The organism is Methylobacter sp. Wu8 (assembly GCF_036440755.1).
Taxonomy (GTDB): domain Bacteria; phylum Pseudomonadota; class Gammaproteobacteria; order Methylococcales; family Methylomonadaceae; genus Methylobacter_A; species Methylobacter_A tundripaludum_A.
Genome location: NZ_JAZGVT010000048.1, coordinates 1 through 57,671, shown reverse-complemented (window position 1 = coordinate 57,671; position 57,671 = coordinate 1). Strand labels below are relative to the sequence as shown.

Below are 57,671 nucleotides of genomic sequence, written 5' to 3'. Positions count from 1 at the left end.
TCTCGCGGCCTGCCAGCGAACAAGCCAGTTGCGAAATAAACAGGCTTGAGGCATAGGGATCGTACTCGGCATGTTGCGCGTCCTTAAAGCCTAAGACGTTCCGGGCATACTCGATCACCATATGCTGAAACCCGCCGCAGGTACCGAAACAGGGGATTTTGTTTTCCCTGGCATAGCGAATGGCTGATAGTGTAAGCTCCATGCTTTTGTAAGGGCTGCCGGGCGCAACCCATATGCCAGAATACTGTTCAAACAGCGTGGGGCTTATGTCTTCAGTTGAAACCCAATCAACAGCCACCTCCACATTGAGCAGATTCCAGGCATGCTGGATGGCCGCATCGGTGGAAATATGCGGCGGGAATGTCGGCGCGTATTCACCGAGCAAAGCGATAGCTTTAATCATGTCGTTTATTTTCCTATGGCCTGACAATCAGTTTTGATGTCCGCACCTTTTATGCTCAGGCCGGTCGGATGCGAACAGCAATGCGAGCCCCAAACAAATTGATGCATAAACCCGCAATGACCAGAACTGCGGCGTTTATCTTCCAGTCGAACAGCGGCTCTCCCAAGGCCAGCGTTGAAGCCGCAAACCCGAATACCGGCACCAGCAAGGTAAACGGCGCCACTGTCGCAGCCGGATAGCGGCTCAACAACCAACTCCATGCGGCAAATCCAAGCAGGGTCACCGGATACACCATATAGCCAATCGCGCCGACAGTCAGCCAGGAAATATGCGAAATGATTTCAGCATTCCAGCTGTTTTGTTCCAGAAAAAACGACAGAACCAACAGCGGCGGCCAAGCAACGAGGCTTGCCCAAACGACCAGCGCAAACATATCGACTTTGCCGAGCTTCTTGGAAATCAGGCTGCCTACCCCCCACGTGGCAGCGGCGGCGATAATCAGCATCAGGCCGTAAGCCGAAATTTCACCGCCGCTATTTGACGCAACCAGCCCGATTCCCGAAAATGAAACCAAGGCGCCGACGATCTGCCAAATGGATGGTTTTTCGGCCAGGAATAAGACGGCCAGCAAGACCGTGAAGAACACCTGCATCTGTAGTACCAACGACGCCAGCCCCGCTGTTGTCCCGGCGTACATGCCGGAAAACAGCAATGCAAACTGGAGCGCAAACATCACCAAGCCGAAGCCGACAACCATGCGCAATGGCGCGGCGGGGCGCTTGATAAAAAAGATAGCCGGAAACGTACAGAGGAAGAACCTGAGTGCGCAAAGCAGAATGGGCGGAATTTCTTTAAGGCCGACTTTGATCACGACAAAATTGACTCCCCAAATAGCGACGACCAATATCGCCAACGCCATGTGATGTAAACGCATAGTTCTCCAGTGGGTCTGTTATAGATAACCTCGCATTTCGACAAGCTTAATACGGACGGCTCTAGGTTCTGTTGACGTTTCATCTCAGCCATAAAAGTACCGAAGAAAACGACAACATCCCCATGTAATTAACAGCTTTTTTCTCATATCGAGTGGCAATTCTGCGGTAGTGCTTGAGCTTGCCAATCGACTACATGCCGCTCTTTATAATAGCACTCAATTGTTTCTTTCCGATTCGATTTTGGCGGGATGACGGCTTTTATTCCCCGGCATTCCAACCGCTCTCAACTCGTTTGTGTCGTAAGCCTTGTCCGCTAAAACGGCAGAGGCTTTAACGTTTTCAAGCAAGGGTATCGCTTGCTTGCATTCAGCTTCCTGGCCGCCTGTCGGGATATACTTAATCGGCATGCCTAAAGCATCGCAGAGCGCGTGGATCTTACCGCTAAAACCACCTTTGGAACGGCCCAATGCCTCATTGTCGGCAGAGCTGTTTGCCGCCCCAGCCGCGCTGGCATGCGACCTAACCACCGATCCGTCCATAGAAACATCCTGTAAATCCGAGGCTTCAGAATAATGGCCGAAGAGTTTCTCCCAGACGCCATTGGCACGCCAGCGTGAAAAACGCTTGAATATGCTATTCCACTTACCTGCGTTGGCGGCAAAACCCGCCACTGCGATCCCTAACGTAATATCCACAAGCACGCACTAATAAATTGTCTGCACGTGTCTGGCTGACCGACATGAATGCCTGTTAATTTCTTTAAGTTTGCCAATATTCGCAGCCATTCTTCATCGCTTAAATTTATCCGGTTCATTCCACTCAAAATGATCGATTCTACCGGATTAGTGGAACGTCAACAGAACCTAGCGTTGCGGTCTTCAAAACGCAACGTTGCAACTTGCGTCTAGTTATCCAGTTGTTCAGTAAATTATTCATGGTGTACGAAACATAACGTAAAAGCAAACTCGATATAAATCAATGACTAGGTTAACCGATGTCACGCACGGATAATTTTTGTCCTGTTTGTCGTGCTGCATTCCCACGTAGCGTTAGGAAGGGTTCTGGAAAAAATAAAGTTTAAAATATGCGTCACATACAGGTCATACGCTTGATAAAGTCCTGCAGGCTTTGACCTTCGATGTCTATAAATGTCGCATTTTCCGATTGGATGCTCTGAATTCTATCCAGCCGGAAATTGCGAAAATCGTCTCGTAATTCACACCAACCGACCAAGGTCCAGACGTTTCCCCAAAAATAGAGCCCCAATGGGCGGATGCGGCGCAGGCTTTGCTCGCCGTCGGCACGGCAATAGCCCATCTGTAACAAGCGTTTGTCGTCTATGGCTTTACGGCAAATATCCAGGTTAACATCCAAATCTTGGCGCTGAGAGAAGCGTAAGGAAAACAGTTTGCTGTCTTCAATCTTGGTCCTTAGTTCGGCGGGAATGACGGCGGTAATTTTGTCCAGCGCCGATTGCGCCGAGTAACCCAGTTCGGTTCCCGCCCAAGTCTTTACCATCCTCGCACCGACGACCAATGCCTCGATTTCGTCCGACGTAAACATGATCGGCGGAATGTCGATGGAGTGCCGCAGCATATAGCCGACGCCGGCTTCGCCCTCAACCGGAACGCCGGACAGACTGAGATCCTGAATGTCCCGATAAATGGTGCGCTCGGATACCTCCAGGCGTTCGGCAAGCGTCTTGGCGGTGACCAGGCGCTTGTTGCGCAGGATTTGTACGATTTGAAATAAACGGTCGGCGCGTCGCATGTTTTTGGGTAGGAGGCGGCCGATGCTCCGGCCGCCTGTTGATCAATTATGATTAGGACGCTGAATACAAACCAAGCCGGTTGCCTTCGCTATCCAAAAACATCGCGAAGTAGCCGCAGTCGCCGTCATGAATCGGCGTTTTGGGCATGAGCACACTGCCGCCGTGTTGAACGACCCTATCCAGAGGAACGCTTAAATCCTCGCCGCCGTTGAAATAAATCACTGCGCCGGTTTGGCTGGGTTGGTAATGTTCTCCCTGCATTAGCATACCGCTGACGGCGCCTTCTTCGGCGTCGAAAATCGCCAATTGATAACCGCCCATTTCCTCGTCTTTAAAAGTGGCTTGCAGAACATTTTGGTAAAAGTCTTTAGCGCGTTGCATGTCGGTGACCGGAATTTCAAACCAAGTTGCTACATTGTTCATTTTTATCTCCGTATTTTAAGTGTTAACGAGCGGCTATGGTATGACAGCCTTCCTGACAGCGTGGTGTCAGTAGTGTTTACATGTTTGACAATTTCTTAAGCGATCCCGGATCGAACCCTATGCGGCCCAGAATTGCCATCATACTTGTTCGCTCAGGCTGTCCCAATGCCCGGCATGGCGATATAACCGGGTAAGTTTTCCACCCTTTTTAGCCATGCCCGAACCGACGGATAGGCGTCCAGAGCGATTCCGCCTTCCGGCGCCAGCCCTACATAGGGATAGCAGGCAATGTCGGCAATTGTCGCCCGTTCGCCGGCCAGCCAGAGATGGCCGGATAAGCGCTGCTCTAATACCCTCAACCCTTGTTTGCCCAGTGCTTGGGATTGCTCGATGTCCCAGGGTCTGTTGAATTTTTTCGCTGCCCGAGCCCTGGCGAGTCCGTAGAGAATTTCGTTTTGCGACAGACTCAGCCACTGCATGACTTCGGCCATGGCTATGGCGTCAAGCGGAAGCCAGCATTCCCCGCCATAGCGGCGCGCCAGATACAGCAAAATAGCCGACGAGTCCCAGATAACCGTGCCTCCGTCATCCAATACCGGCAGCTGGCCGCGCGGATTCAGTTGTAAGAACGCGGCGGTTTTATTCTCGCCTTGCCCTAAATCGACCGGCGCCGATTCGTAAGCCAATTCGAGCAAGGCGCACAACAATCTGACTTTGTAGCAGTTGCCGGACAGTTCCATATCGTAAAGTTTCATCGTTTGTCCTTGATCATGGTGGATCGATAGTCGTTATTTCACGTCCAGTTGCCGAGGCGTTAACGGCGTAGATCGCTGAATAGTAACTGGGCGCTTTTCTTGTATAAACTAATCGCGCATCCGCGTCAAAAACAATACCGCTGGCATGTCAATTGCTACGGAGTTATCCGTGAATAACCGCATTTGAGGCGTCCCCGATGGAAATCAAGCCCTATACAGCCCTTACAATTATCTCTAGTTCGCCACAACAGCGGCAAGTTTCCGCCGGTGCTACGGAAACATCTGCCGCTTTTACGGCCAGCCTTGCCGACAAGGCCACTATTTCCCAAGCCGCACGAGACCGATTAGCAGAAGAAGCCAAGGGTGAGCGCACCTACGATTTCACCAATATAGCGCCGAACGATATGTTGAACGCCATCAACAGTCTGATAAAAAATGGCGAGATGTCGCTGGATGAATCCAGCTCACTCTTGGCTTTTGCACCGCTGACCGAATTGAATGCTGCGATGGGCAAACCCGGCAGCACAAATCAGCCAATAAATTTATTCTCCGGTTTGGAAAAAATGATTGCCTTTAATAAGTCTATTCATAACGACGCAGGCGCCATTTATGCCCAGAAAGCACTTTCTGCGCTTAAGCGCCTTGACGGTGAGTATTGATAGGTCGATTGCCTTGTGTATGGGGAGGGAATGCTGATTTTCATTGTTGCCTGAATTAACTGGAAAAGTCTTCACGATAGCTTGACCAAAGCAATCATAAGTAAACGAAGTCCCTTGAAACACCAATAATGACGCGCTACAAAATTTCTTGGCGCCATTTTGTAATCAAAATCAGGAGTCTGATATGTCAAATTTAAATGTAAGCAACGCAGCTACTGCTTCAACTGTAACATCGGCAAGTAACACAGCAATGAATGGCCAACAAAAAGTGACTACTGATTTTCAGTCAACCTTGGAAAAAGCAATGCAAGCCGAAAATACAGCACAGACGTCCTCTGATCTCAAAATGAGAATGAAGGATGGCAAAGTCGTTGAACTTAAGAATTATCGGCGTTTAAATTTTGAGCCCGTGACTGTTGAGTCGGTACAAAAAAAGCTAGGCCTTAGCCAAGAAGAGGCGGAAGCGGAATTTGCAAGAATGGCGGCTGAGCATAAAAAATTGTGGGCCGAGCATGACAAACTTGAAAAAGAACATGCGAAAGCAGCGGAGGAAGCAAGTTCACCTGAAGGACAGAAGAAATACCTGATGTCCAAAGAAGTAGAAGCGGTGGCGCGCGATGCTACAGGCAATATAGTTGCAAAGCTCTACAAAGACGGTAGTTTTTTTTGCAGTAACCGGTTAGCTGGGGTTGTAAGTGAATTTTTGGACGGCCGTTCACATGCGCAAGCCATGCAGAAAATAGCAAAACAACCGAACGTGGTTGTCACTCATTACAAAAGCAAGGTAACGGACTTCGATCTTTTGCCGGAGCAAATTGCTAACGACAGAAAACAATATCTGCTTTATCCAGAGTTCTATCGCGAACATAGGGCTTCAATAGAAGAAGTTATGGCGTTGAGAGAGCGTATTTTGGCCCTTTAAAAACTGGTCCTCTGAAAAGGAACTTACAATATTTTCCATTCTCGACAGCTGTTTTTCCAGTTAAGGCGGTCAGTGAGCATTCTAAAAACAGTCGTGCAAAGATTGCATACCGTCCAACAATCAATACGATATGAGTGTCTGTTTGGCGATTTTTTACATTAAATAATGAAACTTGAACGGTCTGTTTCAGGGGGAATACCCGTCAATATTGACGGACAGCGTTGCACCCTTGCGCGGCCTGCCGAGCTCACGCCGTGCCTCTAAACCTAAACCAAAGGATAATTCATTCATGCTGGAACTCTACATTGCTAACAAGAACTACTCATCCTGGTCATTAAGGCCGTGGGTGCTGATGCGCGAACTCGAAATCCCGTTCGTTGAACATTTAGTGCCTTTCAGCGACAACCAGAGATCAAACGCGTTTCGCACTTTTTCGCCCAGCGGAAAAGTGCCGTGTCTAATTGACGGCGCTACCGTCGTCTGGGATTCATTGGCTATCGCTGAATACTTGGCAGAGCGGACGCCGCAAGTCTGGCCGGCCGATACAACGGCACGGGCTTGGGCGCGCAGTGCGACTGCGGAGATGCACTCGGGGTTTCAGGCCTTGCGTAGTTTCTGCACGATGAATTGCGGCCTAAGAGTACGCATCGACTCGAACTCCCCAGCTTTGAACAAGGATCTGGCTCGGCTCGACGAACTATGGCGCGAGGGTCTTTCCCGTTTTGGCGGTCCGTATCTAGCGGGACAATCATTCACCGCCGTGGATGCGTTTTTCGCGCCTGTCGCATTCCGCGTACAGACTTATGGGCTGTCCATGATTGATGGCTCCCTGCTATACGCCAAGCGCCTGCTGGAATTGCCTTCCATGCAGGATTGGTATGCCGCAGCCCTGAGTGAAACGTGGAGGGATGATGCGCAGGAGGAGACAGCGCGAAATGCCGGAATTTGGTTGAACGATTACCGTGCAATTGATGCGTAGTGTACGATAAATAGGTTAGGCGTCCGGCCGGGTTTGTTGCATCGAATAAAGACACGATTGGGTGTCTCGAAAACTTGTTCCGTCCATGCTCTCCAAATTAACAATTTAAAATCAAAGGGCATATATTTAAAGTCCTTCGACTGCGCTCAGGAGAACCTTATCGAACCATGAGCGAAATCAATTTATTCGGCGCTTCTCTAACGAGCCAATACTCTTCATTTTAGAGCCGGTCGCCGCATGAAGTACAGCGCAGTACTCAGGCATCAGCGTATGTTGAAACGGACTTATGGGCTACAGGACTGGAAAGCCGCGCCGAACGGGTTTACTATTGGCTTGAAGACAGGATGCAGGGGCGTTAATTTAAGCCTCGTTTACACCAAACTCAGGACAGCAGCCGATGAACAACAGGATTATGTGCCGGAGCGCCAAGCAATACACAGCCTGTGCAAGCCGATGGTAAGCCCTAAAAAACACAGGCTTAGACTTCCGGTATTTTCTACCGGCGGGAAAGTCGTTTTTATTATCTCCCTGTTCGTACTGATTTCGGTATTGCTGGGCGGCATGATTTTTTGGTACGGCAATATTTTCGACGGCGTGCGCTCCTACGTCAGGGGCGAAGGCTTGTGGGCCAAAGCGCAAAAGGATGCCGTATTCTATCTGGACAGTTATTCCTATAATCACGCGGAAACCGATTACAACGCTTATCAAGAAGCCCTAGAGGTCATCAAGGGCGATAAAAACGCCCGATTGGCGTTACTGGAATCTCCCCCAAACTACGAAGAAGCCAGAAAAGGCTTTCTGCTGGGACAAAACCACCCGGACGATATCGATTCAATGATCGGGTTCTTTTTAACATTCCAGCGCATTTCCTACATGCGCGACGCTATCGCTACCTGGCAATCCGCCGATCAAACCATCGACGAATTGAAGCAGCTAAGCGAGCAAATTCGAACTGAAATCAACGCACCAAACCGCAATACAGGGAAAATATCCGAATTGAGGCAACGCTTGCAGCATCTCAACGACCGGCTTCATCAGCTGGAAAACCGCTTTTCGCTGATTCTGGGTGAAGGGGCAAGATGGGTCAAACAAACGACATGGCGCATTACCGTGCTGGCACTGCTTATCTTTACCGGTATCGGACTATGGGTCAGCCGTCAGATCATCAAGGGAATCACCAAAGCGGAGCAGCAGCTGACTATCAGCGAATTGCGGTTCCGCAGACTCAAGGAATCGAATACGATCGGCATTATTTCCTGGAGAATGGACGGCAGTATCGAGGAAGCGAACGATCTGTTTTTAACTATGCTCGGCTATGACCGATCGGATATTTCGGCCGCCGCCATCAACTGGCGGGAGATTACGCCGGTTGAGTTTCAGCGCCGGGATCAACAAGCCGTCAATGAGCTGTTAACACAGGGGCGATGCGAGCCTTTCGAGAAAGCCTTGATCCATAAACAGGGACATTGGGTGCCGGTATGTATTGGCGCGGCGATGCTCGACAACAATCAGGAGCAAGGCGTCGCCTATGTGATGGATCTGAGCGAACATAAAAAAGCGAAGCAGCAGTTACAATTGGCGGCAACGGTTTTTGCCAGCAGCAGCGAGGGGATTTTGATTACCGATTCATCGGCCCACATCGTTTCGGCCAACCAAGCGCTTTGCGCGATGACCGGATACGACGAAAGCGAATTATTGGGCCAGCCTCCGTCGATCCTGCAATCGGGTTATACCGCCGACGAAGACTATAACCGAATGTGGGAGTCGCTGAATCAAACCGGCCAATGGCAGGGCGATATTATCGACCGGATGAAAAACGGCGACTTAATACCGATGAGAGTCAGCATTAATCAGGTAAAAAACACCGATAACCAAATCACGCATTATGTCGCCATCATGTCGGATATTTCCGAACACAAGGCAAAAGAAGAGCATTTGCGCCATATCGCTTATCATGACCCTTTGACCGGATTGGCCAACCGGGTGCTATTCGACGACCGGCTTGAGCATGCCATTAAAGTGGCGGCGCGCAACAACACCCAATTTGCCGTGTTGTTTCTGGACTTGGATAAATTCAAGCCGGTTAACGATCTGTTCGGACATAAGGTCGGGGACCGGCTATTGCAAAAAGTGGCCGACCGACTCACCCGCAGCGTCCGCGAAACCGATACGGTCACCCGCTTGGGCGGCGACGAATTCGTCATACTGCTCGAGAATGTCAGCAACCGGGAAATGGTGGAAAAACTGCTTAACCAGATTATCGACACAATAAGCAACGCTTACCGTATTGATGATTACGATATAGAAATTGGCGTGAGCGCCGGAATCGGCCTTTATCCGGGCGATGGAACCGACGCTAAAACGCTGCTGCATCATGCGGATACAGCAATGTACGAAAGAAAAGGGGCAAAAGGATCGTGCGCTTAAACATCCCTGCCAATTATAAAATGCCGGTATCGCCTAGCCATTGAGCAAGCCCTTCAAAATCGAATTGATTGACCCGCTCCGACAACACATCGGCTAACGGCGCATCCAGTGCTTTAACTTGTTCGATTACCGCCAAGCTGTGCTCTATATCCAGGCACATGACCGCTTGCCGCAATTCGGACAGCAGCTCTTCGGGCAACTGCTTCAAGCACTGGCTATACTGCCGAGTAAACAATTGCTCGGCAGCGTTTTTCTCATTAACCGGCTCATCGTAAATAAAACGCACGCCTAAATACGTTGCCATGGCATCGAAAATCTCGGCATCGCGATAGGGTTTGCCGACAATGCCGTTGACGCCCGCATTTAAAAACTCCTGCCGTTGTTCCGCAAAAATCGATGCGGTGACTGCAACAATTTTCACGTTACCGCCATCCGGCAAAGCGCGGATTTTTTGCGTGGCAGTGATGCCGTCCATAATGGGCATGCGTCTATCCATCCAAATAAAATCCGGCTTCCAGCGCTTAAATTGTTCTACGCCTTGCTGACCGTTCACCGCTTCCCGCACTTGAAAACCGACCGCTTCCATCAACTTTTTCAGCAACAGCCGATTTTCCAATTGATCCTCGACAACCAGAACGCGGTAAACGGGCTGTCCCGCCGCTAATCCCAGCACTCGCTTACCATCGAAAACGGATTTGTTGATAATCTCCGATTCGCCGACCTTGGCGACGGGCAAGGTCAAGATAAAAGACGAGCCCTTGTCCAATTCACTGGTCACGGTAACTTGGCCGCCCATTAATTCAGCATATTGCTTGGTAATCCGCAAACCTAGGCCGCTGCCTTGCTGATCGGATTCCCTGCCGACCTGGACAAAGGTATCAAAAACAAACGGCAGATCCTGCTCGGCAATGCCGATGCCGGTGTCTTTAACCTCGCAGGTGAGTATGCATTGCCCAGTATCGGGCGAGTTTTCAGCCGTTAGGCGCACAATAACGCGGCCCTTTAATGTGTATTTAATCGCATTACCGACCAGGTTCAGTAAGATTTGCCGGAATTTTGCCTCATCGCTATTCACAAAGCGCGGAAAACTGGACGATTGGTCCAGCAACAATTCCAGGCCTTTGGCTTCGGCGCGTTCGTGCATCATGTCAATGGTGTCGCGAACTAACGCACCCAGGTCAAAATTACCGTTTTCAATAATCACACGCCCCGCTTCAATTTTCGCCATATCCAGCACATCGTTAATCAGCCCCAGCAAATGCTTGCCGCTGTTGTTAATGATGTTCAGCGTCTCGCGTTGCGTTGAACTGAGGTCGCTGTCTCTTTGCATTAGCTGAGAAAACCCCAGCACGGCGTTCATCGGCGTGCGTAATTCATGGCTCATGTTAGCCAGGAATACACTTTTGGCCCGGTTCGCCGCTTCCGCTTCATTTTTTGCCGCAACTAAGTTCCGCTCGGTTTGCTTGCGAATGAGGATTTCTTGCTGCAATAGATTGTTGACGTGTTGCAGACGGGTGTATCCGAGAATCTCGTTTTTCAATACCAGCGCGGCGTAATTAAAAAACAGCGGCAATTGGCTGTACAAATCGCGCATAGCGATATGCAGGCTTTCTATTTTAAACACGCCGATCACTACCGAACCGACTTTGAGCGGATAAATCCATGTATACGCATGGGTGAAAGCCGGCGTCAGCATTTGGGTATCGTTAAAATCATGCTGATATTCGCTGGCGTCGCCGGTGGCGAAAGCGCTGATAACACGCTCGTCATCCGGTTGTTGCAATTGTTTTTTCACGCCATAAACATCGGCATAAAAAATATCGGCATCGATTTTGTAATACAGGACCAAGTTGGCTCCGCCGATGACATCGACAATCGAACGCAACATATTGTCGATGACATTTTCCAAGCCCGAGGCTTCACTCATTTTGCTCATCAACTGCATGACCAGTTGTTGATTGGATTTGTCCAAAGCGAGTTTGGTCGCGCGTTGTTTAAGTTTATTCCACTCGGCAGCGGGGATGGTGATCAGTTCATTGGGCATGCAGGCTATCCAATTTACGGCTGATGGCCGCTTGCAAGACGTTTTCGAGATGATCCAAGCTTACATCGCGCCATTGCAAAGGCAAGTCCAGCATGGCGCTGATGTGCAGGGCTTTTTGGCTAAAATCGCCGGATTGCGGCGTGCGCAGGCACAGCAGGTAACGGTGCTGGTCATGAAAAATATCGCGGATTACATCGATATTCGAGCCGAAGGTTTTGGCAATAACGGCATCCCAATTGCGCGCCCAGTCATCCAATAAAAAGTACGCGCCTTGAGTCAGTTCCCGATTGAATTCTTCCGCCCCCAGCAGCATTTCGATGCAGTTTTGTCCCGCTGTTCGCAGAGTGCGCGCCTCATTCAGCATAGTATCCATTCCCGGATGGCAGGCCCCGTAAAAGACAATGGTTTGTTCATCCGCATGCCTGGCTAAGCCTGTGTGTAAAGCGCCGGCCAAGCGTTTGAAGTTAATGTGCAGCGAAGCGGGCAGAAAATCCGTTGCCAACGGCCAGTTATTTTTTGCAATTAAATAACCGACTTCTTTTTGCAAAATGCCGCAGCCGACCAGGCTCAGTGTTGATGTTGACATATACAATTTCAGCCGCAGATCGACAGATAAGGCGAAAAAATCCGAGCGTCAACACGCCCGCCCTTAGTCTTTCGTCTTTCGCCTTTCGCCTCACTCTTGATAATGCCCATCCGCGTAATCCGTGGCCGAACAATTAACATTGCCCAAACTCATAAACACTATCCAACATCGCCCGAATATTGCGTTCAGGAATTTTGTACGGCATCAGGATCGTGCCGAAAAGGAATTTACCGCCCGCCATGCCCGCCTCCAACATGCGTTTCACCTCTTGCCTGATTTGCTCCTCCGACCAATCAATCAGCTTAATATCATTGATAACCCCGCAGGTCAGGCCGCGGCCGTTGATGATTTGTTTTCCTGCCGCAATATCATCCAAAGGGCTTAAATAATAAGTCTCGATGCCGATTTGCGAAATAATGGCTTCTATGACCTGATTAAAACGCGCCCCGCCGCAGTAATAGACGATGCCTTGCGTGCCTGCGCTTAAATCCTGTTTCATCCACGGTATGCCCGTTTTGATGATGTATGGCAGCGGCACAAAATCGGTGGAACCGAACGGGTTGGCGTAAACGATCACATCGACGCCCAACTCCCTCAATGCGGCGATATGACGCTGACAAAATAAGGAGCATTTGGCCAATAGCTCATCGCGCACTTCCGGCGGTCCCATGAACAATAACTCAAACCATTTATCCATGCCCATTAACAAGGCGGGCAATGCCATGGCGGCGGTCACATAGCCGCAAATCGGATAACGCCCGCCCACTTCCCGCTTCAGGATTTGCAGGCATTTCAGTTCCTCGGCAAAAACGGGGTGATGAATAATATCGTCAGGAATTTCCAGCCGGTGAATATCGTCATAAGACTGAATAACAAAATGCTCAACATTCGGCGGGCCGTCGGGCGAAAACAAAATCTTTCGACAGCCCAATAATTCCGCCTCCTTGCCGACATAAAACAAGCTCCATACGTTATCGTAACCGTATTTCTCGCGCATTTTCAGTTGCCCTTCGGCAACGTATTCACCGCTTTGATAATAATCGTACAAAGAAGCCAAGCCCAATTCTTTAGCGCCTTGATCCAGCAAATTGCAAAACACGGGAATCCGATCCGCCTTTTCGCCCTTTATTGCCGCAACCAATCTATCCATTCCAGTCATCATTTGTGCATCCCCTCGATTAAATCTTTAATGACTTTTCCTGCTGAAATACCGTCGCTTGCCCAAGCGTCCGCCCGGACAACTTTATAAAGTTCCGTATCCCATGTGTAAGGCGCGCCGCCGACAATGATTTTAATGCGATCTTCTAATCCGCGCTCCTTGAGCAATTGCCGTACTGCAAGACAGCCCTGTTCACTGCGGGCTGTATGCACCATCATCGAAGAAATGGCGATAATGCCGGCGTCATGTTCCAGCGCAGCATCGACAAAGCGCTCGGCGCTGACATTAACGCCCAAATCAATCACGTCAATCATCAACGAACGCAAACAGCCGCTGACGATGCGCTTACCCAGCGTATGCATATCGCCGTGTGATGTGCCAATGATTACGCGGCCAATGGTTTCCGGGCTTGTTTGAAACCGCGCGACCATTTCGTCGGTGACTTGGGAGGCGATTTGCGAAGCCATGAAATGCTGGGCGAGATTGGCGTCAAAATCTTCGCTGATGGCTTTAATCATCATTTCCATCGAAGGAATCACCACTTTAAAAACAATCTCCTCGGGCGTAACGCCTTGGGCGATTGCGTCGTGAATGACCTCGAACGCTTTATCTCGATCCGTATCGAAAACGGCTTCGCTATAAGCTGCGATAACTTTTTCCAGCATCATAAAACTCTCGGTTAAGCTAACAGCATCGGCTGCAAATAAAGATTATCGACAAAAACATCTTCATACCCGTCAACTTGCGACAAATTAACTATTTCAACGCAACGCTTCAATTCATTTAACTGCTCATCCCGATTAGAACTTGAAAGCAATTGCTCGCATCCCATTAACGCCGTATTGCCGCACAATTCGACTCTTTCAGGCGCGCAATCGGGCAATAAACCTATGGCTTGAGCCTGTGGAATATTTAAAAACCGCCCAAAAGACCCCGCAATGCATAACCGGGTTAAATCCGCCGATGTCGCACCTGCGATGCCAATCAGTTTACTGATACCGGCTCCTGTGGCCGCTTTGGCGCGCTGAAAAATATCAATATCCTGTTTTTTAACAGTAACACGATAATTCAGATTGACTAACTCGATTTCCAATTCCGAATCCGCCTGAACAAAGCGGCCGTTTTTTTTCAGTTGTCCCGATGCCAGCAGGCATGCCATCACATCGCATAAGCCCGAACCGCATAATCCTTTAATCTCGCTGGTATCGTTTACTGTACCGATTAATTCACCGCGAAACTCGCCTGTCGCGGCGTCATAATTAACATGACTAATCGCGCCCTGCTCGGCGGCAACGCCGCAGCTAATGCCGCAACCTTCAAACGCGGGGCCGCCGGGAACTGACGTGATCCATAATTTGTTCCGATGCCATAAAGCCATCTCGGTGTTGGTGCCAAAATCAACAAACAACGCACTCCCCTCACTCTGCGCTAAACCCACAGCCAATAAGCCAACTAACAGATCGGAACCGACAAAACCCGCTACGGGCTGAACGACGGAAATAGGAATTTGCGTTTGCCCCAATGTCGAAAAATCTAAGGAGCAATCGATGGCTTGCGTCCAGTACGCCGGCTGTAATAATTGCTCAACATGCTTGTTCGCCAACAACACCAACATCGCGGTATTGCCGACCAGCAAGATTTCGGTAATGCTCAATTGATTAGTGTCTGCCCACTCCGTGAGCACACTCTCCACCGTGTCCTGTATCAGCTCGCTCATCGCCGTCCCTGCGGCCTTATCCGTCGCAGCGGCGTTCAAGCGGTTGAGTATGTCCGTGCCGTAATAAGCTTGCGGATTAAATCCGCAATAGCCTGCAATACGGCGTCGATGGACGCTATCCCATAGGCTGATTCGCAACTGCGTTGACCCCAAATCGACTGCCGCAGCATACCGGGCATTAGCCGCCAGTGGCGAATGCACGGTCAAGTTATCCAACGCATCGATAGCCAGCGGATTAATCAGGGTAACGCTTGCGTGGTCAAACAACCTGATTTGACAGGCCAGACGGATGCCTTGAGCGATCTGGCCGGCGCTAAGCCGCCGATGTTCATACTGTGTCAGCTCGCCGGTCCGGCCCTGGTCGATACGCACCAGACACAGGCCGCATGTACCCTTGCCCTGACACGCTGACCGTACCCGTGTATGTTCAGACATCGCCAACAATTTGAATACGTTGGCAGAGGATGTAAAGGGAATATCGGCGATGTGTTGATGGTTTAAGGCAACGGATAGTATGGGCATTTTGCTCGGCTATTCAGCTGTCGTATATTTGTTTCGGATAACGATAAAGTCATCCAAATGGTCAAAAAACAGCGTAACCATATCAGGGTCAAAATGCCGGCCGCGTTCTTGTTGAAAAATCTCTAAAATCTCTTCCAAACTCTTCGACGGCTTATAACAGCGCATAGCCCCCAGTGCGTCGAACACATCGGCGACCGCGGTAATGCGCCCGGCCACGCTGATTTCTTCGCCTTTAATGCCATAGGGATAGCCGGTACCGTCCCATTTTTCATGATGTTCCAGCGTAATCGTCGCGGCCAGTTTAAATAGGGGGCGTTGCGACACACTGAGCATCTGATAACCCAAATGGCTGTGCGTTTTCATGGTCGCCCATTCTTCGTCGGTCAACGCTCCCGGCTTATTCAAAATGCTGTCGGGAATAGCGACTTTACCGATGTCGTGCATGGAAGCCGCCTGTTTCATCAGGTCTAACTGTTCAAAACCGTATAATTTTGCCAATAAATACGAATATTCGGCGACACGTTTTACATGCTGCCCCGTTTCGTGCGAACGGGTTTCGCAAACCTGCCCCATCGTAAAAATAAGTTCTTGCTGGGTATCGATGATTTCCTGATTCAAGCCCTCGATTTCACGGATGCCCAGCACTATTTGCGCTTCCATGTCGTCTTCATAGGCTTTTAAACGCAAATGGGTGGCGACCCGGGCTTTTACTTCTTCAAATTGAAAAGGTTTATTAATGTAATCGAGAGCGCCCACATTAAAGGCCTGGATTTTATCGGCAACATCATTTAAGGCGCTGATAAATAGCACAGGAATATTCTTGGTTTCAGGATTGTTTTTTAACGCCGCGCAGACCTCATAACCGCTCATTTCAGGCATTTTAATATCCAGCAGGATCAAGTCCGGCTTTTTTGCCGCAACCGCTTGCAGGGCCATAGCGCCGTTGCTGGCGGGGCGTACTTTATAGCCTTCTTCTTTCAAAAGCGTCGATAATAGCTGCAAATTCGCCAATGTATCATCGACAATTAAAATATCCGCTGCGTATTCCAAAGGTAAACCTTTAACCATAATCTTAGTAAGCCTAAAAATTTTTTATGAAAAATAACACGTAGCGCGGAAACAATAAACCAACTTGATGAATCAATATTTTTCCAAAAGCAAAAAACCTTCATTTTCGTGAGCGATTGACAACCTCACGTCAAATTGTCTGACAAGAATGGCGCGTTAAAGCCCCCATACTGTAAATAAATGCCGATAATAATATCGGCAACAAACCGGCCGCCTGAATTGATTACGATAACGGGATGACTAAACCGGCATTAAATCGGTAAAATAGCGGTTTTTCATTGTCCAGCTCCTTAAAACATAATGCGCACTACTCAATTCCCGCTCAATACCGTTAAAGAAACGCCTGCTGATGCCGAAATAGCCAGCCACCAACTGATGATCCGCGCCGGCCTGATCCGCAAACTGGCCGCCGGTCTTTACACTTGGTTGCCCTTGGGACTGAGGGTCATGCGCAAGGTCGAAAAAATCACCCGCGAAGAAATGGAAAAAACCGGCGCGCTGGAAGTGTTGATGCCCGGCCTGCAACCGGCCGAACTGTGGCAGGAAACCGGACGCTGGGAACAATACGGCCCGGAACTGGCGCGGTTAAAAGACCGTCATGACCGCGATTTTTGCTTAGGGCCCACTCACGAAGAAATCATTACCGATCTGGCGCGCAACGAGATCAAAAGCTACAAGCAGCTGCCGATCACTTATTATCAAATCCAATCCAAATTCCGCGACGAAATCCGTCCGCGTTTCGGTGTGATGCGTTCGCGCGAGTTTATCATGAAAGACGCCTATTCCTTTCATTTGGATCATGAATCGTTGCAACTCACTTACGATGCGATGCATCAGGCTTATACCAACATCTTTAATCACTTAGGTCTAAAGTTTCGCGCGGTAGTCGCCGATTCCGGCTCTATCGGCGGTGCGGTATCGCATGAATTCCATGTATTGGCCGATTCCGGCGAAGATGCGATTGCGTTCTCAACTGGCAGCGGCTATGCGGCCAATGTTGAAAAAGCCGAAGCGGTGATGCCCGCAGGTTCTCGCGGCGCAGCTACCGAAGCGTTGACGCTGGTTGACACGCCCAACCAGCACAGCATCGAAGAAGTCTGCGGTTTTTTAAACATCCCCGCCACGCAATGCCTTAAGACTCTGATCGTTAAGGGCGAAGAAGACACGTTGGTTGCGCTGCTGTTAAGAGGCGACCATAACCTTAATGAGATTAAAGCGATAAAAATCGACGGCATCGCCTCGCCGCTTGAATTCGCCGGCGACGAGCAAGTCTTCAGCGCCTGCAACTGCAAACCCGGCTCTATCGGCCCAATAGGCTTGAACATCAAGATCATCGCCGACCGTAGCGTGACCTTGATGTCCGATTTCGTTTGCGGCGCGAATCAGGACGGCAAGCATTATAAAGGCGTTAACTGGGAACGCGATTTGCCTGTACCGGACCACATTGCCGATCTTCGCATGGTGGTCGAAGGCGACCCCAGCCCCGACGGCAAAGGCCAAATCACGCTGGCTCGCGGTATCGAAGTCGGCCACATCTTCCAGCTGGGCACCAAATACAGCGAGGCGATGAAAGCCGGCGTCATCAACGAAGGCGGCAAAAACCAGATTATGACTATGGGCTGTTACGGCATCGGCATTTCCCGCGTGGTCGCAGCCGCGATCGAGCAGAACCATGACGATAAAGGCATCGTCTGGCCGGCCAATCTTGCGCCTTTCCAGGTGGCGCTCTGCCCGATGAACATGCACAAGTCCGAGCGCCTGAAAGAAGCCTCGGAGAAGTTGTACCAAGACTTGCTGGCTGCCGGAATCGATGTATTGTTCGATGACCGAAAAGTCCGCGCCGGTTTTATGTTTTCCGACATGGAACTGATCGGCATCCCGCACTGCATCGTGGTAGGCGATCGCGGCCTCGATTCCGGCACGGTTGAATACAAGGCCAGAACGGCCGAGACAAACGAGGAAATCCCGTTTGCGGAGGTTATTGATTTCTTAAAGGCTAAGCTGGCTTAAAAACTGGCAATTGTTCACCACGAACGACCGCACGGATGCGGGAGGTAGAGCAATGCAGGAGCAATTGCCGAGACACAAAGTTTTTATCTTAAGCTTTTCTTCGTGAACTTCGTGTCTTCGTGGTTGATCATTCAAATTTAATTATTGCCGCTGAATCAAATTCAGCGTCCTTTCCGGCAGATTTTCCGTAGTCTCACCTTCCAGATGCAAGCGCGCATCTTCATGGACGGTCGTCATAAACCGGATTAGCTGCATCTCGTGCTGCATTTTCTGTTCAAAATCCTCCGCTTCCCACATTTTATTCAGCAAATATTTCGCATGATGATGAATGGTGAAGGCGACCGCCTCAGGCAGATGGGTATAGCTGGCCTGAATTGAAGATTTGAGCTGATCCAGCGCCGCCAGGTACTGTTTATAATCCTTAACATCCTGCTTGCACTTGGTCCTGAACATCGACAGTTCGGCGTCATGTTTGGTCTTCAGCAAACTTATATCGTGCTCCAGCTGTACGCTTTTCTTTTTTAATTCGGCTTCCAGGGCTTTTTCGGCCAGGACGCGGGCATGCTTGAGCTTGGTCTGGTCGCCCTGATTAGCCAGCCGCCATTTCAGGTTTTTATCTTTAACCGAATGAAGCAGACTAACCGCATTTAAAACCCAGTTTTTTACAAGAGTCATAGGCTAAACAAGGTCGGATATTTGTTGCTGCAATTTTAACAATGCCTCGATGTCCTGCCGGTTGCGATGGCGGACATTGTCTTGTTGCAGTTGCCGGTAAGTCGTTTCCGGCAATTTGGTTTTATTCGACAACAGATCCTTGTCGATGGCTTTGGACAACAACCGGATGTGCTTGCGGTTGTTAAGCTTTAACAGGCGTTTTCTGCTGAGTTCATTAAAATACTTTATTTGTTTTGTTTTGAAATAAAACAAGCGCTTAACCTGATCTTGTCTGGCCTGCCTAAACCATAGCCGACGCTGTACCCGCTGTTTGGCCGAAAAATAATCCACAACAGAGAGGACGGTTATTTTAACAACACCTAATAACCCGGCGATTATCAACACCGTAAACGCGCTTAACAGCATCGCAGCTCCCAGCATGGTTAATGCACCCGGCAAGCCGGACACGGCCAACCACGACAACAGCTCTACCAATAAAAACACCGGTAATGAAGCCAGAACCAACAACAGGGAAATTCTAATAATCAAAATAAACGCCGGAAACTAAGAAATCTGCCTTTGTAGAGGTACTGAGTATTGTACTTAACTTTTATCCCGACCGGAAAAATCAGCAACACGGCGCATCTTCAGTCATCGAAACGAGGTCCCCGCTATCCCTGACTGACCACCGCAGCCAATTGTTCATCATAAAGCGCGGCGATTAAATTGGCCTGATAAACCATGCCTACCAAGCGATTTTCACCGTTGACTATCGGAATCTGCCGATAGCCTTGGGTAGACATCAATGAAACAAGGTCGGCGATATGGGTGCATTCAGGCAGCACGACAACCGACCTGCTCATCATGTGACCGACCGACTCCGGTTTATCGGTCGATATATCCGGGGTACGCCGTATAAATGCCCGGAATTTATCCTGAAACCTGTCATAAGGTCTCAGGTCAATAAACTTAAAGAAATCATTCCAGGTGATAATGCCAATCACCCGCCTGGCCCTGTCAATAACCGGCATCGCCTTGAGTTTTTGCTTATGCATGATATTCCAGGCTTCCTCGACTTCCGTCCCGTATTCGACGGCCGGCACATCCCTGAGCATAATGTCCGCACAGGTAATGCAGCCCTTAAAGCGCTTAAAGCTTCGCGCCTCTGCGTCGGCAAGCAGTTTGCGCAGGTCTCCCGACGAAACATCCATGAACATGTCCATGCTTTCCAGCGCCAGCGTCAAATCCTGGTCCGAAATACCGGTTTGCTGGGTAGATTTATCAATAGCATCCGCACCGGGAACTGTTGGATATTGATGCCGCAACACCCAGCGATTAATGACTATCGCCATCGCCAACAGGATCAGCGCATTCAAGCCCACCGGCATTAGGACAAAACCGTAACCCAAAGAAGTATCGAACAGAATCGGTGCAATCGCGGTCGCAGCACCGGGAGGATGCAGGCAACGCAGCAACAGCATCGCAAAAATGCTGCCGCCAACGGCACATGCCGAGGCTGTTGCCGTATCGGCAATCCACTGGGCGCATGCGACGCCGATAATAGCGGAAACCAATTGCCCGCCAAAAAACGGCCAAGGTTGCGCCAACGGACTGTGCGGCATAATAAACAGAATAATCGCAGAAGCGCCCATCGAGGCAACGATAACGGGCTGAGCCAAGCCCATGCTTAATTTCTGCGTAAGCAAAGCCATAATCAATATGGCGCTGAAACCGGAAGCAACAGCAAGGAGCTTGCCTTTAAAACTTAAGTTTACCGGATCAACAATAAGAAAACGAAGGAACCGACTGATATTCACCATTAAACTAGACTACCTCGTGCATTGAAAACGTTCTCGGCCTGGACCTGGACCCAAGTATGCGCCCTTTGGCAAGTGACCGTATTTTATTAATGGAAGATTTTACCGGCAGGCCAAAGCGGGCGGTGAATTATTCGAATAAAGACTGCAACGGCAGAAGAGCCGATTTTGTGAGGTGCTGGATTTTATGGCCGGAAAAGAAAAACTAATGGATTGCGAAATCGATTCTTTATTACCTTATTAAGACGAAAGGCGCAAAGCGAAAAAACAAACTCCCGCTCTTCTTTGCCTTTCGCCTTATACCGCTCGCGGTTTTTACCTACGCTTTTTTGATTTTCTAAAGTTATCTACTTTGGTGGCGGCCTCTTCAAACGACTTGGCGGTATCGTCAAACGATTGGGCGACGCTGCTAAATGACTGTGAGACTTGCTCAAACCGCTTAGTCTCCGGGTCCAGACGCAGAGCAAAACCCGGCTCGTTACTTGAGACTGCATCGCCAGACGATTTTTTCCCCGAAGCTTCGCCTTTGTCGCCGCCCAACTCGTCTTCAAAACCGTCTACATCCGAATACGCCTCAGCCTTTCCGTCCGTCGCCAGGTTATTACGCCATTGCAAGAAGGATTCGCGCGTAAATACATAAGGGTCTAACGCGGCTTCATCGATGAATTTCAATGCGCCTTCCGCACTGGCTCGCGCATTCAACATAGAGACCAATTGCACCGGCAAACCTACATAACTGGAAGGATTTGCCGCCGTATCAAATACCGCCCCCGGGATACCGCGAGACGTTGACGGGCCTAAAAAAGGCAACACCAAATAAGAGCCTTGAGGCACACCCCATACCGCTAAAGTCTGATCAAAATCCTCTTCATTTTGTTCCAGTCCCACATGTTTAGCCACATCAAACAGGCCACCCAAACCTACTGTGGTGTTGATCGCAAGCCGCCCGGTATCTTCAGCGCTTTGCGAAAATTTAGCCTGTAAGACATCATTGATTACCACATTGACATTCTTCAGGTTATTAAAGAAGTTGAACACACCCGTTTGCATAAATTGCGGGGTTATCCATTTATAGGCATTTGAAATAGGCTCAGCTACATAATTATCAACGTGATCATTAAAAACAAACATTTTCCTGTTGAAGTTCTCATAAGGATCAGTCTTGTTCGCTACGGTTGGCTGGTCAACGACTTCTGTTGTCGCACAGCCGCCCAACGCGATGCTGGCCCCAATCAGTATGCTTGAAAATGTGTGCCGCATTTTAATGCTGCGTTTGCCATTGCATGGTCTGTTCATTGGCATAAAACCTACTGTTTTGAATAATTATCAATTTTTTCGTTAATCTTGGCCATTAAAGCATCAAAACCTTCGCGCTGTAAGATGGTGGTGTATTCCGATCTTTTCAACGCCAAATCGCTCACACCATTGGCGATAATATTGATAATCCGCCAGCTGCTGCCCTTTTCCTTTAACATGTAATCGAATTTAACCGGCTTGTCGCCAGGAATAACCAGATGAGAATGCAAAACAACGCCGCCTCTTGTCGTTTCTTCTTCCGAATCGAATACAAATGATTCACCCGAATAATCTTTAAAGTTGTGCGCATAAGAAGCGATACTTAATCGGCTGAATACGTCGACCAGCTTTTGTTGTTGCTCCTCGGATAATTTCTCCCATTCCTTACCGACAACAATGCGGGCGATTTTATTCAGTTCGTGACTGTTGGAAATAGGATCTTTTAGTTTTTCATACCTTCCGGCATAACCTAATTTTTTGCCTTCCTTCATCACATTGATCAGGTCGGCCTGAAATTTCTCTACTACTTGCTTTGCGGTTGCCGCACCTTCGTCCATAGCAAAAGCGCTCGTTGTCCCAAATAAAAAGAACGCAAATGCAATAGCTAACCTCACACTTTTGAAAACCATAATCAAAAAACCTCGAAACACCAATATGTATTTGAATCAGGCAAAAGGTGAAAAACCGGCTCCCTTTAGCCTTTAGCCTTTAGCCTTTAGCCTTTAGCCTTTAGCCTTTAGCCTAAGTAAATTTTAATCGACAATCTCTACTCTGACAGGAATGCCTGCGATAGTTGACGACAATTTTTCTTTTGCATACTCAGGCGTAGCCTCAGGCACCATCTCACCCTCGGTTTTTGGTCCTCTAAGAGATGTGAGCAATGCCTTCACCGGATGCGCCAACATATCTTCAACAGCTGTCGCCTCATAACCGCAATGCGCCATGCAACTCGCGCATTTTGGATTATTGACCGTGCCGTATTTGTCCCAAGGCGTGGTATCCAGAAGCTCCTGAAAACTCGACACATAACCTTCATCAGCTAATAAATAGCAAGGTTTTTGCCAGCCGAACACGTTACGGGTTGGATTTCCCCAAGGCGTACAATCGTAATTTTGATTACCGGCCAGAAAATCCAAATATAGCGTCGAATGGTTTAATTTCCATTTGCGGTTTTTACCGATTTTAAAAATGCCGCGGAATAAGTCCTTGACGTCGCTACCTTTAATAAATACATCCTGCTGGGGAGCATGTTCATAACTGAAGCCGGGGGCAATGGTGATGCCCTCTACGCCCAGCTCCATCGCATAATCCAGGAAATCGGCAACTTCTTGGGAGCTTTCGCCTTGAAACAGGGTGCAATTTACGGTGACCCTAAAGCCTTTGTCCAGAGCCAATTTTATGGCTTCAACGGCGCGCTCAAAAACGCCTTCCTGACAAACGGATGTATCATGCCGCTCTTGCATCCCATCCAAATGGATTGAAAATGTCAAATAAGGAGACGGCTTATAATCGTCAATTCTCTTTTTCAACAAGAGCGCATTGGTACACAGGTAAACGAATTTCTTCCGCGCAATAATACCCTCAACGATTTGCGGCATTTCTTTATGGATAAGCGGCTCCCCGCCCGGAATAGACACCATTGGCGCATCGCACTCGTCTACAGCCTGCATGCATTCTTCAAATGAAAGACGCTTATCGAGAATATCATCAGGGTAATCGATTTTACCACAGCCTGCACAGGCCAAATTGCAACGAAACAACGGCTCAAGCATCAGTACCAAAGGATATTTTTTAACCCCTTTCAACTTTTGCTTAATCAAATAACTGCCTACAGTTAACTGCTGACGTAAAGGAACTCCCACGAGCAAACCCTCCAAAAAACTTCGATAAACTTAATGGCGCACATATAAATATAAACGCCCTGAAACCACACACTGCGAAACGACAAACCTGTACCAATAAAGCAACAAGCCGACAATATTCACCAAAATACAACTACCTACTACTTTTGAACGGCAGAAATCAAGGCATATTGACAAGCCTGTTATATAATACAATCGCTTATCTATTGTTGACTAGAATACTATCTTTTAACTGACGACTCCAGTTTTATAGTGTGCATGTGCAAATATCGACGTAGAGCGCCACTTATTGCCATCAACATAAATATGACAAAAAATCATATAACGAATTGTTTTTAACTATAAAAAACAATTTTCAACGACTACAGGGTTATCATATTTGCAACAAAACAACATTGCTTTGCAAAATACCAACAAACAGTCTATTATTGCCTGCAATTACCCTAAATTAAACTTGTAGGCCGGCATTAAAAATATCATGAGTGAAACTCAAATATCTCTGGATAACCCAAAATCGCTCAGCCAATGTTCTGACGATGAATTTCAAGCTCTCTTACTTGAGGGTGTCTCCAGAACATTTGCGCTGACCATTCCCCAATTGCCGGAAAAGTTATACGGTGCAGTCGCCAACGCTTATTTGTTATGCCGTATTGTCGACACCATAGAAGACGAAGTCTCCCTGTCCCCCGAACAAAAAAAATATTTTTGCTCCGAGTTTATTCAGATCGTAAAAACCGGCATCAATTCAGAGCCGTTTGCCGTGGAACTTGCACCATTGCTGTCCGCTCAGACGATTCCCGCGGAGCACACCTTAATTCATGTATTGCCGCGAGTTATCCAAATCACCCACAAATTTGACCCCGATCAAATCGAGGCGCTGGCCACCTGTGTAGAAACCATGGCTGAAGGCATGCCGATCTTCCAAGCCCAGGATCTGCATGGCGGCCTTGAAACACTCGCCGACATGGACAGGTATTGCTATTACGTTGCCGGTTGCGTCGGTGAAATGCTGGCCAAGCTTTTTTGCCATTACTCACCGGAAATTGCACAACACAAAGAGGAATTGCTTACCCTTTCGGTGTCCTTCGGCCAAGGTCTGCAAATGACCAACATATTAAAGGATATTTGGGACGATGCAGGACGCGGCGTTTGCTGGTTACCTCAGGATATTTTCACCGAAACGGGGTTTGACCTTAAAAAGCTGACACCGGAAACTAATGACGAAAGCTTCAGAAAGGGCTTGGAACACTTAATCGGCATTGCTCACGGCCATTTGCATAACGCGCTGAAATACACGCTGTTGTTGCCCTGCCATGAGACCGGTCTCCGCAACTTCTGTCTTTGGGCATTGGGTATGGCTGTTTTAACCTTGAAGAAAATCAAGCAAAACCTGGATTTTACCGATTCCGATCAAGTCAAAATCACCCGCAACAGCGTTAAAGCGACTATTTTAGCGACCCGATTAACAGGACGTAGCAACACCATGTTGACCTTACTTTTCAACCTGACAAGTCGTGAACTCAAAACGCCCGACTGGACATATTCAACACCATCCTCAAAAGCCAAGATAAAACTTTAAGGACGTAACTTATGTTTAATGAAACCAATTCAGAAATAAATACCGGCAGCCACATTTCGAGTTCATCGAGCACTGTTAATAATTATTCATTGGATCTCAATCGAGCCATTAACAAAGCGCAGGATAAATTATTAAGCCTGCAGGACAAAGACGGTTATTGGGTATTCGAACTGGAAGCCGACTGCACGATTCCATCCGAATACATCATGATGATGCACTATCTGGGTGAAATTGATGAGCTGCTGCAGGCCAAAATAGCCAACTACTTAAGATCACGCCAATCCGAAGACGGCAGCTACCCGCTGTTTACCGGCGGCCCCGGCGACATCAGTTGCAGCGTTAAAGTTTATTACGCGTTAAAAATGACCGGCGATGCTATCGACGCGCCGCATATGGTCCGTTTAAGAAGCTATATCCTCAGCCAGGGCGGAGCGGCAAAAGCCAACGTCTTTACCCGTATTGCGCTGGCGACCTTCGAGCAATTGCCTTGGCGCGGTGTTCCGTATATTCCTGTCGAAATCATGCTGTTCCCCAGCTGGTTTCCGTTCCATCTGGACAAAGTAGCTTACTGGTCAAGAACCGTTATGGTGCCGCTGTTTATTCTTTGCACTTTAAAAGCGACAGCAAAGAACCCCAACAACATCAATGTGCTGGAGCTTTTCGTCACTCACCCCGATGAAGAAAAACACTATTTCCCTGAAAGAACTCTGTTAAATAAACTTTTCCTGGGCCTGGACAAACTGGGCCGGGTAACGCGTCCGTTAATCCCGAAAAAAGCGCATGAATTGGCGATTCAAAAGGCCAAAGACTGGTTTATTGAACGCCTGAACGGCGAAGACGGCCTGGGCGGAATTTTTCCGGCGATGGTCAACGCTTATGAAGCCATGCTGTTGCTAGGCATGCCTAAAGATCATGAACATGTCGTCACCGCGCGCAAAGCCATAGACAAATTACTGGTCGTCAATGAGCATGACGCCTACTGCCAACCTTGCTTGTCCCCGGTTTGGGATACGGCGCTGGCCGCACTGGCCTTACAGGAAGCCGACAAGGCGGGCAACAGCCAAAACCTGACTCGCGCTTACGACTGGCTTAAAAGCAAACAGCTATCTGACGAGCCCGGCGACTGGCGTATTTCCAAACCAGATTTGGCAGGCGGCGGCTGGGCGTTTCAATTTGAAAACCCGCATTATCCCGATGTCGACGACACTGCGGTTGTTGCGTTTGCGATGGCGGAATCGAACGTGCCCAACCTGGACGAATCGATACACCGGGCAACCCGCTGGATAGTCGGCATGCAATCCAAAAATGGCGGTTACGGCGCGTTCGATGTCGATAATACTTACTATTATTTGAATGAAATTCCTTTTGCGGATCACGGGGCGTTATTAGACCCCCCTACAATCGATGTCAGCGCGCGTTGCGCGATGCTGATGGCCAGAGTGGCTCAGGATCACGCCGAATATTTGCCTGCGTTAGAACGCACTATCGAATACATCCGTAGCGAACAGGAAGCTGACGGTTCATGGTTCGGCCGCTGGGGTACTAACTATATCTACGGCACTTGGTCGGCACTGCTTGGCCTTGAGCAAACCAGCCTGCCTAAAACCGACCCGATGTACACCAAAGCCGCAGCATGGCTGAAAAGCGTACAACGCGGCGATGGCGGCTGGGGCGAAGACAACTACAGCTACCACGATGTAAGCCATAGCGGAAAATATCATTTCAGCACCGCATTCCAAACAGCCTGGGCCGTTTTGGCATTGATGGCGGCCGGTGAGGCTCACAGTCCCGAAGTGAAAGCGGGTATCGATTTCATCCTGCGCAACCAGAAAGCGGATGGCGTATGGAACGATGAATGCTTTACCGCTCCTGGCTTCCCCAAGGTTTTCTACCTCAAATACCACGGTTACGACAAGTTCTTCCCGCTATGGGCGCTGGCTCGCTACCGTAACGAGCTCCTCAGAAAGTGATCACCGGCATTGTTGTAGCTTTGCCGGAAGAACTCAGCACCCTGACCTCAAAAAAAATTGATAAAGGGTGCTGTGTTTTTATTACCGACGCAATCGTCCTCGTCTATGCCGGCGCTGGCCCGGACAATGCCCGCGCGGCATCTGAGTTATTGATTGCACAAGGCGTCACCAAACTGATCAGCTGGGGTTGCGCGGCCGCCCTCTGCGAAACACTAAAACCTGGCGATCTGGTCCTGACCGATACGCTGATAGATATCGAGTTGCTTGAGATCAGCATTCACGCTGAATGGCACAGCCATACCCATAACTTGCTGTCATCCCATCTACCGGTCCACACCGGCAGTTTAGCCGAAAGCAAAGGCATCGTAGCAACCGGCAGGCAAAAAAAGCACCTATACGCACATACCGGGGCAATCGCATTGGACATGGAGAGCATCGCCATAGCCAAAGTCGCCCGGAAAAACAACCTGCCTTTTTTAGCGATCCGCGCCATCGCCGATCCTGCTCACATGGATTTGCCCAAAGCCATCAATCATTCGCTTAATGATCACGGCGACATTGTTTTGCGTAAATTGTTATTGTTTATCGTGCTCAACCCTTCCGAATTACCGGGACTTATAAAACTGGGCCGACATTTTAATGCCGCCAAAAACACGTTAAAATTGATTGCCAAACAGCTCCATCATTTGACCGCATTAGCCAGCCACGAGCAATAAACAGCATGTCATCCTTTTTCAACACCCTTATTGGCTGGTGCGAACGGCAAATCATGCGCTGCCCTTGGACGCTGTTATTGTTGTCGCTATTGCTCTGCGGCGCCACGTTCGTTTACACCCTTAAAAACCTGGAAATTAACACCAACACCGCTGAAATGCTGTCCCCCGACTTGCCTTTCCAGCAGAACCAGGCGCATTTGAATCAGGCATTCCCCGAGGATGCCAATACCATTATTTTTGTGGTTCAGGCCGAAACGCCGGAAGAAACGGCTCAAGCCGCCGCCAAGCTCGCCGAGCAATTAAATAGAGCAAACGATCGCTTTGATTCCGCCTACATCCCCACGGACAATGCTTTTTTCAGGCAACAAGCCCTGCTCTATCTCAATCAAAACGATCTGGATAAACTGGCTAAAAAACTCACCGACGCCCAGCCTTTCATCGGCCACCTTGCTCAGAATTATCACCTTGAAGGCCTGTTCGGCATTATCGGTCAAGCGCTTAACCGGCATGACAACGCCTTGCCTATGGACTTGAATCCGATACTCGTCGCTATCGACGATATTCTGAAAAACCAGTTAAACGGCAAGTCGCACTATGTGTCCTGGCAAAACATACTGGCTGAAAACAAGCCGAATACCGACGATTACAAGGATGCAGGCGCGCAAACAAAATTTAACCGGACCATCGTCATCGCCAAGCCTAAAATGCATTTTAATGAAATGCTGCCCGCCGATGTCGCGCTCTCGGCAGCGCGTGAAATCAGTCACGGCATCATGGCCGAAAATCCGTCGCTCAGCATCCGCATAACCGGCGAAACCGCCCTGGAACACGAAGAACTTGAAAGCGTGACCAAAGGCGCGGCTTTCTCCGGCATGTTGTCGCTGATTTTAGTCTGCGCAGTCCAATGGATAGGTTTGCGTTCAATAAGATTACTGGTTACGACCTATGTCGTTCTGGTCATGGGCTTGATATTCACCGCCGGATTCGCCGCCGTCACCGTCGGGCATTTAAATGTCATTTCCATCACCTTCGCCAGTTTATATATCGGACTGGGGGTCGATTACGCGATCCATATCTGCCTGCATTACCGAGAAGGCAAGGCGGACGGTCTGTCAAACAGCGAAGCCATCCTGATCAGCATCCGCGATGTCGGCTCTTCCTTGTTTTTATGCGCCCTGGCCACTGCGATCGGTTTTTTTGCGTTCATCCCGACCGATTATGCCGGCGTATCCGAGTTAGGCGTTATTTCAGGCGGCGGGATCTTTATCGGCCTGATTATTTCGCTGACCGTGTTACCGGCCATATTCTGCGTTTTTCCGGTCAATAATGTAAAACCGATACGTTCGCCGTTAACCCCGGCCTTTATCATCACGTTTCCGTTCCGCTTTTCGACCGGTATCAAAATCGTATCCATATTGCTGGGCATCGGCGCCTGTTTCGTATTGGCCGATTTCACCTTTGATTACGACCCTATCAACCTGAGAGATCCAAACAGCGAATCGGTCGTGACCATTAAAGAACTGCTGAAATCAAAAACCGAATCCCCCTTCGCGCTGACCGCGCTGGCAAACAACCTTGAAGACGCCGGCAAAATCACCGCCCGACTGGAACAGCAGCCGTCGGTACATGAAGCTATCACCTTGGCGAGTTTTGTCGCCAAAGACCAGGACGATAAGCTGACAACTATTGAAGATTTGAATCTGATGCTGGGCGGTCAAATTAAAAACTTCGACAGCACTCTCAATACCGCGAACCACAACCAGCAAGCCGCATTGATTAAATTCAATGAAGCGCTGAAAAAAGCCATTGTTGAAAAGTCCCCTCATGCGCCGCAACAAACCTTGCAGCAATTGCAGCAGCGCGTTGACGCATTCGTGAATCAGGCAGACAGCACGCCTATTCCTGCCGACAGTTATGTACAGTTGGAAAAAAACATTCTAGGCCTGCTGCCGTTCACCATCGAACGCCTCCGAACCAGCTTGACCCCAGTACCGTTTGGAATGGACGACCTGCCGCGGGAGATAACATCGCACTGGGTCAGCTCCACCGGCCTATACAGAATCCTGATCACGCCTGAAAAAGATCAAAACGTACCGGAGAATCTAAAAGAATTTGTCAGCCAAGTGCAGGCTATTGATAACACCGTTTCCGGCCTGCCGATTTTTAATCAGGCCGGGGGCGTTATCGTGGTTAATGCTTTTGTTAAAGCATTTAGCGGCGCTTTCATTGCCATTGTGATGTTATTATTGCTGATGTACAGAAACGTCAGAAAGACCCTGCTGGTTATCATGCCGTTATTGCTTGCCGCTTTACTGACCAGCGCAAGTAATGTGCTGCTGGATAATCCTTTCAATTTCGCCAATATTATCGCCCTGCCCTTGCTGTTGGGCATGGGCATCGACAGCAGCATCCTTATCATGCACAGGCACCATTCCAGTGAATGTGAAGATGAAAATTTGCTGCAAAGCAGCACCACCCGAGGCATTATTTTCAGCTCCATAACGACCTTATGCAGCTTTTCCAGCTTGGCCTTCACCGCTCACCGGGGAATGGCCAGCATGGGCTTAGTATTAGCCATAGGCCTTACTTTCACAGTGATGTGTTCTTTAATAGTCCTGCCAGCTTTCAGCGGCAAAAGAATTTAATTTTTTGAGGTATCTAATGTCATTCAGTATCGCCGAACTTTTTGCGCAACATAGCACTGATAAATTTGATCTGCACGAACAGCATCTCAATAATCAAATGGTCAGAATGCTAAAAACCATCGGCTATGACCGCCATTACAAAAGAGCTGTCGGTCAATATCTCTATGACCAGGAAGGCACGGAGTATCTGGACTTGCTAAGCGGCTTCGGCGTGTTTGCGATCGGCCGGAATCATCCGACCGTCATCAGCGCGTTAACAGAAACCTTGACGCTGGAACTGCCCAATCTGGTGCAAATGGATGTCTCCATACTCAGCGGCCTACTGGCTAAGGAAATTCTAAAAACTACGCCGGATAATCTGGACAAGATGTTTTTCTGCAATTCTGGAACCGAATCCGTAGAAGCGGCGATCAAATTTGCCCGCTACACCACCAAGCGTGAAAAAATCGTCTTTTGCGAGCACGGCTATCACGGCTTGACGATGGGAGCTTTGTCATTAAACGGCGAAGAGATTTTCCGTGAAGGTTTCGGCCCCCTGCTGCCCGCTTGCAGCGCAGTTCCATTTAACGATCTTGAAGCATTGGAAAAAGCGTTAAGCAACAAAGACGTTGCCGCTTTTGTGGTCGAGCCGATTCAAGGCAAAGGCGTCAACCTGCCGGATGACAATTACTTACCGGAAGTCGAGCGCTTATGTAAAAAATACGGCACTTTGTTTGTGGCCGATGAAGTTCAGACCGGCTTGGGCCGCACCGGCGCATTCTGGGCGATCGACCACTGGAACGTTAAACCGGATATGATCTGCATGGCTAAAGCCCTGTCCGGCGGCTTTGTCCCCGTCGGCGCAGTCGCGATGACGCATAAAATCATGGATAGCGTTTTTAACCGCATGGACCGCGCTATCGTTCACGGTTCCACCTTCTCCAAAAACAATATGGCGATGGCAGCCGGTCTTGCCACGTTGCGTGTGATGGAAGACGAGAAGCTGGTGGAAAACAGCATGAAAGTCGGCACGGACATCATCGACAGCCTGAACGCGATGACCGGGAAATATGAGTTCCTCAAAGAAGCGCGCGGCAAAGGCATGATGATTGCGATTGAATTCCAGTCACCCAAAAGCCTGAAACTGAAGGCGGCCTGGGCGATGTTGGAAGCGGCCAACAAAGGCTTGTTCTGTCAAATGGTCACCATTCCTTTATTTAAGGAGCACCACATATTGACGCAGGTTGCAGGACACGGCATGAACGTGGTCAAGCTGTTGCCGCCGTTAAACTTAACGCAAAAAGACCGTGACACTATTATTACTTCATTTGATAAAGCCATTTCCGACACACATCAAATCCCAGGCTCGATCTGGGATTTAGGTAAAAATCTGGCCGGTCATGCCCTGAAAGGCAAAAAAGGCAACTAAGTAGGAAAGAGTCATGAAAAAAATCATTTCGCTGTGTTTATTATCGTTAACATTGAGCCAATCTCATGGGATCTTCGCCCACGCGGTTATCACGGATTATTCATTAAAAATCACGCCCATTCACGCCAACCGGCCGGACAAAGTGGAGCTTAGTTTTAACTCCAAGATCGAGTTGGGACTGTCTCAGGTTTTTCTGGTCAGTAAAGGCGATAAGCACGAATTACTGCAAGTATCCAACGGCAGCAAACAAGGCCAAATTATTATTCATATTCCGGCGTTGGGATCCGGTGATTATGCGCTCAGGTTCAAAGTCTTTGCTGCCGATGGTCATTTAACTGAAGACGTCATCCATTTTTCCGTTTCACAATAGGTTTTTTTTACAATGGCCGGCATAGCTGATTTTCTTGATTCTCTCATAGGCGGATTTGACCTGATTTGCTTCGCACTGGCAATCGGCAGCCTGTTTTGGGGACTTTTTGTTTTACGTCCATGGACTAATAACGATGGATATAACGCGGTATTGCTGCAAAGAACCATTACCCTATTGTACAAAGGCGGTTTTTGGCTGGCTGCGGCTCAAATTTTCAAGATCATTCTTAAAATATGGTTAATGGCCGCGGTACTTGAACGATGGCCGTTTCCTGAGTTCGCCGGCACTACGCAATTCATAGGCGGCCTAGTTCGCGCAGTACTGACGGTGTTTTTGGCGGGTTACTGTTATCAATACCTCAGCAAAAATCCTTTTTCCAAACGGCACTGGATAACCGCCAGCATCGTAGCCTTGCCGATGATTATTTCCGGCGCTTGGCTGGTGCATGGCGCCGGGCGTTTTGAAAACCAGTTCATCTTGATGTCGCTGACGGTCGTCCATCAACTGGCCGCAGCAGCCTGGATCGGCGGCGTTTTTCAGTTGGTCAATATTTGGCTGTTACGCAGCAGTAAACAGGTTCCGGCCGAATTATGGCCTGCATTGCTTAAGCGTTTCTCCACTTTCGGCATAGCCTCGGTTGCGATGATCCTGATCTCAGGTCTGCCTATTGCATTACAATACATCGACACCTGGAACGGCCTGATCGGTACCGGCTACGGCAATTTATTGATGGTAAAAATCACTTTAATGGCTATCGCTTTGGGATTTGCCTGGTTAAATCGGTCCGCCATCTTGGCATTCGGCTTTTCCGGCGACCATCACGCATTAAACAACCGCGTTCCTTATTATATTGAAGCGGAAACCTTTGTTTTGGTCACCTTGTTGTTTACCGCCGCCAGTCTGGCTTCCCAGCCTCCGGCTATCGACATTCCGACATTGACGGCGAGCTGGCAGGAAGTCCTGAATACTTTTAACCCGCAAATCCCGCAAACAAGCTCGCCAACGCATACCGATTTGATTGCAGGTGAAGCCGGGCGCGTTGCGATTGTCGGCCAAGTGCCTTCCCTGGCCGCAACCGAATGGTCTAACTACAACCATAACATTTCCGGCATTTTCCTGACCGTGATGAGCTTCTTTGCGATGCTGTCCTACGTCAACAAATCCGGATTTGAGCGGTTAAAATACTGGCCGTTGGGCTTCGTCGGACTGGGCATCTTCCTGTTTTTCCGTAGCGATGCGGAAACTTGGCCCTTAGGTCCGATAGGCTTCTGGGAAAGCACTTTTAATAACGGCGAAGTGTTGCAGCACCGGATTGCGACCTTGCTGGTGTTTGTACTCGGCATTATGGAGCTGAGCGCCCGGATAACCAAGACCCCGGACAGCAAACTACCTTTCGTATTTCCGTTGCTGGCGGCTTTTGGCGGCTTAATGCTGCTGACCCACTCGCATGTCGGCTTTCAACCTAAAAGTGCTTTCCTTATCCAGGTCGGCCATACCATGATGGGAATTTTTTCCTTAATCTTGGCAACCGGCCGTTGGCTGGAGTTAAAATTGGACAGACCGGGCAAGGAAATTGCCGGTTTTATTTCTGTTGCCGCCATGTTCCAGATTGGCCTCATCCTGATGTTCTATCGCGAACCTCTTTATTAATATGAATACATTACATAACTACCCATTGCTCAAAGACATCAACACCCCAGCCGATCTGCGCAAGCTGTCGAAAAGCCAGCTTAAGCCTTTGGCAAAAGAACTGCGCGAGTATTTAACCCATACCGTGAGCATTTCCGGCGGTCACTTTTCCGCCGGCTTGGGTACGGTTGAATTAACGATAGCCCTGCATTACGTGTTCGATACGCCGTCCGATCAGCTGGTTTGGGACGTCGGCCATCAGGCTTACCCGCACAAGATCCTGACCGGACGCAAAGACCGGATGACCACCATTCGTACCAAGGACGGGGTATCTGCATTCCCTAATCGGGCGGAGAGCGAATACGATGCATTCGGCGTCGGCCATTCCAGCACCTCGATCAGCGCGGCCTTGGGCATGGCGATTGCGTCCGAGTTAAAAGGCGAAGACAAGAAAATGGTCGCGATCATCGGCGACGGCAGCATCACCGGCGGCATGGCGTTTGAGGCGATGAACCACGCCGGCGCCCTGGACGCCAACCTGCTGGTGATCCTGAACGATAATGATATGTCGATCTCGCCGCCGGTCGGCGCGATGAACAATTACCTGACCAAAATCTTGTCCAGCAAGTTTTATTCTTCAATGCGCGAAGGCAGCAAAAAAGCCCTGAGCAGCATGCCCAGCGTCTGGGAACTGGCGCGGCGCACCGAAGAACACATGAAGGGCATGGTCGTTCCGGGTACCCTGTTTGAGGAGCTGGGCTTTAACTATATCGGCCCGATCGACGGACATGACATCGACATGCTGGTGTCCACCCTGGAAAACCTGAAGCATATTACCGGACCGCGCTTTTTGCATATCGTGACCCAAAAAGGCAAGGGTTATGCGCCTGCCGAAAAGGATCCGCTAGCTTATCACGGCGTACCGGCTTTCGATCCCAGCAAAGATTGCCTGCCCAAATCCGCGCCCTCCCCGCACCCGACTTACACCGAAGTATTCGGCGAATGGCTCTGCGATATGGCGGCAAAAGACGAGCGCTTATTGGGCATTACTCCGGCCATGCGCGAAGGTTCCGGGCTGGTCAAGTTTTCAGAATGCTACCCAAAGCGTTATTTCGATGTCGCGATTGCCGAACAACACGCTGTAACGCTAGCCGCAGGACAAGCTTGCCAAGGCGCTAAACCCGTCGTGGCGATTTATTCGACGTTCCTGCAACGGGCTTACGACCAGATGATTCACGATGTCGCGATCCAGAACCTGGACGTATTGTTCGCCCTGGATCGAGCAGGCCTAGTCGGCCCCGACGGCCCGACCCATGCCGGCAGTTTCGATTACACCTACATGCGCTGCATTCCCAATATGCTGGTCATGGCGCCAGCCGATGAGAACGAATGCCGGCAAATGCTCTACACCGGTTTTATGCATGAAGGCCCCGCCTCCGTGCGTTATCCGCGCGGCAAAGGCCCCGGCGTTGCGGTCGACAAAACCATGACCGCATTGCCGATAGGCAAAGCCGAAGTTCGTCATCAAGGCAGCCGCATTGCCTTCCTGGCCTGGGGCAGCATGGTAACCCCGGCTATGGAAGCGGGCAAACAGATGGGAGCCACCGTCGTCAACATGCGCTTCGTCAAACCTATCGATGAGCAACTGGTGCTTGAATTAGCCAAAAGCCACGATGTGCTGATCACCGTCGAAGAAAACGTACTCGCCGGCGGCGCAGGCAGCGCCGTCAATGACTTCCTGCAAGCCCAACAAATCCTGATGCCGGTGCTGAATATCGGCCTGCCGGACAGCTTTGTCGAGCAAGGAACCCGAGAGGAATTACTGGCGCTATGCGGCCTGGATATACAGGGAATTCTTGATAAAGCTAAGAAATTTTGTGCTTAAGGGTGCTGTCCCGCCAAAGTCATAAAAATGTTGGGCAACGAAAAGTAGTTGCCCAACCTGTCCGGCTCGAGATTGAAAATCTCCGAACAGCATAGATGATGGCGGATTTTCTGACTTTTATCCTGAAAGCAAATTATCGTTTGACATATAGACTCTTGCAGCGTAATTTTTTGGACAATTCCACTTGATTACAATCTCTGGCGGCCAAAATATGAATTTTACAAAATTAATCTTGTCGGCAGCGGTCTATACCGCAAGCTCAATGACTTCGGCAATAGCGGTTGCAGAGACTGATCCTGCGACATTTCAAGCGGATAAAGAACGCCATATAGCAAGCATTCTGGAAAGAATCAGAATTGATCAAAAAGATCTAAGCTGCGTGCAAGCCGCTGAAGACCATGCGGCTTTACAGGCCTGTGTTGAGACCGTTAAACAAGATAACTCCGCTTCAGAGCCGAAAGCAGAAGCTCCACAAAACGCCGATAAAAAAGCACCTAAGGCCGTGAAAAACAACAAACAGAAGTAACTTCAGTTTCTTGGAAACAATCCATACATTCGAGAGACGGCGATCGGCGTATCCCTCTTGAATGCCTTAGTCAGTGTACATTGGCTTACCGTCATTCAGCCGCAACCAGCCTTTCACTATACGGTAAATAACCCAAATACCGTTAGCGACAAGCACAAACCACCCGACAATGAACACCATCGTGATTGTCCCCAGCACACCCCACAGCACCCCGAACCAGAAGGTTCTGATTTGCCACCGAAAATGGCTCTCCAGGAATGCTCCTGCCACGTCGTCCTTCTTGACATAATTCATCACGATTGCAACGATGGCTGTGACACCGACAAAGTAAGACGCCGCGTACAGCGAGTAAATGACTGTGGTAAGCGTTTTTGCCGATTCTTCGTTCTCAGGGGATTCTATGTTGTTCATTGTCGTTTTCGCTTCTTTTAATAATTTGCATCCAGCCCTTTATCCCCGAGCCGCGGCCAGGCGGTCAGCACCGCCTTGACCACGGTCGCTAACGGAATAGCTAAAAATACCCCCCAAAAACCCCACAAACCGCCAAAAAACAAAATGGCGATAATAATTGCAACAGCGTGTAAATTAACCGCCTCGGAAAACAATACCGGCACCAGCACAACGCCGTCGAGCATCTGGATAATCGAGTAGGCAATGACAACGTACATAAATTCATCGCCGCCAAATCCCCACTGAAAATAAGCGACGCCCAAAACAGGGAACGTAACCAGCGTTGCGCCAATGTAAGGAATAATGACCTGCAAGCCCATAAAAACAGCCAGCAGCATCGCGTAATTCAGGCCCATCGTCGCGTAAGTCGCATAACTGACAGCCCAGAGAATAAAAACCTCGCCGAATTTGCCGCGCACATAATTGCCGATCTGGACATCGATCTCTTCCCAAACGCGCACCGTCAAATGCCTGTCCCTAGGCATAAACTGCAAAAACCAGGCTACCAACATCTGCTTATCTTTTAAAAAGAAAAAGACCATCATCGGCACCAGGAACAGATAAATCATGACGCTGACCAAACCCACAACCGATGCCGCTGAATGTGACAATATATTTTGCCCGTAAGTTAGCAACTCCCGCTGTACGGCAAACATCATTTGTTGAACTTTGCTTTCTGAAATCAATTTCGGATACATTTCCGGCAAGCGCATGATTCCGGTTTGCGCCCTGTTCAGGATCTCCGGGACCTGCTGAACAAGCTCGACGGCCTGTTGCGAAACGATCGGTATCAAGTAAAACAATAAAAAAACCAAACCGGCCATAAACACTGAAAATACCAGATACACCGCCGGCAGGCGCGCTATCTTCATGCTTTCAGCCTTGCTCACCACGCCTTCCAACAGATAGGCCAGCACGATCGATACAAAAACAGGCATTAACAAGCCTGACAGCGAATAAATCAGCACAAAACTGACAATCAGGATGATTGCCAGCGCAACGGCTTGGGAGTTTGGTAAGAAACGTTTAAAGAAGTCCCTAAAAAAAAGCAGATTTGCAGATAGTTCTTGAGTTGCCATTGGTAACCGGAGTTTTTATTTTTATTTGCGCCATTTTACATTCAACACGGCTGTTAAACGAAACTATAGCGTCATTCCTACATAGCGGTAACGAGCTGCGCGCAAGGCATACCCATCTAAACGGCCGCAAGCATATCGAAGTCCGTTAAGACTGGTTTTTTGACAACGGCGCCGAGGCGTAATTCAGGCAAGTGTAAAGAAAGAACTGGGCGCCGAAAATGAGGTTCGCCATCAGCAGGTGTATCGGCTGAGCGATCGGCGGCATGCCCAGTCTATCCAGGCTGATGCCTGCAATAATCGCCGTAACCACCAACGCAGCCAACAATAGTCCGATACGACGCAACAGGCTTTTCTTGTCGAAAGACCGGACAATCTTCCAGGCCAGCCAAAGGTTGGTGAATAAAATAATCGAGGAGAACGATCGATGTATGTAAAAAATGACCGGGAAATCGTCACGCCAGTATTGCCGCTCGATATAAGCATGATTATGAGAGATAAAATCGACCGCTTCCCTGACCTGGGTTCCCATAGCCACTTGCAGCAAGGTCATGACCATTGCCGCGATCAACACGGTTTTAAATTTGTCCGGCAGCGCCCGAATATCAATTTTTGCGATAACATTCCGTTGCGAACGGGCAATCGTATAAATAAGCAATGCGACTATAAACAAAGCCAGCAGCATATGTAAGGTGATCATCAACGGCTTGAGGTTGCTCGCCACCACCGACGAACCCAGCCAGCCTTGAAAACCGACCAGGAAAAACACGCTGACCGCCAAATAAAAAATGGTCTTGTCCGTTTTGAGATAGATGCGCGACGACCAGGCGGTCAAAAAAATCAGGAATCCAATCGTCACTCCAACCAGGCGATTGGTGTATTCGGTCCAGGTTTTGACCGGGTTGAACTCGGTGTTCTGATAACCGCGCCCGGCATAAATTTCATGATAATTGGCAGGTAATTGCGACTCATCGGTAGGCGGCACCCATTGTCCGAAGCAGGTCGGCCAGTCGGGGCAGCCCATGCCCGCACCGGAAGCCCTTACGATCCCTCCGACAAGAATCACAAAATAAACGGCAAAAATGGTTATGGTGCCCAATCGGCGAAAACGTGCGGCGGCTTCAGTATTCATCATAGTTTTAAATATTCTTAGGAAAACAGGCTTCGGGCAATTTCCATCTCATCCAAAATAACTTCAATTTCCAGGATTGCAGTGTCGGCGGAAAAGCCGGGCTTGGCAAATGAAAGATTCGCATCAAGTTTGGCTTGAACATGATCGAGGAAGTCCTGGGCGGAAGTAAATTGCATTGTTATTACCTTGTCGAATAATATCAATTAAATCATGCTCTTGATAAAATTATTTCATCCCGACGAGGATTTTCCAACCTGAGATTATAAGTATGGGTCTCGGAAACTTGCAGAACAATCAGCATTTTGCAGCTATTCGGCCCATTCTGGGCATACAGCACCTTACCTATGCTTTGTCCGCTGTCGTCGATGATTGTTGAATTAGGCTCAGGAACTGCCGAGACGTCGCATTCGGCCAGAAACATTTCCCTTTTTGTCTTGCCCAAATAATGAGTCCGGGCAACAATTTCCTGGCCGGTATAACAGCCTTTATTGAAACTAATGCCGCCCAGTTTATCCAAGTTAAGCATCTGCGGAATAAACTCTTCCGATGTTTCCGCAGTAAGCCACGGAACCCCTGAGATAATATCGAGATAGCGCCATTGCGCCGAACTCTCAGGCTGGAAACCTTGTTTAAGCTGTTCCGCCCAAAGAGCTTGGGCGTTACCGGCCTCGGCGATAACCAGACGTCGATCCTGAAAATCAACCACGATATTTTCCTGCCGAGTTGTCGCGAAGCGGTGTTCGGGCGCATCGGCAGATTGCAGGCTCAAGCCGATTAAACACACATCATCCGAGCTGTCCGTTAAAACCACATCCGACCGCAGCACATACATCTGTAGTCTTTTTTTGACCGCTGCCAATAATTCTTTAGGCAAAATCATCAAAAAAGCATCGGCGTTTTTAACCAGTAAAAAAGTGGTAATCGTCCTGCCCTTGGGATTGCACATTGCCCCCAGGCTGCTTTGCGTGTCCGTAATGTCGTTAATATTGCAGGTGATCTGCCCCTGCAAGAATTTTGCCGCATCTTTTCCTGCAATCGTCAAAACGCCCAGATACGAAACCGGATAAATACGCTTATCACCTCCATGCCCGGACGATGGAAAAACGATGTCGGTATCGTTGTCAAATATTGCATGTTCAGCAAGCAGAAAGTTTTTCCAATTAGGATTCATCAATATACAAAACAATAGATTTTAAAGTGCGTTGATTATATCGCTGTTTGAACAAAGACAAAAAATCGGTGTAATCTTGCTTTGCATTGAAATACGCCTATTATCAAGCGGCAATAACACAGGAGCGGCCGAACTTGCCAAAGAAAACCGAACCCACACTGCGGGTGGAACTTAAACCATCCGTGCGGTTAAAACAGCTGCTGGTCGTGATGCATGTGCTGGCATTGGCCTCAAGCATCGCCAATGCGTTACCGATTGCCGTCAAATTGGCCCTGTTGACCGGCATTTGCGTACATCTTCGGTTTATTTTCAAACGCGTAAAAAACCAACGGTACAAAATCAAGCAGTCCGAAGCATTCGGCTGGGAACTCTCCGTCGGCAACGACTTTGAACAGATTCAAATTCTGGATTCAACCGTCATCACCACCTTCGCTATATTTCTGCATTTTAACCGCGATGCAAAAAAGCGGTCCGTGCTGATAATGAACGATGCGTTAAGCGAGGATGATTACCGGCGCCTTATCGTCAGGCTGAAAACGTCCGATAAAAAGTAAGCTCCAATAAAGCGCAAATCACTCGGACTCCAAGCCGTCAACCCGTTGAAAGCCTCTGGGCAACGCCAATCCCCGTTTGGCGCGGCTGCCGGAATAATGCTCAATATCCGCACCCTTAAGCGTTAACTGCCGTTTACCGGCAATGATTTTCAACTGGCCGTTTTCAGGCAGCGCCACCGCAGCGACCACGTAATCTTTTCCGCCGGTCAGATCGGCGCTCGGAATTTGAATCAGCTTATTGCCTTTGCCTTTCGCCAGCGCAGGCAGCTCGGCCACCGGAAAAATCAGCAGGCGGCCTTGCAAGGTCACCACCGCGAGCGAATCGGATTCGTTATGTATCGGCGCGGGCTTTAATACCTTGGCGCCATCCGGCAGCGTGATCAGCAGTTTACCGGCCTTGTTCTTGCTCAACAATTCTTTCAACTGAACCCTGAAGCCGTAACCGAAATGGCTGGCCAACACGTACCAGTCATCGGGCTGACCCGCCAGCAGATGCAAAAATAACGAGCCCGGCGGAGGATTGAGCCGCCCGGTCAACGGTTCGCCCTGAGTCCTGGCCGACGGCAGATCGTGCGTAGCGGTGCTGTAAGCCCGGCCGGTGGAGTCGAGGATATAAACCGGTTGCGTGGTCCGGCATTTGACCGCATCCAGGAAGCCGTCGCCGGAACGGTAGCTCAGGCTGGCGACATCAATGTCATGGCCCTTTGCGGCCCTGATCCAGCCTTTTTCCGACAGGATGACGGTTAGCGGCTCGTTGCTTATCAACGCCGTCGTTTCCAGCGCCTGCGCCGCATTCCTGGCGACAATCGGCGAGCGGCGGTCGTCGCCGTATTTTTCCGCATCGCGTTCGAGTTCTTTCCTGATCAGGCGATTCAGCAGGCGCGGCGAACCCAACGTTTTTTCCAATGCTGCGCGCTCCAATTCCAGTTCGTCCTGCTCGCCGCGAATCTTCATTTCTTCGAGCTTGGCCAGATGCCGTAATTTTAATTCCAGTATCGCTTCGGCCTGAATATCGGTGATACCGAAGCGCTCCATCAGCACCGGTTTGGGATGGTCTTCATTGCGGATAATCGCGATAACTTCGTCGATATTCAGGTAGGCGATCAGCAAGCCGTCCAGGATATGCAGCCGCGCCAGCACCTTATCCAGCCTGTATTGCAGGCGTCTGCGCACCGTCTCGGTACGGAACGCCAGCCATTCAACCAGGATGTCACGGAGCCCTTTAACCTTGGGCCTCCCGTCCAGGCCGATCATGTTCATGTTGACGCGATAGCTTTTTTCCAGGTCGGTCGTCGCGAACAGATGCGACATCACCTCGTCCGCATCGACCCGTTTCGAGCGTGGAATGACCAGCAGGCGGGTCGGATTCTCGTGATCCGATTCGTCCCGCAAGTCTTCGATCATCGGCAGCTTTTTCGCCAGCATTTGCGCGGCTATCTGTTCCAGCAATTTAGCGCCGGAAACCTGGTGCGGCAGCGCGGTAATCACGATATTGCCGTCTTCCTGCTCGTATTTGGCGCGCATTTTTATCGAGCCGCCGCCGCTGATATACATTTTCTGTATCTCATCGGCCGGGGTGATGATTTCCGCATCGGTCGGGTAATCGGGGCCTTTGATATGGGTGAACAGCGTTTCCAGCGTACTGTCCGGGTCATCCAACAACTGGATACAGGCATTGGCGACTTCGCGCAAATTATGCGGCGGTATATCGGTCGCCATGCCGACCGCGATGCCCATCGTGCCGTTCAGCAATATATTCGGCAGCCTTGCGGGCAACAGCACCGGCTCTTTTAAGGTGGCGTCGAAATTGTCCGCCCATTCGACCGTACCCTGCCCCAATTCGCTGAGCAAGGTTTGCGCATAGGCGGTCAGACGCGATTCGGTGTAACGCATCGCGGCAAAGGATTTGGGATCGTCAGGGGAACCCCAGTTGCCCTGCCCGTCAACCAGCGGATAACGGTAAGAAAAGTCCTGCGCCATCAAAACCATCGCTTCATAGCAGGCGGAATCGCCGTGCGGATGATATTTACCCAGCACGTCACCGACGGTTCTGGCCGATTTTTTATATTTGGCCGCCGCCGTCAAACCCAACTCGGACATCGCATAAACAATACGCCGCTGTACCGGTTTTAAGCCGTCGGCAATATGCGGCAAAGCCCGGTCCAAAATCACATACATGGAATAATCCAGATAGGCTTTTTCGGTAAAATCCTTTAGAGGCAGTTGTTCAAAATTTCCCTGCATGATCATAAATTCAAGCCGTCCTTGGATAAATCCACGCGCAAGGCGCAAGTCCTCTCCAGGCTTTCCTGGCGCATTCGTTTACGCAGTTGAGCCGATTCATAACATCTTTTTCCACATCGTTATCCAATTGTCATATCAAAACTTCAATATTTAAGTCTTTTCAAGGTCGGCTATTTCAACAATCGCTTCACCCGATACCAGTAATTCCAGTGCCCGAGGAAACACCTGAGTCAAAAGATTTTGCAAGCGACGGTTGGTCACATTGCCGCAAGTCACCCAAAGCAGTTGCGGAGGCGTACCCAAACGCAACACCATCTCGACGAAATCACTGTCTTTGCTGATGAGCACGATACCTTGCTGACGCGCTTTTTGAAAAATCCGTTCATCTTCGGCATCGCGTAACTGCAAGTCACGTAAAGCATAGGCTTCTACCTTAAACGTCTGGCTAAGCCAGCTAGCCAATTGCGGCGGCAGTTGTGCATCAATCCAAAAAATCACGCTGCCAACCGTTCCAAATTCACCCGACGCGCAGCATACAGCAGGCAAGCCTGAATGTCTTGCAGCTCTAAATCGGGAAAATCTTGCAAAATCTCCTCGGTACTGACACCTTCACCCAACATTTGCAAAATATCGCTAACCCGAATTCTCATATTACGAACACAAGGTTTGCCCCCGCATTGAAGCGGATTATAGGTAATTCTTGCCTCTAGGTTCATACTCATGACACCTCTTAATTAACTTGTTTACAACTCATCGCTCAAAACCGCTTCACGACTTGGTACCTTAGCCAACAAACCTTGAAAAGCCTGCTTATCGGCCCGTTGCGCGCGTTGCCGTAAATAATCTTCCGTTGCAAGAGCCGAGACCTTTTCAGCAACCGCACTGGCAATAAGCCGATTGAGGCCGGTAATTATAAATCTTAAAAATTTATCTTTATTCATATAATTTAAATTTTAAACAACCCACGCCAAGGAACGGGGCAAAAAACATCGCTAACGCTGACTGACCTGTAGTCTTTTGATGGCATCAAGAAGTAGTTGCGGTAAATCCATGATGCGGCTAGCATGCTGGATACCAGCCTCAAAGATCTAGTGGTATTTCATTTTTCTTTCAATCAGTTACCGGGAGATTATCATGCCAAACCAAGACGAACATCCCAACAAAATCGACCAACCCTTGTCCTCAACTGATTCAGACGATATTGCAGAAAATGTTGCAGGCAACATTAAAACGCTATTGTTATTTATCGGCGGCCTGGCGTTGGTTTTATCCATTCTTGTATTATTGCCGATGTTTCTTACCTATCTATCTGAAGGCGATTATCGTGCTCCGTCAGAGACTCACCCAACAGACACCGCCGCCAAAAGCAGTCAAAATACCTATACACCTGATAAATAAGAAATGGACAAGGGTGGGCAAAAAAGCCCGCCCACCCTACCTGCTCTGTTTAATCGCCCAGGCCACATCGGCCGCCTGCCGGTTTTCCTCGACATCATGCACCCGAAACATCTGCACGCCCGCCATTACGCCTAAAGCCGTGGTCACGGCGGTGGCGGTAACCAGTTCAGAGGGCTCGGTCACATCGCAAATCGTTCCCATAAAGCGCTTGCGGCTGGCGCCCAGCAACACCGGGAAACCCGTTGCCACGAACCTGTCAAGATGCGCCAGCAAATCGAGATTATCCTGCTTGCGTTTGCCGAAACCTATGCCCGGATCGATCGCAATCGCTTGTTTTTTAACGCCTGCTTTTAATGCCGCATCGATGCTTTCATTCAGCACATCGAGCACTTCCTGAACCACATTTTGATAATGCGGATTATCCTGCATGGTTTTTGGGTCTCCCTTGCTGTGCATCAAAATAATCGGCGCACCGGTTTGGGCGGCCAGCGTCAGAATTGCTGCATCCTCCCTGCCCCCGGCAACATCGTTGATCATATCGGCTCCGGCATCCAGCGCCGCTTTGGCGACCTCGCTTAAGGTCGTATCGATGCTGATCAGAACATCGTAGGCTTGTTGCCTGATCGCTTTAATCACCGGAACAACCCGCGAAATCTGCTCAGCAGCCGCAACCCGTTCAGCGCCCGGGCGGGTTGACTCCCCGCCAATATCGATAATATCCACGCCTTCGGCCAGCATCAGCTCAACCTGCCGCATCGCGGCATCGAGTCCCGAGTATTTGCCGCCATCGGAAAAACTGTCCGGGGTTATATTTAAAATCCCCATAATTAATGGCTTGTTGATATTACTGAACATTCCCTAAAAGCTCCTGTGCGCAAGATCGCTGTTTTGATTCATGTATAATAACCAAATGTTTTCGACCCTGATTGAATTTAATGCCTAAATCACGATTAGCCTGGGCCATTACCGGCTCCGGCCATTATATAGAAGAATGCCTGGACTTCTTGCTGACGCTGGATGAAGTTGATCTGTATCTGAGTCAGGCCGGTGAAGAGGTGTTAAAAATGTATGGCATCAATCTCGATGACGTTCGAAAAAAAATGCCGGTGTACCGCGATAAAGCCGCCTCAGCGCCGCCGGTCGGGCATTTTTACAAGGGCCATTACCATACCTTTGTGATGGCCCCGACCACGTCGAACACGGTTGCCAAATGCGTATTGGGCATTTCCGACTCGCTGGTGACCAATCTTTATTCCCAGGCCGGGAAATGCAAGGTTCAGAGCATCGTCTACCCTTGCGATATAGCCCCGGAAATGGAAACCACCGCGCCGGGCGGCAAAGTCATGGTTTATCCGCGTAAAATCGATCTGGAAGGCACGGCCAAATTGCGCACCTTTGAATACACGAGCGTCGTTGAAAGCGTCGATGAATTGATCGTCAAAGTCAAAGAACGGCTACAATCGTTAACATGAGCGAACATATCCTTTTTCTTACCGGCAAACTGGCGGAAAAGCAGCTGCATAGCATTCTGGAAAAAATGCAGCCGGAATTCACCTATACCGTGCATCAGCTGGGGCTTAAAGTCGCGGCGTTGATGACCGCAGACATGATAGGCCGCCGCTTGACCGACACTTTCGGCGCCGACCGCATACTGGTACCCGGACGCTGCCGCGGCGATCTGGAAGCCTTGTCCAAAAATATGGGGTTGCCGATCGAACGCGGACCGGACGAACTGAAAGACTTGCCGATGTTCTTCGGCCACGCCGCGCACAAGATTGATTTAAACAACTACAGCGTTAAAATCTTTGCCGAAATCGTCGATGCGCCCAATGTCAGCGTCGAAGAGGTGGTCAAGCGCGCTTATTACTACAAACACAACGGCGCTGACGTGATCGACATAGGCTGTCTGCCGAGCACCGATTTTCCGCACATGGAAGACATCATCCGCACCTTGAAGCAGGAAGGCTTTACCGTCAGCATCGATTCGCTGGAGTCGGACGATTTGCTCAGGGGCGGCAAGGCGGGCGCGGACTACATGCTCAGCCTGCACGAAAGCACGTTATGGGTCGCCGACGAAGTCGCAGCGACGCCGATTTTAATCCCGGAAAAACATGAAGACTTGGCTTCGCTGGACCGGGCTATAAAAATCATGCAGGCAAAAAACCGGGACTTTATCGTCGACCCGATTTTAGACCCGCTGCACTTCGGCTTCACGCAATCCATCGTGCGCTATCACGAGGTCAGGAAGAAGCATCCCGATATTGAAATGATGCTGGGCGTCGGCAACATCACCGAACTGACCCATGCCGATACCGTAGGCATGAATGCGTTGCTGCTGGGCATCTGCTCGGAACTCAACATCAACAGCATTCTGGCGACCGAAGTCAGCAAGCATGCCTGCCGGGCGGTCAAGGAAGCCGATCTGGCCCGCCGCATCATGTTTGCGGCGAAAGAGCATAACATGCTGCCCAAACATATCGATCCGGGTTTAATGGCCTTGCATGAAACCTCGCCCTTCCCTTACAGTCTGGATGAAATCAAGGAACTGGCCGGGCAAATCAAAGACCCCAGTTACCGCGTACAAATCAGCACCGAAGGCGTACATATTTTTAACCGAGACGGATTGCACAGCGCCACCGATCCATTCGACCTGTTTCCAAAACTGCATGTCGAAAACGACGGCGGACACGCTTTTTATCTGGGCGTTGAACTGGCCCGCGCTGAAATAGCCTGGCAATTGGGTAAGCGCTACACCCAGGATCAAGCGCTGCAATGGGGCTGCGCAACCGACAGCGAAGAGTCCACCATTGACCTGCACACCTTTAAACCTGCCGGAACCACTTTCGCCGCGCCCGCTCCCGGCGGGCCTGCGGCATACACACCATCCCTGGCGATAAAAAAGCACTAATGATTGCATCCTTTCATTACCCAGAGGCGGAACCAACTGCTGCTAAACAGGTGATTAAAAGCTTTTTATTCACCACGAACGACTGTATGGATACAGGAGGTAGAGCAATGCAGGAGCAATTGCCGAGACACGAAGAACACGAAGAAATAAAACTTCGTGTTCTTCGTGTCTTCGTGGTGATACTTTTTTAATCATTTTTTGATTTACCTGTTTTAATAAAAAATTACTAATGATTCAAGAAACCATAGTCATCACCCAAAACAGTTCAGGCTTGGCGCATATTGCGCCTATGGGCATACATTTATCCGCTGAAGCGCAAGACGAATTCATCATCCTGCCGTTCCGCCCTTCAACCACGCTCAATAACCTGCTGGACAGCAAAACCGCCGTCATCAACTATTGCGACGACGTGCGGGTATTTGCCGGCTGCCTGACCGGGCGGCGCGACTGGCCGTTAAAACCGGCGGAAAAAATCAACGGCCAAGTGCTCGATTGCACATTGGCCCATACCGAAGTCGAACTGGTTCGCGTCGAAGACGACGAGACCCGGCCCAAATTATTCTGTAAAGCCGTGCATACCGTTAATCATGCGCCCTTTAAAGGCTTTAACCGCGCCCAGTATTCGGTGCTGGAAGCGGCGATTTTAATCAGCCGATTAAACATGCTTCCGCTGGAAAAAATACAAGCTGAAATCGACTATCTGCGCATTGGCCTGGAAAAAACAGCCGGGGACCGGGAGCTGGAAGCCTGGGGTTGGTTGATGTCTGTCATTGAAAACCATACAGTAAACCAAGCGAAAACGGCTGAGGCAAAAACCGGAGTTAAGCCATGACCGGAATGCTCGCCAGCGTCAACAGCGTAGAAGAAGCCTTGCAGACGCTAAGCGCGAACGTCGATATTATCGACCTGAAACAACCGGCTTTAGGCGCTTTGGGCGCGCTGGAAACAGACCTGGTCAAAACCATTGTTGATGAAATCGATGGCCGTTGTCCCGTCAGCGCAACCGTTGGCGACCTGCCGATGCAGCCGGAGCTTGTCTACCGGGCAGTCGAGGCGATGGCCGAAACCGGCGTCGATTATGTCAAAATCGGTTTTTTCCCCGGCGGCGACTGGCAGGGAACGATTGAAAAACTCGCTACGTTGCCGCAAACGCTGAACTTAATCGCCGTATTATTCGCCGATACCCAACCGGATTTAGCCGTGGTAGACTCGCTCGCCGATGCCGGTTTCAAAGGCGTCATGCTCGACACCATGAACAAGGGCAACGGTTCTTTAACCCAGGTCATGGCGAAAACCGGCATAGCCCGATTTGCCGGTCTGGCAAAAGACCGGCAACTGCTCTGCGGACTGGCCGGTTCGCTCAGACTGGACGATATAGCCGCACTGATGCCCCACCAGCCTGATTACCTGGGTTTCAGGGGCGCATTATGTCAGAAACACAACAGGACAGCGCAATTAAGCAGGTCGTCAATCATGCAGATAAAACAAGCTATAGATACTCAGAACCTGCTCCAGGCAGAAAACCGCATTTTAATTGCCGATGACAGTGAAATAAACCGGCTGATACTGGGCAACATGCTTGAACTGAGCGGCTACACCGTAGACGCCGCCGCCGACGGTGCCGAAGCGTTGCAATTCATCAGCGAAAACCGCTATCAAATGGCGCTTATCGATCTCAGCATGCCGGTCATGTCGGGTCTGGAAATGATAAAAATCCTCAGAAGCCGGCATAACCCGCTAAAAGTCGCCGCCATCAGCACGTTTGCCGACAGCAACCAAAAGACCGAAGCGCTGGCCGCCGGGTTCGATTACTGCTTAACCAGACCCATCGATGAAGAACAATTGGTTGCGCTGATAAATCTACGCTAGGAGTCTGTCGGATAGGTATTGTTCCGATCTCTCGGGTGGATATTATTAGAGTGTATTGATTTCGAAATATTTATCAAAATGGTTTTTTAACGTCATCAAACGGCCTTTTCCTATAACCAGCGGGATAACATTCATATCAATTCGCTAAATTAGACAGACTCCCAGGCGTTTTTTTGCAACGCATGATCAACAGGATCAATGCAGTTGGTGAAGCTCCAACCGGCGCAGTTTCGGCGCCAGTTTTGCCGTCGCGGCAACTACAGTCAAGGTCATCACTCCGCCGAACACTACCGACGGCGCCAGCCCCATCAGGCGCGCAGCAATACCCGATTCAAAAGCCCCCAGCTCGTTGGATGAGCCGATAAAGATGCCGTTGATAGCGGAAACCCTGCCACGCATGGCATCGGGCGTCGCCAGTTGCATAATGGTCGTGCGCATAACCACGGAGACTCCGTCGCAAACACCGGAAAGTATCAACGCCAGCCCGGCAACCCAGAAGTTTGTTGATATGGCAAAGAAAATCATGCAGAAGCCGAACCCTGCCACAGCTGTCAGCAGCCAACGCCCGGCGTGCAGGTTGATCGGATGGCGGGCTAGCACTAGCCCGGTTACCACGGCCCCGACTGCCGGAGCGGCGCGAAGAATCCCAAGCCCCTCGGGACCGTAATGAAAGATGTCGTGAATGAACGCAGGCAGCATGGAAACCGCGCCCCCGAACAGCACGGCGAACATGTCCAGCGACTGCGCGCCCAAGATGATCTGGTTGCTGAACACGAAGCGCAATCCTTCGGCGATGCTGGTGAAAATAGGTGCGCTGGCCGCTGCGGGAGGTTCCTCGACACGCAGTGACAGCAACGCCACTGCGGCAACCAGACACAGGCCGGCTGCAACGCCGTAAGCGGCAGTCTTGCCTGCCCATCCGACCAGGATGCCGCCTATCGCAGGCCCGACCACGAGTCCAAACTGGAACACGGCACTGCCGATTCCCGAGGCCCTGGCATAGTGTTCGCGCTGTAAAACCAAGGCGAACATCGCGCTATACGACGGACCGATAAACGCGCGCGCCACTCCGGTAAAGGCGATAGAGCCGTAGATCCACAACGCAGGATTGCCGCCTATCCAACCTGCCGCCACTGCTGTCAGTGTCAACGCGGTCAGAAACAGCATCAGGCAGGCGAACACACCGAACATGCGCCGAGAATGGTGATCTACCGCATAACCGGCAAACAACGCGCAACAGAAGTAGGGAACGACCTCAGCCAATCCGACTAGACCCAGGGCCAATGTGTCATGCGTCAGCTCGTAAATATGCCAACCCACCACGATCGCCATTATTTGGTAGGCGAGAACGATTATGACGCGAAAAGATAACAGCTTGAGAAAAGGATTGGGTTTAACAAAAAATTGCATGAATGTCTGATGATTAATAGCGGCTTGCCTGCCCAAGCAAAGCAACGGAGTCAAAATAAGTTCTGAGTGTACTATTTCTAGGAGAGAGCGATTTGGCACACCCGCGAACCCTTAGGAACGTGTATGAAATAACTTGAGCAAGTTTTATTTTTCATTTTTTAACCATGAAGGACATGAAGCGGCATGAAAGGTTTAAGTCTTCATGTCCTTCATGGTAATTGCCTAAATTAATTTATGCACGGTCCTTAGCTGAAACCGCTGAATTCAAGGACCCGGTAGCGGAAAGTGAAACGGATAATATCTTCTAATTAGATACAAACATCTAATATTGTCGTTTTATTAAATATAAAATTCTCTTTAAACTTCCCGCCAACGTAATCGATACATTTCAACTTCGATAGTGAGTATTTCATGGCGCTTAAATTAGAAAAAACATATAGAGATCCGCGAACAACTGAAATCGCAAACCAGATTGCCGTCATTTTACAAGAGATTAAGTTCGGTTCGATTGAAATTACCATTCACGAAAACAAGGTTGTACAAATCGAGCGTAGGGAGAAACTACGCTTTGACAATAAAAAATAATTTTCTATTTCTACCGTAAAAAACGGCGAAAGCATTACCACATCATAAATACAAACCGACCGGATCACCGGAAGTTACTGTACCCAACAGAGATTTTAGGTGAACATCATGAAGCGTAAACTCGTAAATACCGCGTCGGTAGCCGGTGCCTTGGGCCTGTTGCTGACATGGCCCGGCTTGGCGAATGCCGAGGATTATTACCGTAAGACTAAAGGCTATCGCGTCGAACCGGACACCGATCCGCCGGCTTATGTGCGAAATCTGAGCAAGACCCAATTCAAGCAGTTCCGTGATGTGGATTGGCTGGATGTGGGCCTGGACTTCCGCACCCGCTACGAGTACCGGGAAAACGATTACCGACGCAGGAACGATTCCACAACCGGCGCTACGTTATCCTCTTATCGCAACGATCCCGACAATCTATGGCTGTTGAGAACCCGTGGCTATGTCGGCGTAAAAGACATTCTCGACCCCTTGCGCTTTGCGGTCGAGTTTGAAGACGCCCGCAGTTACAACGGTTTGTATGAAAAGACCGATTCCGATGTCAACGAGTTTGAAATAATTCAGGGCTATGCCGAGTTATACTTTGACAATGCGCTCGGCCATAACCGGCCGTTAAGCATCCGCGCCGGCCGCCAGGCTTTGGAATTGCTGGATCGACGTCTGGTGGGCAGCAACCAGTTCCGCAACACCACCAATAACTTCGAGGGTTTCCGTGTCCGATTCGGCAAGAAACAAAACAACTGGGATCTGGACACCTTCGCATTCCAACCGGTTCAGCGTTTGAAATACGACTTCGACCAACCCGATGAAGATACCTGGTTTTACGGCGGCGTGCTGAGTATCCGGCAATGGTCGGATTACATCACCATCCAGCCCTACTTTATGGGGCGCAAGGTCAATGGCGATCCTTATAATAGGATTGTTGCCGACCGCAAGAACAGTATGGATATTTTTGCACCGGGCTTACGGGTTTACGGCTTGTTCGGCGACAGCGGCTTCGATTTCGATGCCGACATCAATAAACAGTTCGGCCGGTTTGGCTATACCAGAACGGGCGTGGCCAAGGAGCTGGAGCTTCAGCACGATGCACTGGCTTACTCTTTGGAAACGGGTTACACCTTTGACCATGACTGGAAACCGAGAGTCAGCGCCTATTACGGTTTCGGTACCGGCGACAAAGATCCCAATAGAAATGCTTCAAGCGGCTCGAACGAAAAATTCGATGCATTTTACGGCTTCAACCAGCCGTGGTCGCGCAACGACTATTTCTCCTGGGATAACGTGCATGCGCCCAAAGCCCGCCTGGAGTTCACCCCGCACAAAGATGTCCGCCTCGACGCCGGTTATGGCGCGTTCTGGCTGGAAAGCGAAACCGAGGCCTGGAACCGGGCTAACCTGAGGGATACAACGGGCCGAAGCGGCAGTTTCCTGGGCCATGAGCTCGACTTCCGCATGCGCCACAAACTCAACCCGTATGTCGATTGGAGCTTAAGTTACGCCCGTTTCGAACCAGGCAGCTTTACCAGGGCGCAGGCCGCACCGACCGGTCCTTTCACCACCGAGGCCAGCAACTTCTTCTACTTTGAAGTCAGCTTGAATGCATTTGGCGATGGCAAGCCCAAATTATAACGAGGGCGGCGCCGAACAACTTGATTCCGTTCATGCTTCGACAGGCGTCTCTCCTGAGCGCAATCGAAACACTCAGCACTAACGGAATCAATGCCTTAGCGTTCACCCTGAGTCTGCCGAAGGGCTCAATCAGCGCTTCTCCCTCGTCCTACCGGGTTTTCCGGCCTTGTCCTCCTTTGCTCCGGCAGATGAAGGATGAGGCAAATCCGATAATGTACGACAAGACCGCTGAGTATTCTGCCCCAGGCTTATTATCTAATTTTTAGATGCATGCATCTAAATATATCGTTTTTGTTGCCAACTTAATTTGATTACCATGCTTTCCATGCGGATCGTTATGACGCTTAAATTAAAACGATGCGGCAAAGCAAATAAAACAGCTTCCATTAAGGAGAAACCATGAAACTCACCAAACCATTAAAACATCTGCTGTTCGCGCTAACCCTGCTTTCAAGCGGTACGGCCTTGGCTGAAAGAACCATTCTCAATGTGTCATACGACCCGACCAGAGAGCTGTATCAGGACTACAACAAAGAATTTATTAAATACTGGAAAGAAAAAACCGGAGAAGACGTCGGTGTACAACAATCGCACGGTGGTGGCGGCAAGCAGACACGGGCGGTAATCGACGGCCTGGAAGCGGACGTAGTCACTTTGGCGTTGTCGCACGATATCGACCAAATTGTCGAGCGGGCTGGAGTGATTCCTAAAGATTGGCAAACCCGCTTGCCCAATAACAGCTTGCCTTATACCTCCACCATTGTATTTTTGGTCCACAAAGGCAATCCCAAAGGTATTAAAAACTGGGATGACTTGGCCAAAGACGGCGTCTCTGTGATCACGCCCAATCCTAAAACATCGGGCGGCGCGCGTTATAACTATCTGGCTGCCTGGGCGTTTGGAGAAAAAAAATTCGGCGGCAAGGAAGCCGCCAAGGACTTCGTAAAGAAAATTTACAAGAATGCGCCGGTTTTGGATTCCGGCGCGCGCGGCTCCACCACAACCTTTATTCAACGCGGTATCGGCGATGTACTGATCACTTGGGAAAACGAAGCGTTTTTGGCGGTTAACGAACAGGGCGCCGGTGAATTCGAAATCGTGGTGCCGCCGGTCAGTATCAAGACGGAAACCCCGGTCGCCGTGGTCGAGAAGGTCGCCAAAAAGAACGACAACCTGGATTTGGCCGAAGGTTATCTGCAATACCTGTATTCGCCGATTGGGCAAAAACTGGCGGCAAAGCATTTTTACCGCCCTTACCAACCCGAACACGCCAATCCTGAAGACTTAAAACGCTTTCCGAAATTGGAGCTGTTTACCGTCAGCGAGAAGTTCGGCAGCTGGGCGCAAGTGCAAAAAGAGCATTTCGATGACGGCGGCCTTTTCGATCAAATCTACAAACCATAAGTTGTCCTTCCTGTGGGAGCGAGCGCCTCGTTCACTCCCGCTTTTTTACGTTAAAAACACATGAAACAGCTGAGAAATATAACACCTCTGTTTTAATGTAACCGGAAATTACTGACATGCCGCAAAGTAACATCATGCCGGGATTTCGCCCGGCCATAGGATTTACCCTGTTCTATCTGGCTCTGATCGTGCTGATTCCGCTCAGCGCGATGCTGTTGAAAACGTTACAGCTTAGCCTGAACGAATACTGGGCGATACTGACCAATGAGCGTGTACAGGCTTCTTTCAGGCTAAGCTTTGGCGCGGCATTAATTGCCGCCGCCGCGGCTGCGATATTCGGCTTTATCATCGCCTGGTCGCTGGTACGCTACTCATTTCCCGGCAAACGCCTGTTTGACGCCCTGATCGACCTGCCGTTCGCCTTGCCGACCGCCGTAGCCGGCATCGTGCTGGCGGCGATCTACGAACCTCGCGGCTGGATCGGCAAGCTGGTCATGGACAGTCTCGGGATCCAAATTGCCTACAAACCGCTGGGCATTGTCTTTGCCTTGATCTTTATCGGCTTACCGTTTGTGGTGCGCACCATCGAGCCGGTGCTGCAGGAACTGGATACCGCAATGGAAGAAGCCGCCGCCAGTCTCGGCGCTACCCGGCGGCAAACATTTGTCAAGGTCGTCTTGCCTAATATTCTGCCCGCTACGATTACCGGTTTTGCGCTGGCTTTTGCGCGAGGCATCGGCGAATACGGGTCGGTGATTTTCATTGCCGGTAATATGCCGTATATCTCGGAGATTGTGCCGCTGTTGATTATCACCAAACTGGAACAATACGATTACGCTGGGGCAACCGCAATTGGCTTGACCATGCTGATCCTGTCGTTTGTACTGCTGTTACTTATTAACGGGCTGCAATGGTGGGTACGCCGCCGTTCAGGACAACTGTGAGGAATTCGTGATGAGCGCCGTTTCCGCAAACTCCTTTATTACTTCAAAAAAACTCACGCTATCCGATCCCAACTGGGTTCGATATGTCTTGATCGGACTCACCCTCGGTATTATCGGTTTGTTTTTGCTTTTGCCGCTGTTAACCGTGTTGGTTGAGGCTTTTGCCAAAGGCTGGACGGCCTACAGCTCCAGCCTGACCCACCCCGATGCGCTGGCTGCGATGAGACTGACGCTGTTCATTGCATTGATCACCGTGCCGCTGACCACCGTGTTCGGCGTTTCCGCCGCCTGGGCGATAGCCCGGTTTGACTTTCGCGGTAAAAGCCTGCTGATTACCCTGATCGATCTGCCGTTTTCGGTCTCGCCGGTGATTGCCGGTTTGATTTATGTGCTGATTTTCGGCGCGCAAGGATGGCTGGGCCCCTGGTTTTCCGAACATGACATCAAGATCATCTTCGCCGTGCCGGGGATTGTTCTGGCGACCCTGTTCGTGACTTTCCCGTTCGTTGCCAGGGAGCTGATTCCGCTGATGCAGGAAATCGGCCATGAAGAAGAGGAAGCCGCGCTGTCGCTCGGCGCCAGCGGCTGGCAAACCTTTTTCAGAGTCACCTTGCCGAATGTCAAATGGGGCCTGCTGAACGGCGTGCTGCTGTGTAACGCCAGGGCGATGGGCGAATTCGGCGCCGTCTCGGTGGTGTCCGGCCATATCCGCGGACTGACCAACACGCTGCCGCTGCATGTCGAGGTCAGTTACAACGAATACGACTTTGTCGGTTCTTTCGCCGGCGCTTCGCTATTGGCGGCCCTGGCCGTGGTAACGCTGGTGTTTAAGACCGTCCTTGAGTGGAAGCAAAATCAAGATAAAAAACTAAAGGCTAAAGGCTGAGTGGGACAGGAAATATTTTCGCCCTTCATCTTTCCCCTGAATTTAAAATATTTAGAGAAATCCCATGAGTATTAGCGTAAACCATATCAGTAAACATTTCGGCTCGTTTTCCGCGCTGGACAATATCAGCCTCGACATTCCCGAAGGCGAATTAGTCGCTTTGCTGGGGCCGTCCGGCTGCGGAAAAACCACGTTGCTGCGCATCATTGCCGGTCTTGAGCAAACAGACCAAGGCGATGTGTTCTTGAAAGGCGATAAGGTCACCGATAAACCGGTCAAGAATCGCCAAATCGGTTTTGTATTTCAGCACTATGCGCTGTTCCGGCACATGACCGTATTCGAGAACGTGGCGTTCGGCTTAAGAGTCAAGCCTCGCAGCGAGCGGCCGGGCGAAGCGATTATCCACAAGAAGGTGCATGATTTATTGGGTCTGGTGCAACTGGACTGGCTGCACGACCGTTATCCCGATCAACTGTCCGGCGGACAGCGCCAGCGTATCGCGCTGGCTCGCGCGCTGGCTGTTGAGCCTTCGGTATTATTGTTGGATGAGCCGTTCGGCGCGCTGGATGCCGGCGTGCGCAAGGACTTGCGGCAATGGCTGCGCAACCTGCATCATGACCTGAATGTCACCAGTATTTTTGTCACCCATGACCAGGAAGAAGCCATGGAAGTCGCCAGCCAGGTTGTGGTGCTCAACCACGGGCGCATCGAACAGCAAGGCGCGCCCGGCGACATTTACGATCATCCGGCCAATGCTTTCGTGTCCCGCTTTATCGGCCAAACCAATGTTTTTAACCTGGAAGAACACGACTCCGATTGGTTGCAGGCAGCGGGATTACCGACAGCACAACACTATGGCAAGATTGCTCACGTCCGCCCTCATGATATTGTTATTGAAAAATCGAGAGCCGACAGCGACGCCTTTGTAACGCTGAAAGACTGGCAACACCTGGGCGCCCTGATCCGCATCGAGTTGGTCAAGAACGGCTCGGCTGCAAGCGTTTATGCGGAAATGCCCAATGATCAGTTCAGGCGTCTGCATCTGAACAAAGGCGACAAGGTTGACCTGCGGATACGCCATGCGCATTGGTTTCATTAATAGAGACCGTCAGGTTGCGCACCGGGTACTTGAAACTAAGGATCGTGCCTAAATTAATTTAGGCAATTACCATGAAGAGCATGAAGACTTAAACCTTTCATGCCGCTTCATGTCCTTCATGGTTAAAAAATGAAAAATAAAACTTGCTCAGGTTATTTCATGCACGTTCCTA

The 57,671-nt window shown here is 49.9% G+C and carries 55 protein-coding genes (1 of these 55 running past the window's edge); 26 read left to right on the top strand and 29 right to left on the bottom strand.

Translation table 11 applies throughout. The features are described from left to right. The 6 genes from V3O24_RS05235 to V3O24_RS05210 all read right to left on the bottom strand — a co-directional run. Nucleotides 1-403, bottom strand: partial view of a CTP synthase gene (locus tag V3O24_RS05235; RefSeq protein WP_331306484.1) — the 5' portion only. The gene continues 287 nt to the left of window position 1, outside the view; the window shows 403 of its 690 coding nt (coding positions 1-403); the start codon lies at nt 401-403; the stop codon falls past the left edge of the window. A gap of 55 nt (nt 404-458) precedes the next feature. Next, nucleotides 459-1,337 (bottom strand): EamA family transporter, encoded by an 879-nt coding sequence (locus tag V3O24_RS05230; RefSeq protein ID WP_331306483.1) that lies wholly within the window; start codon nt 1,335-1,337, stop codon nt 459-461. Nucleotides 1,338-1,553: 216 nt separating this feature from the next. After that, entirely contained in the window at nt 1,554-2,033 is a 480-nt protein-coding gene (locus V3O24_RS05225; protein ID WP_258076623.1) for an IS5 family transposase, read from the bottom strand. 394 nt (nt 2,034-2,427) lie between these two features. Continuing rightward, entirely contained in the window at nt 2,428-3,108 is a 681-nt protein-coding gene (locus tag V3O24_RS05220; protein ID WP_104423954.1) for a YafY family protein, read from the bottom strand. Nucleotides 3,109-3,160: 52 nt separating this feature from the next. Beyond that, the gene (locus tag V3O24_RS05215) at nt 3,161-3,532 is read right to left on the bottom strand and encodes a VOC family protein (RefSeq protein WP_104423955.1); all 372 of its coding nucleotides are present in this window, start codon (nt 3,530-3,532) and stop codon (nt 3,161-3,163) included. Between the two features lie 152 nt (nt 3,533-3,684). Continuing rightward, nucleotides 3,685-4,287 (bottom strand): glutathione S-transferase family protein, encoded by a 603-nt coding sequence (locus tag V3O24_RS05210; RefSeq protein WP_331306482.1) that lies wholly within the window; start codon nt 4,285-4,287, stop codon nt 3,685-3,687. A 197-nt stretch (nt 4,288-4,484) separates the two neighbouring features. Between V3O24_RS05210 and V3O24_RS05205 the strand changes: the two genes are divergently transcribed. From V3O24_RS05205 to V3O24_RS05190, 4 genes are all read left to right on the top strand, one after another. After that, a complete protein-coding gene (locus V3O24_RS05205; RefSeq protein ID WP_104423957.1) occupies nt 4,485-4,946 on the top strand; it encodes a hypothetical protein in 462 nt (153 codons plus the stop codon). A 184-nt stretch (nt 4,947-5,130) separates the two neighbouring features. Continuing rightward, complete coding sequence (locus tag V3O24_RS05200) at nt 5,131-5,868, top strand: hypothetical protein (protein ID WP_146083345.1); 738 nt, start codon at nt 5,131-5,133, stop codon at nt 5,866-5,868. A gap of 289 nt (nt 5,869-6,157) precedes the next feature. Beyond that, a complete protein-coding gene (locus V3O24_RS05195) occupies nt 6,158-6,847 on the top strand; it encodes a glutathione S-transferase family protein (protein ID WP_104423959.1) in 690 nt (229 codons plus the stop codon). 270 nt (nt 6,848-7,117) lie between these two features. Next, on the top strand, nt 7,118-9,274 hold the full coding sequence (locus V3O24_RS05190) for a sensor domain-containing diguanylate cyclase (protein ID WP_331306481.1): 2,157 nt from the start codon (nt 7,118-7,120) through the stop codon (nt 9,272-9,274). A gap of 13 nt (nt 9,275-9,287) precedes the next feature. Here V3O24_RS05190 and V3O24_RS05185 read toward each other — a convergent pair whose 3' ends face one another. The 6 genes from V3O24_RS05185 to V3O24_RS05160 all read right to left on the bottom strand — a co-directional run bounded on the left by V3O24_RS05185 (nt 9,288) and on the right by V3O24_RS05160 (nt 16,370). After that, entirely contained in the window at nt 9,288-11,318 is a 2,031-nt protein-coding gene (locus V3O24_RS05185; RefSeq protein ID WP_331306480.1) for an ATP-binding protein, read from the bottom strand. Beyond that, nucleotides 11,308-11,904: a DUF1638 domain-containing protein gene (locus tag V3O24_RS05180; RefSeq protein ID WP_331306479.1), complete on the bottom strand. Its 597-nt coding sequence runs from the start codon at nt 11,902-11,904 to the stop codon at nt 11,308-11,310. The genes V3O24_RS05185 and V3O24_RS05180 overlap by 11 nt, the downstream gene beginning before the upstream one ends. Before the next feature lie 133 nt (nt 11,905-12,037). Next, the gene (locus V3O24_RS05175; protein WP_331306478.1) at nt 12,038-13,066 is read right to left on the bottom strand and encodes a uroporphyrinogen decarboxylase family protein; all 1,029 of its coding nucleotides are present in this window, start codon (nt 13,064-13,066) and stop codon (nt 12,038-12,040) included. Further along, nucleotides 13,063-13,731, bottom strand: coding sequence for a cobalamin-dependent protein (locus V3O24_RS05170; protein ID WP_331306477.1), 669 nt, complete (start codon nt 13,729-13,731; stop codon nt 13,063-13,065). Before V3O24_RS05170 ends, V3O24_RS05175 begins: the two co-directional genes overlap by 4 nt. A gap of 11 nt (nt 13,732-13,742) precedes the next feature. Next, nucleotides 13,743-15,302 carry an ASKHA domain-containing protein gene (locus tag V3O24_RS05165; protein WP_331306476.1) on the bottom strand — a complete coding sequence of 520 codons (1,560 nt, stop codon included), beginning with the start codon at nt 15,300-15,302 and terminating at the stop codon, nt 13,743-13,745. Between the two features lie 9 nt (nt 15,303-15,311). Then, a complete protein-coding gene (locus V3O24_RS05160) occupies nt 15,312-16,370 on the bottom strand; it encodes a two-component system response regulator (RefSeq protein ID WP_104423964.1) in 1,059 nt (352 codons plus the stop codon). A gap of 300 nt (nt 16,371-16,670) precedes the next feature. On the opposite strand from V3O24_RS05160, the gene V3O24_RS05155 reads away from it, so the two are divergent. Continuing rightward, nucleotides 16,671-18,380, top strand: a complete 1,710-nt coding sequence (locus V3O24_RS05155; protein WP_331306475.1) for a proline--tRNA ligase — start codon at nt 16,671-16,673, stop codon at nt 18,378-18,380. Between the two features lie 141 nt (nt 18,381-18,521). Here V3O24_RS05155 and V3O24_RS05150 read toward each other — a convergent pair whose 3' ends face one another. The 6 genes from V3O24_RS05150 to hpnH all read right to left on the bottom strand — a co-directional run bounded on the left by V3O24_RS05150 (nt 18,522) and on the right by hpnH (nt 24,009). Further along, a complete protein-coding gene (locus tag V3O24_RS05150; RefSeq protein WP_331306474.1) occupies nt 18,522-19,055 on the bottom strand; it encodes a hypothetical protein in 534 nt (177 codons plus the stop codon). 3 nt (nt 19,056-19,058) lie between these two features. Next, a complete protein-coding gene (locus V3O24_RS05145) occupies nt 19,059-19,583 on the bottom strand; it encodes a hypothetical protein (protein ID WP_331306473.1) in 525 nt (174 codons plus the stop codon). Nucleotides 19,584-19,705: 122 nt separating this feature from the next. Next, nucleotides 19,706-20,854, bottom strand: a complete 1,149-nt coding sequence (locus V3O24_RS05140) for an HPP family protein (protein ID WP_104423968.1) — start codon at nt 20,852-20,854, stop codon at nt 19,706-19,708. Between the two features lie 312 nt (nt 20,855-21,166). Beyond that, nucleotides 21,167-22,147 (bottom strand): VacJ family lipoprotein, encoded by a 981-nt coding sequence (locus tag V3O24_RS05135; protein ID WP_104423969.1) that lies wholly within the window; start codon nt 22,145-22,147, stop codon nt 21,167-21,169. An 11-nt stretch (nt 22,148-22,158) separates the two neighbouring features. Beyond that, the gene (locus tag V3O24_RS05130) at nt 22,159-22,776 is read right to left on the bottom strand and encodes an ABC transporter substrate-binding protein (protein WP_104424083.1); all 618 of its coding nucleotides are present in this window, start codon (nt 22,774-22,776) and stop codon (nt 22,159-22,161) included. A 123-nt stretch (nt 22,777-22,899) separates the two neighbouring features. After that, complete coding sequence (gene hpnH, locus V3O24_RS05125) at nt 22,900-24,009, bottom strand: adenosyl-hopene transferase HpnH (protein WP_331306472.1); 1,110 nt, start codon at nt 24,007-24,009, stop codon at nt 22,900-22,902. A gap of 478 nt (nt 24,010-24,487) precedes the next feature. Here hpnH and V3O24_RS05120 point away from each other — a divergent pair, with 478 nt between their 5' ends. The 9 genes from V3O24_RS05120 to V3O24_RS05080 all read left to right on the top strand — a co-directional run bounded on the left by V3O24_RS05120 (nt 24,488) and on the right by V3O24_RS05080 (nt 36,737). Continuing rightward, on the top strand, nt 24,488-25,588 hold the full coding sequence (locus tag V3O24_RS05120; RefSeq protein ID WP_331306471.1) for a phytoene/squalene synthase family protein: 1,101 nt from the start codon (nt 24,488-24,490) through the stop codon (nt 25,586-25,588). A gap of 11 nt (nt 25,589-25,599) precedes the next feature. Continuing rightward, nucleotides 25,600-27,558 carry a squalene--hopene cyclase gene (shc, locus tag V3O24_RS05115; RefSeq protein ID WP_331306470.1) on the top strand — a complete coding sequence of 653 codons (1,959 nt, stop codon included), beginning with the start codon at nt 25,600-25,602 and terminating at the stop codon, nt 27,556-27,558. Then, nucleotides 27,555-28,274, top strand: coding sequence for a phosphorylase (locus V3O24_RS05110; protein WP_104423973.1), 720 nt, complete (start codon nt 27,555-27,557; stop codon nt 28,272-28,274). Before shc ends, V3O24_RS05110 begins: the two co-directional genes overlap by 4 nt. Before the next feature lie 5 nt (nt 28,275-28,279). Beyond that, nucleotides 28,280-30,919 (top strand): MMPL family transporter, encoded by a 2,640-nt coding sequence (locus V3O24_RS05105; protein ID WP_331306469.1) that lies wholly within the window; start codon nt 28,280-28,282, stop codon nt 30,917-30,919. A 16-nt stretch (nt 30,920-30,935) separates the two neighbouring features. After that, on the top strand, nt 30,936-32,327 hold the full coding sequence (locus tag V3O24_RS05100; RefSeq protein ID WP_331306468.1) for an aspartate aminotransferase family protein: 1,392 nt from the start codon (nt 30,936-30,938) through the stop codon (nt 32,325-32,327). 13 nt (nt 32,328-32,340) lie between these two features. Further along, a complete protein-coding gene (locus V3O24_RS05095) occupies nt 32,341-32,697 on the top strand; it encodes a copper resistance CopC family protein (protein WP_331306467.1) in 357 nt (118 codons plus the stop codon). A 12-nt stretch (nt 32,698-32,709) separates the two neighbouring features. Further along, nucleotides 32,710-34,347: a CopD family protein gene (locus V3O24_RS05090; protein ID WP_331306466.1), complete on the top strand. Its 1,638-nt coding sequence runs from the start codon at nt 32,710-32,712 to the stop codon at nt 34,345-34,347. Between the two features lies 1 nt (nt 34,348). After that, a complete protein-coding gene (gene dxs / locus V3O24_RS05085; protein WP_104423977.1) occupies nt 34,349-36,211 on the top strand; it encodes a 1-deoxy-D-xylulose-5-phosphate synthase in 1,863 nt (620 codons plus the stop codon). Between the two features lie 211 nt (nt 36,212-36,422). Then, on the top strand, nt 36,423-36,737 hold the full coding sequence (locus V3O24_RS05080; protein ID WP_104423978.1) for a hypothetical protein: 315 nt from the start codon (nt 36,423-36,425) through the stop codon (nt 36,735-36,737). 66 nt (nt 36,738-36,803) lie between these two features. Here the strand turns inward: V3O24_RS05080 and V3O24_RS05075 are convergent, their stop codons facing one another. The 5 genes from V3O24_RS05075 to V3O24_RS05055 form a co-directional block, all read right to left on the bottom strand. Beyond that, nucleotides 36,804-37,148 (bottom strand): hypothetical protein, encoded by a 345-nt coding sequence (locus V3O24_RS05075; RefSeq protein ID WP_331306465.1) that lies wholly within the window; start codon nt 37,146-37,148, stop codon nt 36,804-36,806. A 17-nt stretch (nt 37,149-37,165) separates the two neighbouring features. Further along, nucleotides 37,166-38,266: an AI-2E family transporter gene (locus V3O24_RS05070; RefSeq protein WP_331306464.1), complete on the bottom strand. Its 1,101-nt coding sequence runs from the start codon at nt 38,264-38,266 to the stop codon at nt 37,166-37,168. 145 nt (nt 38,267-38,411) lie between these two features. Next, on the bottom strand, nt 38,412-39,398 hold the full coding sequence (locus V3O24_RS05065) for a COX15/CtaA family protein (RefSeq protein WP_331306463.1): 987 nt from the start codon (nt 39,396-39,398) through the stop codon (nt 38,412-38,414). A gap of 14 nt (nt 39,399-39,412) precedes the next feature. Further along, nucleotides 39,413-39,571, bottom strand: a complete 159-nt coding sequence (locus V3O24_RS05060) for a hypothetical protein (protein ID WP_331306462.1) — start codon at nt 39,569-39,571, stop codon at nt 39,413-39,415. 32 nt (nt 39,572-39,603) lie between these two features. Next, on the bottom strand, nt 39,604-40,566 hold the full coding sequence (locus tag V3O24_RS05055; protein ID WP_331306461.1) for a folate-binding protein: 963 nt from the start codon (nt 40,564-40,566) through the stop codon (nt 39,604-39,606). A gap of 134 nt (nt 40,567-40,700) precedes the next feature. Here V3O24_RS05055 and V3O24_RS05050 point away from each other — a divergent pair, with 134 nt between their 5' ends. Continuing rightward, nucleotides 40,701-41,120, top strand: a complete 420-nt coding sequence (locus tag V3O24_RS05050; RefSeq protein ID WP_331306460.1) for a protein YgfX — start codon at nt 40,701-40,703, stop codon at nt 41,118-41,120. A gap of 18 nt (nt 41,121-41,138) precedes the next feature. Here V3O24_RS05050 and parC read toward each other — a convergent pair whose 3' ends face one another. From parC to V3O24_RS05030, 4 genes are all read right to left on the bottom strand, one after another. Continuing rightward, nucleotides 41,139-43,370 carry a DNA topoisomerase IV subunit A gene (gene parC, locus V3O24_RS05045; RefSeq protein ID WP_331306494.1) on the bottom strand — a complete coding sequence of 744 codons (2,232 nt, stop codon included), beginning with the start codon at nt 43,368-43,370 and terminating at the stop codon, nt 41,139-41,141. Nucleotides 43,371-43,514: 144 nt separating this feature from the next. Beyond that, nucleotides 43,515-43,862, bottom strand: coding sequence for a DUF5615 family PIN-like protein (locus tag V3O24_RS05040; RefSeq protein WP_104423984.1), 348 nt, complete (start codon nt 43,860-43,862; stop codon nt 43,515-43,517). Continuing rightward, on the bottom strand, nt 43,859-44,086 hold the full coding sequence (locus V3O24_RS05035) for a DUF433 domain-containing protein (protein ID WP_258076627.1): 228 nt from the start codon (nt 44,084-44,086) through the stop codon (nt 43,859-43,861). Before V3O24_RS05035 ends, V3O24_RS05040 begins: the two co-directional genes overlap by 4 nt. 21 nt (nt 44,087-44,107) lie before the next feature. Then, nucleotides 44,108-44,305, bottom strand: coding sequence for a hypothetical protein (locus tag V3O24_RS05030; RefSeq protein ID WP_181049886.1), 198 nt, complete (start codon nt 44,303-44,305; stop codon nt 44,108-44,110). Between the two features lie 193 nt (nt 44,306-44,498). On the opposite strand from V3O24_RS05030, the gene V3O24_RS05025 reads away from it, so the two are divergent. Then, nucleotides 44,499-44,762 (top strand): hypothetical protein, encoded by a 264-nt coding sequence (locus V3O24_RS05025; protein WP_331306459.1) that lies wholly within the window; start codon nt 44,499-44,501, stop codon nt 44,760-44,762. 36 nt (nt 44,763-44,798) lie between these two features. Here the strand turns inward: V3O24_RS05025 and folP are convergent, their stop codons facing one another. After that, entirely contained in the window at nt 44,799-45,617 is an 819-nt protein-coding gene (gene folP, locus V3O24_RS05020; RefSeq protein ID WP_331306458.1) for a dihydropteroate synthase, read from the bottom strand. Nucleotides 45,618-45,697: 80 nt separating this feature from the next. Between folP and V3O24_RS05015 the strand changes: the two genes are divergently transcribed. The 4 genes from V3O24_RS05015 (at nt 45,698) to V3O24_RS05000 (ending at nt 49,539) form a co-directional block, all read left to right on the top strand. After that, entirely contained in the window at nt 45,698-46,234 is a 537-nt protein-coding gene (locus V3O24_RS05015; protein ID WP_331306457.1) for a flavoprotein, read from the top strand. Then, nucleotides 46,231-47,670 (top strand): DUF6513 domain-containing protein, encoded by a 1,440-nt coding sequence (locus tag V3O24_RS05010; protein ID WP_331306456.1) that lies wholly within the window; start codon nt 46,231-46,233, stop codon nt 47,668-47,670. The genes V3O24_RS05015 and V3O24_RS05010 overlap by 4 nt, the downstream gene beginning before the upstream one ends. 229 nt (nt 47,671-47,899) lie before the next feature. Then, nucleotides 47,900-48,502, top strand: coding sequence for a DUF447 domain-containing protein (locus tag V3O24_RS05005; RefSeq protein ID WP_331306455.1), 603 nt, complete (start codon nt 47,900-47,902; stop codon nt 48,500-48,502). Further along, complete coding sequence (locus V3O24_RS05000; RefSeq protein WP_331306454.1) at nt 48,499-49,539, top strand: (5-formylfuran-3-yl)methyl phosphate synthase; 1,041 nt, start codon at nt 48,499-48,501, stop codon at nt 49,537-49,539. The genes V3O24_RS05005 and V3O24_RS05000 overlap by 4 nt, the downstream gene beginning before the upstream one ends. Nucleotides 49,540-49,734: 195 nt before the next feature. Here the strand turns inward: V3O24_RS05000 and V3O24_RS04995 are convergent, their stop codons facing one another. Next, the gene (locus V3O24_RS04995; protein ID WP_104423991.1) at nt 49,735-50,949 is read right to left on the bottom strand and encodes an MFS transporter; all 1,215 of its coding nucleotides are present in this window, start codon (nt 50,947-50,949) and stop codon (nt 49,735-49,737) included. A gap of 411 nt (nt 50,950-51,360) precedes the next feature. Here V3O24_RS04995 and V3O24_RS04990 point away from each other — a divergent pair, with 411 nt between their 5' ends. The 6 genes from V3O24_RS04990 (at nt 51,361) to V3O24_RS04965 (ending at nt 57,499) form a co-directional block, all read left to right on the top strand. After that, a complete protein-coding gene (locus V3O24_RS04990) occupies nt 51,361-51,534 on the top strand; it encodes a YezD family protein (RefSeq protein WP_331306453.1) in 174 nt (57 codons plus the stop codon). Nucleotides 51,535-51,642: 108 nt separating this feature from the next. Continuing rightward, nucleotides 51,643-53,166 carry an alginate export family protein gene (locus tag V3O24_RS04985; protein ID WP_331306452.1) on the top strand — a complete coding sequence of 508 codons (1,524 nt, stop codon included), beginning with the start codon at nt 51,643-51,645 and terminating at the stop codon, nt 53,164-53,166. Between the two features lie 399 nt (nt 53,167-53,565). Beyond that, the gene (locus tag V3O24_RS04980) at nt 53,566-54,570 is read left to right on the top strand and encodes a sulfate ABC transporter substrate-binding protein (RefSeq protein WP_331306451.1); all 1,005 of its coding nucleotides are present in this window, start codon (nt 53,566-53,568) and stop codon (nt 54,568-54,570) included. A gap of 116 nt (nt 54,571-54,686) precedes the next feature. Further along, nucleotides 54,687-55,514 (top strand): sulfate ABC transporter permease subunit CysT, encoded by an 828-nt coding sequence (cysT, locus tag V3O24_RS04975; protein WP_331306450.1) that lies wholly within the window; start codon nt 54,687-54,689, stop codon nt 55,512-55,514. Between the two features lie 10 nt (nt 55,515-55,524). Then, a complete protein-coding gene (cysW, locus tag V3O24_RS04970) occupies nt 55,525-56,400 on the top strand; it encodes a sulfate ABC transporter permease subunit CysW (RefSeq protein WP_104424553.1) in 876 nt (291 codons plus the stop codon). 64 nt (nt 56,401-56,464) lie between these two features. Further along, nucleotides 56,465-57,499 carry a sulfate ABC transporter ATP-binding protein gene (locus V3O24_RS04965; protein WP_331306449.1) on the top strand — a complete coding sequence of 345 codons (1,035 nt, stop codon included), beginning with the start codon at nt 56,465-56,467 and terminating at the stop codon, nt 57,497-57,499. Nucleotides 57,500-57,671 lie beyond the last annotated feature (172 nt).

Bases quoted from the DNA above. Each gene is read 5' to 3' on its own strand.
- V3O24_RS05230 (WP_331306483.1), bottom strand. From the start codon at position 1,337: ATGCGTTTACATCACATGGCGTTGGCGATATTGGTCGTCGCTATTTGG.
- V3O24_RS05220 (WP_104423954.1), bottom strand. From the start codon at position 3,108: ATGCGACGCGCCGACCGTTTATTTCAAATCGTACAAATCCTGCGCAAC.
- V3O24_RS05215 (WP_104423955.1), bottom strand. From the start codon at position 3,532: ATGAACAATGTAGCAACTTGGTTTGAAATTCCGGTCACCGACATGCAA.
- V3O24_RS05210 (WP_331306482.1), bottom strand. From the start codon at position 4,287: ATGAAACTTTACGATATGGAACTGTCCGGCAACTGCTACAAAGTCAGA.
- V3O24_RS05205 (WP_104423957.1), top strand. From the start codon at position 4,485: ATGGAAATCAAGCCCTATACAGCCCTTACAATTATCTCTAGTTCGCCA.
- V3O24_RS05200 (WP_146083345.1), top strand. From the start codon at position 5,131: ATGTCAAATTTAAATGTAAGCAACGCAGCTACTGCTTCAACTGTAACA.
- V3O24_RS05195 (WP_104423959.1), top strand. From the start codon at position 6,158: ATGCTGGAACTCTACATTGCTAACAAGAACTACTCATCCTGGTCATTA.
- V3O24_RS05190 (WP_331306481.1), top strand. From the start codon at position 7,118: ATGTTGAAACGGACTTATGGGCTACAGGACTGGAAAGCCGCGCCGAAC.
- V3O24_RS05185 (WP_331306480.1), bottom strand. From the start codon at position 11,318: ATGCCCAATGAACTGATCACCATCCCCGCTGCCGAGTGGAATAAACTT.
- V3O24_RS05180 (WP_331306479.1), bottom strand. From the start codon at position 11,904: ATGTCAACATCAACACTGAGCCTGGTCGGCTGCGGCATTTTGCAAAAA.
- V3O24_RS05175 (WP_331306478.1), bottom strand. From the start codon at position 13,066: ATGATGACTGGAATGGATAGATTGGTTGCGGCAATAAAGGGCGAAAAG.
- V3O24_RS05170 (WP_331306477.1), bottom strand. From the start codon at position 13,731: ATGATGCTGGAAAAAGTTATCGCAGCTTATAGCGAAGCCGTTTTCGAT.
- V3O24_RS05165 (WP_331306476.1), bottom strand. From the start codon at position 15,302: ATGCCCATACTATCCGTTGCCTTAAACCATCAACACATCGCCGATATT.
- V3O24_RS05160 (WP_104423964.1), bottom strand. From the start codon at position 16,370: ATGGTTAAAGGTTTACCTTTGGAATACGCAGCGGATATTTTAATTGTC.
- V3O24_RS05155 (WP_331306475.1), top strand. From the start codon at position 16,671: ATGCGCACTACTCAATTCCCGCTCAATACCGTTAAAGAAACGCCTGCT.
- V3O24_RS05150 (WP_331306474.1), bottom strand. From the start codon at position 19,055: ATGACTCTTGTAAAAAACTGGGTTTTAAATGCGGTTAGTCTGCTTCAT.
- V3O24_RS05140 (WP_104423968.1), bottom strand. From the start codon at position 20,854: ATGGTGAATATCAGTCGGTTCCTTCGTTTTCTTATTGTTGATCCGGTA.
- V3O24_RS05135 (WP_104423969.1), bottom strand. From the start codon at position 22,147: ATGAACAGACCATGCAATGGCAAACGCAGCATTAAAATGCGGCACACA.
- V3O24_RS05130 (WP_104424083.1), bottom strand. From the start codon at position 22,776: ATGGTTTTCAAAAGTGTGAGGTTAGCTATTGCATTTGCGTTCTTTTTA.
- V3O24_RS05120 (WP_331306471.1), top strand. From the start codon at position 24,488: ATGAGTGAAACTCAAATATCTCTGGATAACCCAAAATCGCTCAGCCAA.
- shc (WP_331306470.1), top strand. From the start codon at position 25,600: ATGTTTAATGAAACCAATTCAGAAATAAATACCGGCAGCCACATTTCG.
- V3O24_RS05105 (WP_331306469.1), top strand. From the start codon at position 28,280: ATGTCATCCTTTTTCAACACCCTTATTGGCTGGTGCGAACGGCAAATC.
- V3O24_RS05100 (WP_331306468.1), top strand. From the start codon at position 30,936: ATGTCATTCAGTATCGCCGAACTTTTTGCGCAACATAGCACTGATAAA.
- V3O24_RS05095 (WP_331306467.1), top strand. From the start codon at position 32,341: ATGAAAAAAATCATTTCGCTGTGTTTATTATCGTTAACATTGAGCCAA.
- V3O24_RS05090 (WP_331306466.1), top strand. From the start codon at position 32,710: ATGGCCGGCATAGCTGATTTTCTTGATTCTCTCATAGGCGGATTTGAC.
- dxs (WP_104423977.1), top strand. From the start codon at position 34,349: ATGAATACATTACATAACTACCCATTGCTCAAAGACATCAACACCCCA.
- V3O24_RS05080 (WP_104423978.1), top strand. From the start codon at position 36,423: ATGAATTTTACAAAATTAATCTTGTCGGCAGCGGTCTATACCGCAAGC.
- V3O24_RS05075 (WP_331306465.1), bottom strand. From the start codon at position 37,148: ATGAACAACATAGAATCCCCTGAGAACGAAGAATCGGCAAAAACGCTT.
- V3O24_RS05070 (WP_331306464.1), bottom strand. From the start codon at position 38,266: ATGGCAACTCAAGAACTATCTGCAAATCTGCTTTTTTTTAGGGACTTC.
- V3O24_RS05065 (WP_331306463.1), bottom strand. From the start codon at position 39,398: ATGATGAATACTGAAGCCGCCGCACGTTTTCGCCGATTGGGCACCATA.
- V3O24_RS05060 (WP_331306462.1), bottom strand. From the start codon at position 39,571: ATGCAATTTACTTCCGCCCAGGACTTCCTCGATCATGTTCAAGCCAAA.
- V3O24_RS05055 (WP_331306461.1), bottom strand. From the start codon at position 40,566: ATGAATCCTAATTGGAAAAACTTTCTGCTTGCTGAACATGCAATATTT.
- parC (WP_331306494.1), bottom strand. From the start codon at position 43,370: ATGATCATGCAGGGAAATTTTGAACAACTGCCTCTAAAGGATTTTACC.
- V3O24_RS05035 (WP_258076627.1), bottom strand. From the start codon at position 44,086: ATGAGTATGAACCTAGAGGCAAGAATTACCTATAATCCGCTTCAATGC.
- V3O24_RS05030 (WP_181049886.1), bottom strand. From the start codon at position 44,305: ATGAATAAAGATAAATTTTTAAGATTTATAATTACCGGCCTCAATCGG.
- V3O24_RS05025 (WP_331306459.1), top strand. From the start codon at position 44,499: ATGCCAAACCAAGACGAACATCCCAACAAAATCGACCAACCCTTGTCC.
- folP (WP_331306458.1), bottom strand. From the start codon at position 45,617: ATGTTCAGTAATATCAACAAGCCATTAATTATGGGGATTTTAAATATA.
- V3O24_RS05015 (WP_331306457.1), top strand. From the start codon at position 45,698: ATGCCTAAATCACGATTAGCCTGGGCCATTACCGGCTCCGGCCATTAT.
- V3O24_RS05010 (WP_331306456.1), top strand. From the start codon at position 46,231: ATGAGCGAACATATCCTTTTTCTTACCGGCAAACTGGCGGAAAAGCAG.
- V3O24_RS05005 (WP_331306455.1), top strand. From the start codon at position 47,900: ATGATTCAAGAAACCATAGTCATCACCCAAAACAGTTCAGGCTTGGCG.
- V3O24_RS05000 (WP_331306454.1), top strand. From the start codon at position 48,499: ATGACCGGAATGCTCGCCAGCGTCAACAGCGTAGAAGAAGCCTTGCAG.
- V3O24_RS04995 (WP_104423991.1), bottom strand. From the start codon at position 50,949: ATGCAATTTTTTGTTAAACCCAATCCTTTTCTCAAGCTGTTATCTTTT.
- V3O24_RS04990 (WP_331306453.1), top strand. From the start codon at position 51,361: ATGGCGCTTAAATTAGAAAAAACATATAGAGATCCGCGAACAACTGAA.
- V3O24_RS04985 (WP_331306452.1), top strand. From the start codon at position 51,643: ATGAAGCGTAAACTCGTAAATACCGCGTCGGTAGCCGGTGCCTTGGGC.
- V3O24_RS04980 (WP_331306451.1), top strand. From the start codon at position 53,566: ATGAAACTCACCAAACCATTAAAACATCTGCTGTTCGCGCTAACCCTG.
- cysT (WP_331306450.1), top strand. From the start codon at position 54,687: ATGCCGCAAAGTAACATCATGCCGGGATTTCGCCCGGCCATAGGATTT.
- cysW (WP_104424553.1), top strand. From the start codon at position 55,525: ATGAGCGCCGTTTCCGCAAACTCCTTTATTACTTCAAAAAAACTCACG.
- V3O24_RS04965 (WP_331306449.1), top strand. From the start codon at position 56,465: ATGAGTATTAGCGTAAACCATATCAGTAAACATTTCGGCTCGTTTTCC.